Origin of the sequence: Micromonospora sp. NPDC005257 (genome assembly GCF_042872445.1) — a bacterium.
Classification (GTDB): domain Bacteria; phylum Actinomycetota; class Actinomycetes; order Mycobacteriales; family Micromonosporaceae; genus Micromonospora.
Map to the genome: position 1 here is coordinate 221,472 of NZ_JBIAKL010000010.1, position 56,779 is coordinate 278,250.

General features: G+C 72.9%; 53 protein-coding genes (1 of these 53 running past the window's edge). 19 read left to right on the plus strand and 34 right to left on the minus strand.

Annotated features, from left to right (window positions below; all coding sequences use genetic code 11):
- Positions 1–877, minus strand: the start of a protein-coding gene (gene secA, locus ACFYO8_RS22215) for a preprotein translocase subunit SecA (RefSeq protein WP_354865131.1). The gene continues 2,024 nt to the left of window position 1, outside the view; 877 of the gene's 2,901 nt are visible here — the first part of the coding sequence; it begins with the start codon at positions 875–877; the stop codon falls past the left edge of the window.
- Between the two features lie 169 nt (positions 878–1,046).
- Here secA and ACFYO8_RS22220 point away from each other — a divergent pair, with 169 nt between their 5' ends.
- A complete protein-coding gene (locus ACFYO8_RS22220) occupies positions 1,047–2,204 on the plus strand; it encodes a GNAT family N-acetyltransferase (RefSeq protein WP_354865129.1) in 1,158 nt (385 codons plus the stop codon).
- The gene (locus ACFYO8_RS22225) at positions 2,201–3,307 is read left to right on the plus strand and encodes a GNAT family N-acetyltransferase (protein WP_354865127.1); all 1,107 of its coding nucleotides are present in this window, start codon (positions 2,201–2,203) and stop codon (positions 3,305–3,307) included. Before ACFYO8_RS22220 ends, ACFYO8_RS22225 begins: the two co-directional genes overlap by 4 nt.
- 42 nt (positions 3,308–3,349) lie before the next feature.
- Here the strand turns inward: ACFYO8_RS22225 and hpf are convergent, their stop codons facing one another.
- From hpf to mtrA, 5 genes are all read right to left on the minus strand, one after another.
- On the minus strand, positions 3,350–3,991 hold the full coding sequence (hpf, locus tag ACFYO8_RS22230; protein WP_354865125.1) for a ribosome hibernation-promoting factor, HPF/YfiA family: 642 nt from the start codon (positions 3,989–3,991) through the stop codon (positions 3,350–3,352).
- Positions 3,992–4,240: 249 nt separating this feature from the next.
- Positions 4,241–4,945: a ComF family protein gene (locus tag ACFYO8_RS22235; RefSeq protein WP_354865123.1), complete on the minus strand. Its 705-nt coding sequence runs from the start codon at positions 4,943–4,945 to the stop codon at positions 4,241–4,243.
- A gap of 6 nt (positions 4,946–4,951) precedes the next feature.
- Positions 4,952–6,748, minus strand: coding sequence for an LpqB family beta-propeller domain-containing protein (locus ACFYO8_RS22240; protein ID WP_354865121.1), 1,797 nt, complete (start codon positions 6,746–6,748; stop codon positions 4,952–4,954).
- Complete coding sequence (gene mtrB, locus ACFYO8_RS22245) at positions 6,745–8,478, minus strand: MtrAB system histidine kinase MtrB (RefSeq protein ID WP_354865119.1); 1,734 nt, start codon at positions 8,476–8,478, stop codon at positions 6,745–6,747. Before mtrB ends, ACFYO8_RS22240 begins: the two co-directional genes overlap by 4 nt.
- A gap of 13 nt (positions 8,479–8,491) precedes the next feature.
- Positions 8,492–9,181 carry an MtrAB system response regulator MtrA gene (gene mtrA / locus ACFYO8_RS22250; protein ID WP_013284210.1) on the minus strand — a complete coding sequence of 230 codons (690 nt, stop codon included), beginning with the start codon at positions 9,179–9,181 and terminating at the stop codon, positions 8,492–8,494.
- Between the two features lie 212 nt (positions 9,182–9,393).
- On the opposite strand from mtrA, the gene ACFYO8_RS22255 reads away from it, so the two are divergent.
- From ACFYO8_RS22255 to ACFYO8_RS22275, 5 genes are read left to right on the plus strand one after another with little or no spacing between them, the layout of a single operon-like run.
- Entirely contained in the window at positions 9,394–10,239 is an 846-nt protein-coding gene (locus tag ACFYO8_RS22255; protein WP_354865117.1) for a hypothetical protein, read from the plus strand.
- Positions 10,236–10,826 carry a DUF4129 domain-containing protein gene (locus ACFYO8_RS22260; RefSeq protein WP_354865115.1) on the plus strand — a complete coding sequence of 197 codons (591 nt, stop codon included), beginning with the start codon at positions 10,236–10,238 and terminating at the stop codon, positions 10,824–10,826. Before ACFYO8_RS22255 ends, ACFYO8_RS22260 begins: the two co-directional genes overlap by 4 nt.
- Positions 10,823–12,124 carry a DUF4350 domain-containing protein gene (locus ACFYO8_RS22265; protein ID WP_354865113.1) on the plus strand — a complete coding sequence of 434 codons (1,302 nt, stop codon included), beginning with the start codon at positions 10,823–10,825 and terminating at the stop codon, positions 12,122–12,124. Before ACFYO8_RS22260 ends, ACFYO8_RS22265 begins: the two co-directional genes overlap by 4 nt.
- Positions 12,121–13,098, plus strand: a complete 978-nt coding sequence (locus tag ACFYO8_RS22270) for a MoxR family ATPase (protein WP_354865111.1) — start codon at positions 12,121–12,123, stop codon at positions 13,096–13,098. Before ACFYO8_RS22265 ends, ACFYO8_RS22270 begins: the two co-directional genes overlap by 4 nt.
- Complete coding sequence (locus tag ACFYO8_RS22275; protein WP_354865109.1) at positions 13,095–14,405, plus strand: DUF58 domain-containing protein; 1,311 nt, start codon at positions 13,095–13,097, stop codon at positions 14,403–14,405. Before ACFYO8_RS22270 ends, ACFYO8_RS22275 begins: the two co-directional genes overlap by 4 nt.
- On the opposite strand, the gene ACFYO8_RS22280 is transcribed toward ACFYO8_RS22275, so the two are convergent.
- Positions 14,383–15,336 carry a stage II sporulation protein M gene (locus ACFYO8_RS22280; RefSeq protein WP_354865107.1) on the minus strand — a complete coding sequence of 318 codons (954 nt, stop codon included), beginning with the start codon at positions 15,334–15,336 and terminating at the stop codon, positions 14,383–14,385. The two genes, ACFYO8_RS22275 and ACFYO8_RS22280, sit on opposite strands and share 23 nt — an antisense overlap.
- Before the next feature lie 41 nt (positions 15,337–15,377).
- On the opposite strand from ACFYO8_RS22280, the gene ACFYO8_RS22285 reads away from it, so the two are divergent.
- Positions 15,378–16,319 (plus strand): RDD family protein, encoded by a 942-nt coding sequence (locus ACFYO8_RS22285; RefSeq protein WP_354865105.1) that lies wholly within the window; start codon positions 15,378–15,380, stop codon positions 16,317–16,319.
- Between the two features lie 7 nt (positions 16,320–16,326).
- Here ACFYO8_RS22285 and efeB read toward each other — a convergent pair whose 3' ends face one another.
- The 14 genes from efeB to ACFYO8_RS22355 all read right to left on the minus strand — a co-directional run bounded on the left by efeB (position 16,327) and on the right by ACFYO8_RS22355 (position 32,886).
- Positions 16,327–17,649, minus strand: a complete 1,323-nt coding sequence (gene efeB / locus ACFYO8_RS22290; RefSeq protein WP_354865103.1) for an iron uptake transporter deferrochelatase/peroxidase subunit — start codon at positions 17,647–17,649, stop codon at positions 16,327–16,329.
- Positions 17,646–18,770, minus strand: coding sequence for an iron uptake system protein EfeO (gene efeO / locus ACFYO8_RS22295; RefSeq protein WP_354865101.1), 1,125 nt, complete (start codon positions 18,768–18,770; stop codon positions 17,646–17,648). The genes efeB and efeO overlap by 4 nt, the downstream gene beginning before the upstream one ends.
- Positions 18,771–18,798: 28 nt before the next feature.
- The gene (efeU, locus tag ACFYO8_RS22300) at positions 18,799–19,725 is read right to left on the minus strand and encodes an iron uptake transporter permease EfeU (RefSeq protein WP_354865099.1); all 927 of its coding nucleotides are present in this window, start codon (positions 19,723–19,725) and stop codon (positions 18,799–18,801) included.
- 188 nt (positions 19,726–19,913) lie between these two features.
- Complete coding sequence (gene ahcY, locus ACFYO8_RS22305) at positions 19,914–21,413, minus strand: adenosylhomocysteinase (protein WP_354865097.1); 1,500 nt, start codon at positions 21,411–21,413, stop codon at positions 19,914–19,916.
- 289 nt (positions 21,414–21,702) lie between these two features.
- Positions 21,703–22,863 (minus strand): mannose-6-phosphate isomerase, class I, encoded by a 1,161-nt coding sequence (manA, locus tag ACFYO8_RS22310; RefSeq protein ID WP_355096458.1) that lies wholly within the window; start codon positions 22,861–22,863, stop codon positions 21,703–21,705.
- A 3-nt stretch (positions 22,864–22,866) separates the two neighbouring features.
- On the minus strand, positions 22,867–23,925 hold the full coding sequence (locus ACFYO8_RS22315; RefSeq protein ID WP_354865093.1) for a cation diffusion facilitator family transporter: 1,059 nt from the start codon (positions 23,923–23,925) through the stop codon (positions 22,867–22,869).
- 28 nt (positions 23,926–23,953) lie between these two features.
- Positions 23,954–25,150, minus strand: a complete 1,197-nt coding sequence (locus tag ACFYO8_RS22320; RefSeq protein WP_354865091.1) for an SIS domain-containing protein — start codon at positions 25,148–25,150, stop codon at positions 23,954–23,956.
- Positions 25,147–25,353 (minus strand): Trm112 family protein, encoded by a 207-nt coding sequence (locus tag ACFYO8_RS22325; protein WP_354865089.1) that lies wholly within the window; start codon positions 25,351–25,353, stop codon positions 25,147–25,149. The genes ACFYO8_RS22320 and ACFYO8_RS22325 overlap by 4 nt, the downstream gene beginning before the upstream one ends.
- 198 nt (positions 25,354–25,551) lie before the next feature.
- Positions 25,552–26,556, minus strand: a complete 1,005-nt coding sequence (locus ACFYO8_RS22330; RefSeq protein ID WP_387257483.1) for a hypothetical protein — start codon at positions 26,554–26,556, stop codon at positions 25,552–25,554.
- Between the two features lie 105 nt (positions 26,557–26,661).
- Positions 26,662–27,381, minus strand: a complete 720-nt coding sequence (gene nfi, locus ACFYO8_RS22335) for a deoxyribonuclease V (RefSeq protein WP_354865085.1) — start codon at positions 27,379–27,381, stop codon at positions 26,662–26,664.
- 16 nt (positions 27,382–27,397) lie between these two features.
- Positions 27,398–27,844, minus strand: coding sequence for a hypothetical protein (locus ACFYO8_RS22340; protein ID WP_355096873.1), 447 nt, complete (start codon positions 27,842–27,844; stop codon positions 27,398–27,400).
- Positions 27,841–31,665, minus strand: coding sequence for a toxin glutamine deamidase domain-containing protein (locus ACFYO8_RS22345; RefSeq protein WP_387257485.1), 3,825 nt, complete (start codon positions 31,663–31,665; stop codon positions 27,841–27,843). The genes ACFYO8_RS22340 and ACFYO8_RS22345 overlap by 4 nt, the downstream gene beginning before the upstream one ends.
- Before the next feature lie 447 nt (positions 31,666–32,112).
- The gene (locus ACFYO8_RS22350) at positions 32,113–32,469 is read right to left on the minus strand and encodes a hypothetical protein (protein ID WP_354865079.1); all 357 of its coding nucleotides are present in this window, start codon (positions 32,467–32,469) and stop codon (positions 32,113–32,115) included.
- A 3-nt stretch (positions 32,470–32,472) separates the two neighbouring features.
- Positions 32,473–32,886 carry a YbaB/EbfC family nucleoid-associated protein gene (locus ACFYO8_RS22355; protein WP_354865077.1) on the minus strand — a complete coding sequence of 138 codons (414 nt, stop codon included), beginning with the start codon at positions 32,884–32,886 and terminating at the stop codon, positions 32,473–32,475.
- A 78-nt stretch (positions 32,887–32,964) separates the two neighbouring features.
- Here ACFYO8_RS22355 and ACFYO8_RS22360 point away from each other — a divergent pair, with 78 nt between their 5' ends.
- Positions 32,965–34,200, plus strand: coding sequence for an SUKH-3 domain-containing protein (locus tag ACFYO8_RS22360; protein ID WP_387188938.1), 1,236 nt, complete (start codon positions 32,965–32,967; stop codon positions 34,198–34,200).
- 3 nt (positions 34,201–34,203) lie between these two features.
- On the opposite strand, the gene ACFYO8_RS22365 is transcribed toward ACFYO8_RS22360, so the two are convergent.
- Positions 34,204–35,643 carry an aldehyde dehydrogenase family protein gene (locus ACFYO8_RS22365; RefSeq protein WP_354865073.1) on the minus strand — a complete coding sequence of 480 codons (1,440 nt, stop codon included), beginning with the start codon at positions 35,641–35,643 and terminating at the stop codon, positions 34,204–34,206.
- Between the two features lie 142 nt (positions 35,644–35,785).
- On the opposite strand from ACFYO8_RS22365, the gene ACFYO8_RS22370 reads away from it, so the two are divergent.
- Together ACFYO8_RS22370 and gabT are read left to right on the plus strand one after the other, a co-directional pair.
- The gene (locus ACFYO8_RS22370; RefSeq protein WP_354865071.1) at positions 35,786–37,222 is read left to right on the plus strand and encodes a gamma-aminobutyraldehyde dehydrogenase; all 1,437 of its coding nucleotides are present in this window, start codon (positions 35,786–35,788) and stop codon (positions 37,220–37,222) included.
- Positions 37,223–37,227: 5 nt separating this feature from the next.
- Positions 37,228–38,499: a 4-aminobutyrate--2-oxoglutarate transaminase gene (gene gabT / locus ACFYO8_RS22375; RefSeq protein ID WP_355094091.1), complete on the plus strand. Its 1,272-nt coding sequence runs from the start codon at positions 37,228–37,230 to the stop codon at positions 38,497–38,499.
- 66 nt (positions 38,500–38,565) lie between these two features.
- On the opposite strand, the gene ACFYO8_RS22380 is transcribed toward gabT, so the two are convergent.
- Positions 38,566–39,225 (minus strand): hypothetical protein, encoded by a 660-nt coding sequence (locus tag ACFYO8_RS22380; RefSeq protein WP_354865067.1) that lies wholly within the window; start codon positions 39,223–39,225, stop codon positions 38,566–38,568.
- Between the two features lie 186 nt (positions 39,226–39,411).
- Here ACFYO8_RS22380 and ACFYO8_RS22385 point away from each other — a divergent pair, with 186 nt between their 5' ends.
- The 4 genes from ACFYO8_RS22385 to ACFYO8_RS22400 all read left to right on the plus strand — a co-directional run bounded on the left by ACFYO8_RS22385 (position 39,412) and on the right by ACFYO8_RS22400 (position 43,131).
- Positions 39,412–40,695, plus strand: coding sequence for a transcriptional regulator (locus ACFYO8_RS22385; protein WP_387257487.1), 1,284 nt, complete (start codon positions 39,412–39,414; stop codon positions 40,693–40,695).
- Positions 40,696–40,734: 39 nt separating this feature from the next.
- Positions 40,735–42,240 carry an aldehyde dehydrogenase gene (adh, locus tag ACFYO8_RS22390; RefSeq protein ID WP_354865063.1) on the plus strand — a complete coding sequence of 502 codons (1,506 nt, stop codon included), beginning with the start codon at positions 40,735–40,737 and terminating at the stop codon, positions 42,238–42,240.
- Entirely contained in the window at positions 42,240–42,587 is a 348-nt protein-coding gene (locus tag ACFYO8_RS22395) for a DUF779 domain-containing protein (protein WP_354865061.1), read from the plus strand. Before adh ends, ACFYO8_RS22395 begins: the two co-directional genes overlap by 1 nt.
- Positions 42,588–42,687: 100 nt before the next feature.
- Positions 42,688–43,131, plus strand: coding sequence for a hypothetical protein (locus ACFYO8_RS22400; RefSeq protein ID WP_354865059.1), 444 nt, complete (start codon positions 42,688–42,690; stop codon positions 43,129–43,131).
- Positions 43,132–43,150: 19 nt separating this feature from the next.
- Here ACFYO8_RS22400 and ACFYO8_RS22405 read toward each other — a convergent pair whose 3' ends face one another.
- The 9 genes from ACFYO8_RS22405 to ACFYO8_RS22445 all read right to left on the minus strand — a co-directional run bounded on the left by ACFYO8_RS22405 (position 43,151) and on the right by ACFYO8_RS22445 (position 51,620).
- Positions 43,151–43,462 carry a helix-turn-helix domain-containing protein gene (locus tag ACFYO8_RS22405; protein WP_013284175.1) on the minus strand — a complete coding sequence of 104 codons (312 nt, stop codon included), beginning with the start codon at positions 43,460–43,462 and terminating at the stop codon, positions 43,151–43,153.
- Positions 43,459–43,806, minus strand: coding sequence for a type II toxin-antitoxin system RelE/ParE family toxin (locus ACFYO8_RS22410; protein WP_354865057.1), 348 nt, complete (start codon positions 43,804–43,806; stop codon positions 43,459–43,461). Before ACFYO8_RS22410 ends, ACFYO8_RS22405 begins: the two co-directional genes overlap by 4 nt.
- 39 nt (positions 43,807–43,845) lie before the next feature.
- A complete protein-coding gene (gene speB, locus ACFYO8_RS22415) occupies positions 43,846–44,859 on the minus strand; it encodes an agmatinase (RefSeq protein WP_354865055.1) in 1,014 nt (337 codons plus the stop codon).
- The gene (locus ACFYO8_RS22420; protein WP_354865053.1) at positions 44,856–46,058 is read right to left on the minus strand and encodes a saccharopine dehydrogenase C-terminal domain-containing protein; all 1,203 of its coding nucleotides are present in this window, start codon (positions 46,056–46,058) and stop codon (positions 44,856–44,858) included. Before ACFYO8_RS22420 ends, speB begins: the two co-directional genes overlap by 4 nt.
- Complete coding sequence (locus ACFYO8_RS22425; RefSeq protein WP_354865051.1) at positions 46,058–47,479, minus strand: FAD-dependent oxidoreductase; 1,422 nt, start codon at positions 47,477–47,479, stop codon at positions 46,058–46,060. Before ACFYO8_RS22425 ends, ACFYO8_RS22420 begins: the two co-directional genes overlap by 1 nt.
- Positions 47,476–48,306 carry an ABC transporter permease gene (locus tag ACFYO8_RS22430; protein WP_354865049.1) on the minus strand — a complete coding sequence of 277 codons (831 nt, stop codon included), beginning with the start codon at positions 48,304–48,306 and terminating at the stop codon, positions 47,476–47,478. The genes ACFYO8_RS22425 and ACFYO8_RS22430 overlap by 4 nt, the downstream gene beginning before the upstream one ends.
- Positions 48,303–49,205: an ABC transporter permease gene (locus tag ACFYO8_RS22435; RefSeq protein ID WP_354865047.1), complete on the minus strand. Its 903-nt coding sequence runs from the start codon at positions 49,203–49,205 to the stop codon at positions 48,303–48,305. The genes ACFYO8_RS22430 and ACFYO8_RS22435 overlap by 4 nt, the downstream gene beginning before the upstream one ends.
- Before the next feature lie 76 nt (positions 49,206–49,281).
- Positions 49,282–50,439, minus strand: coding sequence for an ABC transporter ATP-binding protein (locus tag ACFYO8_RS22440; RefSeq protein ID WP_354865045.1), 1,158 nt, complete (start codon positions 50,437–50,439; stop codon positions 49,282–49,284).
- Complete coding sequence (locus ACFYO8_RS22445) at positions 50,436–51,620, minus strand: spermidine/putrescine ABC transporter substrate-binding protein (RefSeq protein ID WP_354865043.1); 1,185 nt, start codon at positions 51,618–51,620, stop codon at positions 50,436–50,438. Before ACFYO8_RS22445 ends, ACFYO8_RS22440 begins: the two co-directional genes overlap by 4 nt.
- 205 nt (positions 51,621–51,825) lie before the next feature.
- Here ACFYO8_RS22445 and ACFYO8_RS22450 point away from each other — a divergent pair, with 205 nt between their 5' ends.
- The 3 genes from ACFYO8_RS22450 (at position 51,826) to ACFYO8_RS22460 (ending at position 55,218) form a co-directional block, all read left to right on the plus strand.
- The gene (locus tag ACFYO8_RS22450; RefSeq protein ID WP_354865041.1) at positions 51,826–52,338 is read left to right on the plus strand and encodes an Lrp/AsnC family transcriptional regulator; all 513 of its coding nucleotides are present in this window, start codon (positions 51,826–51,828) and stop codon (positions 52,336–52,338) included.
- 148 nt (positions 52,339–52,486) lie between these two features.
- Positions 52,487–53,833 (plus strand): aspartate aminotransferase family protein, encoded by a 1,347-nt coding sequence (locus ACFYO8_RS22455; protein ID WP_116504134.1) that lies wholly within the window; start codon positions 52,487–52,489, stop codon positions 53,831–53,833.
- Between the two features lie 5 nt (positions 53,834–53,838).
- Positions 53,839–55,218 (plus strand): FAD-dependent oxidoreductase, encoded by a 1,380-nt coding sequence (locus ACFYO8_RS22460; protein ID WP_354865290.1) that lies wholly within the window; start codon positions 53,839–53,841, stop codon positions 55,216–55,218.
- Positions 55,219–55,380: 162 nt separating this feature from the next.
- Here ACFYO8_RS22460 and ACFYO8_RS22465 read toward each other — a convergent pair whose 3' ends face one another.
- The gene (locus ACFYO8_RS22465) at positions 55,381–55,752 is read right to left on the minus strand and encodes a DUF3499 domain-containing protein (protein ID WP_354865039.1); all 372 of its coding nucleotides are present in this window, start codon (positions 55,750–55,752) and stop codon (positions 55,381–55,383) included.
- Positions 55,753–55,903: 151 nt separating this feature from the next.
- On the opposite strand from ACFYO8_RS22465, the gene ACFYO8_RS22470 reads away from it, so the two are divergent.
- The gene (locus tag ACFYO8_RS22470; protein WP_018787548.1) at positions 55,904–56,353 is read left to right on the plus strand and encodes a metallopeptidase family protein; all 450 of its coding nucleotides are present in this window, start codon (positions 55,904–55,906) and stop codon (positions 56,351–56,353) included.
- A gap of 100 nt (positions 56,354–56,453) precedes the next feature.
- On the opposite strand, the gene ACFYO8_RS22475 is transcribed toward ACFYO8_RS22470, so the two are convergent.
- Entirely contained in the window at positions 56,454–56,714 is a 261-nt protein-coding gene (locus tag ACFYO8_RS22475; protein WP_013284161.1) for a WhiB family transcriptional regulator, read from the minus strand.
- Positions 56,715–56,779: the final 65 nt, after the last annotated feature.

The window sequence follows — 56,779 nt, forward strand, 5'->3', positions numbered from 1 at the left end:
AGCCGACGAGCGGGGTGTTCACCGACTCGTAGAGGTTGTCGATGCCGAGGCGGTCCTCCACCTTGGCCACGCCGCGCTCGGTGATCGCGATGGTCCGCTTGGCGTAGTCGACCTCGTAGTCGCCCTCGCCGTCGGTGCCGGGCTGGAGCCGGGCCACCACGGTGGCGAACTCCTGGTACCACCGGGCGGAGTGCTCGGCCGGACCGGAGATGATCAGCGGGGTACGCGCCTCGTCGATCAGGATCGAGTCGACCTCGTCGACCACGGCGAAGAAGTGGCCGCGCTGGACCAGTTCCTCCTTCGACCAGGCCATGTTGTCGCGCAGGTAGTCGAAGCCGAACTCGTTGTTCGTGCCGTAGGTGATGTCGCACTCGTAGGCCGCGCGGTGCTCGGTGGCGGGCCGGTTGGGCAGCACCACGCCGACGCGCAGGCCGAGGAACTCGTGGACGCGGCCCATCCAGGCGGCGTCGCGCTCGGCCAGGTAGTCGTTCACCGTGATCACGTGCACGCCCTTGCCGCCGAGCGCGTTCAGGTAGACCGGCATGACCGAGGTGAGCGTCTTGCCCTCACCGGTCTTCATCTCGGCGATGTTGCCGAAGTGCAGCGCCGCGCCACCCATCACCTGGACGTCGTAGGGGCGCTGGCCGAGCACCCGCGAGGCGGCTTCCCGGCACACCGCGAACGCCTCGGGCAGCAGGTCGTCGAGGGTCTCGCCGTCCTCGAGCCGCTCCTTGAACTGGTCGGTCATGCCGCGCAGCTCGTCGTCGCTGAGGTCGACGTAGTCGTCCTCGATCGAGTTGACGGCGGCAGCGATGGCCTTCAGCCGACGCACCATGCGGCCCTCGCCGGCGCGAAGGAACTTTTCCAGAATCGACACGGATCAACGCTCCCCTAGACGGTCTCGAACCATCGTAGGCGCTCCGACGCGACGATGGTCACTGGTGGCGGCGGTCCGGGCTCCGGAACCCGACATAACGCCGCGACCGTGCGCCACCGGCTGCTAATCGGGTTACGCCGTGCGCGAACGATCCGGCACGATGGCTCGAATGGAGCCTGTGGAGATCATCGAGGACGGCCTGCTGCTGCGCCCGTGGCGCGCGGAGGACGCAGACGCGGTGCACCGCGCCTGCCAGGATCCGGACATCCAGCGCTGGACCACCGTACCTCGCCCGTACCTGCCGGAGCACGCGACCGAGTCCGTCACCACGACCAGCGCCACCGCCTGGGCCGAGGGCACCGGGGCGCAGTTCGCGGTCTGCGACGCCGGCACCGGTGAGCTGCTCGCTTCGATCGGCCTGGACTCCATCGACCGCACGCTGGATTCGGCGGAGGTGGGCTACTGGACCGCGCCGTGGGCCCGGGGCCGGGGCGTCGCGGTCCGCGCCACCCGCGCGCTGGCCCGCTGGGCGTTCGACGCCCTCAAGCTACGCCGGCTCATCTGGCAGGCCGAGATCGGCAACCACGCCTCCCGGCTGGTCGCGCTGCGCGCCGGCTTCCGGATCGACGGTGAGCTGCGGCTGGCCCATCCCAGCCCCGGCGGCCGTCCGGAGGGCTGGATCGGCTCGCTGCTCCCCGGCGAGGTCGCCGCGGCGGGTGAGCCGATCCCCTACGGCCCGGACACGCTCCAGGCCCGCCGAGCGGCCGTCTTCGGCCGGCCGCAGCCGGTCCTGTTCGCCACCGCCGGGGACACCGAACTGCGGCTGCGCGCGCCGGAGGAACGCGACCTGCCCGAGGTGACGCGTACCTGCCAGGACGAGCAGACCGTCCGCTGGACCACGGTGCCGCACCCGTACCGGTCGGAGCACGCCGAGGGCTACCTGCGCGACCTGGTCCGCCCGGCCTGGGCGCGGGGCACCGCCGTGATGTTCGCCGTGGCCGACCCGGACGACCGCTACGTCGCCTCGGTCGACCTGCGCCTGCTGCCGGGCGATCCGCTGGTCGCCGACGTGGGCTACATGACCGCGCCGCACGCCCGCGGCCGGGGTTACCTGCCGGCCGCGCTTGCCGCCGTGTGCGCCTGGGGCTTCACCACGCTCGGCCTGGCCCGGGTCGAGTGGCGGGCGAACGTGGGCAACACCGCCTCCCGGCGGGCCGCCGAGAAGGCCGGCTTCACCGTCGAGGGCACGCTGCGCGACGGCATCCAGCACCGCGGCGAGCGGCAGGACGTGTGGATCGGCGGCCTGCTGCCGGGCGACCTGACGTGACGCCGGAGACGATCGAGGGGTACGGCGTACGACTTCGGACGTGCCACCTCGGCGACGTGCCAGACATGGTGGCCGGGTGCGGCGACCCGGAGATCCGCCGGTTCATGCCCCAGCTGCCCGATCCGTACGACGCCGACGCCGCCAGGTGGTGGATCACCGAGGGAGCCCCTGCCGCATGGGCGGCGGGCGGTGCCGCGTACACGATCGCCGACCCGGCGTCCGACCGGCTGCTCGGCAGCATCGGGCTGACCCGGCTCAGCGCGGAGCGGGCGATCTGCGAAATCGGCTACTGGGTGGGACGGTGGGCCCAGGGGCGGGGGGTGGCCACAGCGGCGACCCGCTTGCTGAGCGAGCGGGCGTTCGCCGCCGGGACGGCCCGGCTGGAACTGCTCACCCGCGCCGACAACGTGGCGAGCCAGCACATCGCGCTCGCCTGCGGCTACCGGCACGAGGGGGTACGCCGGGCCGCGGGCGCGGACGGCGACGGCAGACGCCAGGACCTGATCGCCTGGGCGCGGCTGGCCGACGACCCGCCCGGCCCGGTCGCCCGGCTGCTGCCCGACCTGCCGGACGGCCGGCTCACCGACGGTGTGGTGACGCTGCGCCCGGTGGAGCCGGCGGACACCGACGCACTGTACCGGCTGCACACGCTGCCGGAGGTGGTGGCGAACCGGGTGCCGCCGGTGTCGCCGGAGCGGGCGGCGCTCGCGCGCCGCTGCCGGCTGGCGGCGAGCCGCTGGCTGGCGGGCGAGGCCGCCGACCTGGCGATCCTCGACGCGGCCACCGGCGTTGTCGTCGGCGGCTGCGCGCTGTTCTACGACGAGCCGGCCACCGGGCAGGCCATGCTCGGCTACAGCCTGCTGCCCGAGGCGCGCGGGCGCGGGCTGGCGGCCCGCACGGTCCGGCTGGTCTCCGCATGGGCGTTCGGCATCGGGGTGGCCCGGCTCTGGGCCGGCACCCGGCCGGACAACATCGCCTCGCAGCGGGTCCTGGAACGTGCCGGCTTCCGGCGGGAAGGGCTGCTTCGCGGCCGGCTGCCCGGCCCGGAGGGCACCCGCGTCGACTCGGTGGTCTACGGCCGGCTGTCCACCGACGAGAGCTGAGGACGGGCCCCGCGCGGGGGCCCGTCCTGACCGGTCAAGGGGTCACGTGTCGAGCTGGATGATCCCGTAGTCGTACGCGTGCCGCCGGTAGACCACACTCGGGCGGCCGGACTCCTTGTCCTGGAACAGGTAGAAGTCGTGGCCGACCAGTTCCATCTGGAACAACGCGTCGTCGACGGTCATCGGGTCGGCGGGGTGGACCTTGGCCCGGGCGATGTGCCACGGCTGGTCGTCGTTTTCGGCGTAGCGGTCCTCGTCGGGGCGCTCGGCGACGGCGGTGGCGGCGCCGCGGCCGTCGCTCGCCGCCAGGCCGGGCCCGTCGAGGTCGGCCACCGGCAGCCCGGCGGTCGCGGCGGCCACTGAGATCGGCGGCCGTCCCCGGTGCACCCGGCGGCGGTCCGCGGCGCGGCGGAAGCGCGTGTCCAGCTTGGCGATGGCGGCGTCGAGCGCGCTGTAGAAGTCGTTCGTGCAGGCCTCGGCCCGGATCACCGGGCCGCGCGTCACGCACGTGATCTCCACCCGCTGGCAGGTGTCCGCCTGGCGTGGATTGCGCTCGTGGAACAACTCGACGTCCACGCGAATGAGCTTCTGGTCGTAGCGTTCGATCTTTGCGAGCTTCTCGGCTACGTGTACCCGGTAATGGTCCGGCACTTCGACGTTACGGCCCTTGACCACGATGTCCACGTGACCTCCCTTGTTCGGACGGTCGTTCGGTCCGGATCATCCGGTCGACGCACCCGGGAGGGCCCCGCTCGGCGTCGACCGGTGTTGTTCGGCTACGCCTCCTTCCAGTGCCGGGGAAGGTTGGCATCCTCACTACCCCCGACAACGAAACGCTAACTCCTGTTCGGCCACCCGTCACCCCTGGTCGCCGAAGGCGGTCGCGGAATTTAACACCTCATACACCATGGGGTGAAACGGATGCACGAAGCGTCACCGACGGTGCCGCTTTTGCGTTGCGGCGAGCACCGCCGCGGCCTTTGGCGTCATTCCCGCGCGGCGCAACATCCGGCTCACCGCCGCCAGCGTGGCGCCGGTGGTGACGATGTCGTCGAGCAGCACCACAGTGTCCGCCGGCCGCTGCCCGCCCGGCGGGCGGCGCAGCCGGAACGCTGCTTCGGCCGCGGCGGCCCGTCCGGCGCTGTCCAGCGCCACCGAGTCGATCCGGGGCAGCGCCCGCAGCGGGCGCAGCACGCGTACCGGCCAACCGGCCGCGCGCAGCCGGGCCGCCGCCGGCCGGACCAGCCGGTCGAGATGGTCGCCGTAGCGGGCCCGGGCCGCGCGGGCGGTGTCCGGGACCGCCACGAGCGTCACCGGGCCGGGCGGCCCCACCGCCGCCGCGACCACCTCGGCCAGCAGCGCCCCCAGCGGCCGGGCCAGCCCGTGCCGACCCCGTTCCTTGTACGCCAGCAGCCCTTCGCGCAGCGCACCGCCGTACGGGCCGAGCGCGACGCAGGGCGGAAGGCCGGACGGGGCCGGATCGGGCCGGGCCGGTGCGGGACGCAGCGACTCCAGCTCGCGCACGCAGCCGGGGCAGAAGCCGTGCCGCAGCCGCACCGACGTCGCGCCGCAGCCGGCGCACCCGGCGGGCAGCACCAGGTCGGTCAGGTCCGACCAGAGCCCGCCCAGGTCACGCACGGGCGGTCAGTAGAGGAAGAACGGCGCGGTCGGGTTGGTCGCCCGGCTACCCGCCGGAACCTCGAGCACCTGCTCCCGCCTGACGTAGTCGAACGGGTTGTTCCGCCAGGCCGCGCCGTCCGTCTCGAACATGAACGAGAACGCGGCCAGGCCGCGGTCGCCGCCGCCCGGATACCCGGCGAGCTGGGTCACCGGGGCGCCGATCTCCACCGCCAGCGGCGTCTCCCAGGCGCCGTCGACGCTGAGCTGGTGGATCGCCGAGCGCCGGTCCACCTCGTTGCCGGCCAACGCCAGCTCGTTCTCCGCCACCCAGTCCACCACCGTCACGCCGGTGAGCAGCGTGGTCACCCGGCGGGGCTGGCCGAGGCTGACCACGCCACCGTCGATGCTCACCGCGGCGACGAAGACCACGCCGGCGGAGACCAACGCGATCCGGTGGCCGTCGAGGGAACCTGCCACAGCCGTCACCGGCCCGGGAACGGACAGCGGGATCTCGCTCATCCGGCCCGCGCCGTCGAACCGGTAGAGCCGGCCGTCGGCCGCCACCAGACCGGCCGGGCGGGCCATGCTCAGCGACCGCAGCCAGGTGGGGCGGCTCATCGCGCGGAACGTACGGTCGCCGGGGCTGAACACCGCGACCGGCGCCGGACCGGTACCCACCTTGAGTCGCCTGCCGTTGTCCGGCCCGGTCACCACGAGCGCGGCGAGCACCTGGTCGTCCGCGCGGGCGAGCGAGGCGGAGACCACGTTGCGGTTCTCCTCGGGCGGCAGCGGCGCGGCGGCCCGCGACTCGTTACCGAACGCCAGGGGACGCACCGCGCCGTCGTGGACGGCGAACCGCACCGGATCCGCGCCGCGTGGATAGGCGGCGACCGAGGCGCGCTCGCGCCGCAGGTCGACGGTGAGCCGCTTCTGGTTCTGGATCTTCAGGTCGACCCGGCCGTCCAGGTCCGACAGTGACCACGCCAACTGGGTGCCGAGCCGGGTCAGCCGCTGCTCGTTGGCGCTCGGCATGTTGAGGTTGATCTCCCAGTGGCCGTCCGCGCCGGTCGCGTTGTTGATCAGCTGGGTGCCGTCGGGCAACCCGGTCACGGCGGGGGCGAGCCAGTCCGACGGGCGGTCGGCCAGCCACTTCATCACCTCGGTGATGCGCCGCTCAGTCGGCGCTGTCGAGAGCAGGTAGCGCTGGTCCGGCACCAGCCGGGTCAGGTCGGTGTTCCAGAAGTAGACGGTGCGGGGACGGTAGTACTCGCGCATCGCCGAGTCACTGGCCAGCAGCACGTTCGGCAGCTCGGTGATCAGCAGGCCGGTGCCGGGGTCGGCCCGTCGCAACTCGAAGACGTACTGCGTCTCACTCGCCACCGGCGGGCCGAGCGTGCCGTCGGCGCGCAGCACGCCCACCTGCTGCACCTTGAGCGTCACGGTGCTGGTGCCCTGGTTGTTCGGCGGCGTGCTCTCCGGCTTCTCCCGCAGCCGCACCACCGTCAGCTCGATCTCGCTGGTCTGCGGCTTGCCCGGAAGCAGGTCGCGGGCCTCCTCGGCGAGGAACTTCCGGGCCCGCGCGTACGCCTGGTCGCGTTCCCCGGCCGTGGCGGCCCGCAGGTAGTTCTCGATGAACGGCACCGGCTCGCTGCTGTCGGCCGGTTCGGGCGGCCGGGCCGGGCTGCCGTTGAACACCCCGGACTCGGCGGCCGGCACCGAGCCGTTCACCTGCACGTCTGTCTCGTCCGGGATGCCGCATCCGGCGAGCGCGGCCGGCAGCAGCGCGCCGGTCAGCAACAGAGCCAGGACGCGGCGGTTCACGGCCGTGCCTCCGCGTGGTCGCCACCGGCCGGTCCGGCGGTCAGTGACGGGACGCCGCCGGTCCCCACTGCGGGCGGGCCGCCGTCGCGGGGGCCACCGAACGGCACCGTGGCGTCGGCCGGGACCAGCCGCAGCGGGGAGGTGGTGAGCCGGTCCCCGGCGCGGGCCGGCAGGGTGAGCCGGAACTGCGCGCCCTGCCCCGGCGCTCCCCACGCCTCCAGCCATCCGCCGTGCAGGCGGGCGTCCTCCAGGCTGATCGACAGGCCCAGCCCGGTGCCGCCGGTCTGCCGGGCCCGCGACGGGTCGGCCCGCCAGAAGCGGTTGAACACCAGCTTCTCCTCCCCCGGCTTGAGGCCGACGCCGTGGTCCCGCACGGTGATCGCCACCGCGCTCTGGTCCTGGCCCAGGGTGATCCGTACCGGCTTGGCCTCGCCGTGCTCGACCGCGTTGCCGACCAGGTTGCGCAGCACCCGCTCGACGCGGCGCGGGTCGACCTCGGCGATCACCGGAGTGTCCGGCAGGTCCAGCTCGATGGTCACGCCGACCCGCTCGGCCAGACCGGCCAGCCGCTCGGTCACCCGGTGCGCCACCGGCACCAGGTCGGTCGGCTCGCTGTCCAGCACCGCGAACCCGGCGTCGAACCGGCTGATCTCCAGCAGGTCGGTGAGCAGTTCCTCGAACCGGTCCAGCTCGGCCTGGAGCAGCTCGGCACTGCGGGCGACCGCCGGATCGAACTCGTCGCGCTCGGCGAAGATCAGGTCGGCGGCCATCCGGACCGTGGTCAGCGGCGTCCGCAGCTCGTGCGAGACGTCGGAGGTGAACCGGCGTTGCAGGCGGGACATCTCCTCCAGCCGGAGGATCTGCCGTTGCAGGTTCGTCGCCATCTGGTTGAACGAGGCCGCCAGCAGGGCGAGGTCGTCCTCGCCGGAGACCACCATGCGCTGGTCGAGCAGCCCGGCGGAGAGCCGTTGCGCGGTGCGCGCGGCCACCCGTACCGGCGTCACCACCAGGCGGGTGACCAGGGCGGCCAGCAGGCCGAGCAGGAGCACCAGCGCGACGCCGGTGGCGACCACGGTGGCCCGGGCGTCGGCCGCCGTCGCGTCCTGCCGCGCCAGCGGTACGAGGTAGTAGAGCTCGACCTGCCCGAACTTGGTCGGCACCGGGGAGCCGTAGACGAGGTATTTCGTGCGCTCGCCGCCGAGCGAGCCGGTACGGATCTGGTGGGCGACCTTGCCGGAGGCGACGGCGGCCCGCAACTCGTCGCCGATCACCGCGTCCACGGGCACCTCGGGCGTGGTACGCGGTTCGATGAACTCGGCGAAGCTGTCGGCGGTGATCGCCACCACCACGCCGCTGGTCTGGGTGGGGTCTCCGCCGGCCAGGTAGTTGACGGTGCCGTCGATCGTGTTCTGGAGCTGCGCCTCCTGCGGCTGGCTGTAGAGGTTGAACTGCTTGGCCGCGTACTCGCTGCCGTTGCTCAGCCGCAGTCGCACGTCGGTCTCGGCGTTCTCCAGCAGAATGCTGGTGATCTTGTCGGCGATCAGGTAGGCGAAGCCGCCCACCAGCAGGCTCGACGCCACGAGCGTGATGGTGACCACACGAACCTGGAGCGACCGCCGCCACGCCTGGTGCACCCCGGCCGCCAGCCGGGCGGCCCGGCCGGTCAGGGCGAGCCAGAGCGCCCGCACGGCGGGTAGCCGGCGGGGCGCGGCGGGTGGCGGGGTCAACACAGTGCTGACCAGGCTATCCGGTGCCCGCCTTGTAGCCCACGCCTCGCACCGTGAGGATGATTTCGGGTCGCTCCGGATCCGGCTCGATCTTGGCGCGCAGCCGCTGCACGTGCACGTTGACCAGGCGGGTGTCGGCCGCGTGGCGGTAGCCCCAGACCTGCTCCAGCAGCACCTCGCGGGTGAAGACCTGGCGCGGCTTGCGGGCGAGCGCGACCAGCAGGTCGAACTCCAGCGGCGTCAGCTTCACCTCCTCGCCGTCGCGGCTGACCGTGTGGGCCGGCACGTCGATGGTGATCTGGTTGCCGGGCGGGCCGATGGTCAGCATCTCCGGCGCCACGTCCTCGCCCCGGCGCAGCCGGGCCCGCATCCGGGCCACCAGCTCCTTGGGCTTGAACGGCTTGACCACGTAGTCGTCGGCGCCGGACTCCAGCCCGAGCACCACGTCGACGGTGTCGCTCTTGGCGGTCAGCATCACGATCGGCACGCCGGACTCGCCCCGGATGGCGCGGGCCACGTCGATGCCGCTCATGCCCGGCAGCATCAGGTCGAGCAGGACTATGTCGGGTCGGTTGTCGCGGAAGGCGGCCAGCGCCCGTTCGCCGTCCGCGACGAAGGACGGCACGAAGCCCTCGCTGCGCAGCACGATGCCGAGCATCTCGGCGAGGGCGGGGTCGTCGTCGACCACGAGTACCCGGGCTCTCATGGGGTTTATCGTTCCATCCCCGTTCGTCTGGAGTGTTCGGCGTCTCCACGGCACCGTAGCGCCGAGCGGCCCCGCGCACCACAGCAGTCGGCGTGGCCGCCCAGCGTGGCGTGCCGGGTGGTCGGGTCCACCGGATGCGGACCCGCCGTGCAACCATGATCCCCCGGGCGTCGCCCCGCCCGCCACCTCCGCTCCCCCGCCCAGGAGTACGCGTGCCCGACGCCGGCCCGACCGCGGTGCTGCCGCGCCGTCCGCTGACCGTCGGCGAGCTGCTCGACGCGGCCGTGCTGCTGCTGCGCGACCAGGCCCGGGTGCTCGTTCCGCTCGCGCTCCTGCTGGCCCTCGCCGAACAGGCGGTGCTCCACCCGCTGCGGATGCTGGTGGCAGCCGACCCACCGTCCTGGTGGCCGGCGGAGATCGGCGACTCGCTCCCCGGGTACTGGCTGCTGCTGGCGGCCGGCGCCGGCAGCGAAGCCGCGATCATCGCGCTGCTCGGCGCCCCGGCCGCGCGCGGCGCCGGCGCGGCACTGCTGGGCCGCCGCCCCGCGCCGTCGGAGCTGCTGCGCGGCGCCCGGCTGGGCGCGGCGCTGCCGGCCGCCGTCCTGGTCGGGCTGACCGTCACCGCCGCCGCGCTGACCGGGCCGGGCTGGTTCCTGGCGTACGCGCTGCTCGGCCTGGTGGTGCCGGTGCTGGTGCTGGACGGGACGCCGGCGCACCGGGCGCCCTGGCGGGCGGTACGCCTCGCCGGCCGGGTCGGCACGCGGGCCGCCGCGATCCGGCTGCTGGGCTATCTGGGCTGGTGGCTGATCCGGCTCGGCATCGGGCTGGGCGTCTACCACGGGCTGGGCATGCTGGGTCTGTTCGACGTCTCGGCCTGGGCGCTGCCGGTGACGATCGCCGCCTTCACCGCAGTGAACGCGCTGGCGTACTCGGCGCTCGGCTGCCTGGACGCCGTACTGCACCTGGAGACCCGGATCCGCACCGAAGGGCTGGACATCCGGCTCTCCCGCGCGCCGGCCGGCGCGCGGGAGGCCGCTCTGCTGGCGGCGTACCGGTGAGCCGATGGTGGACCGAGACGGTGGCGGCCCTCGGTGACGTGGTGCCACTGCCGCTGGCCGGGCTGATCCTGTTGGGTGTCGCGCTGCTGGTGGCGGTGGCCTGGTACTTCTTCCCCGCCTGGGTGCCCCGCCGGCTGCCCCGGTTCAGGTTCCCCCGGCTACGGTGGCCGCGCCTGCCCCGGCTGAGGCGGCCCAGGTTCCGGCGTCCTCGCCGGTCCCGCGACGACGACCCGCCGGGCGTGCGCCTGCCCGCGCCCCGGCTGCCGGAACCGGCCGGGCCGGGGCTGGCCGACCGGCTGGCGGCCGAGGGCCGGTACGCCGAGGCGGTCCGGGAGCGGCTGCGCGAGATGGTCCGGCTCCTGGTCGTCCGGCAGGTGGTGGAGCCCCGCCCCGGGCTGACAGTCGTCGAGCTGACCGAGGCGGCGGCCCGAGCCCGGCCGCAGGTCCGGCCCACGCTGCACGCGGCCGGGGCGATCTTCTCCGACCTCTGGTACGCCCAGCGTCCCGCCACCGCCGCACACGACCGGCGGATGTGTGAACTCGCCGCCGACCTGAGTCGCGAGCTGAGCGGGGAGGAGCCGCGGTGACCGCCACCGTCGTACCGGAGAGCGCGACGGCCACGGCCACCGCGCCGCCGCGCCGGCGCCTGTACCGGTTGCTCGTCCCGCTCGGGCTCGCCGTGCTGCTGATCGTGACCACGCTCGTGCTGCGCGCGGTCGACCGGCCCGACGCGGACGAGCCCGGTTTCCTGTCCCCGGTCGCCACCGACGACGACGGCGCCAGCCGGCTCGCCGAGGCCCTGCGTACGCAGGGCGTGCCGGTGCGCCGGGAGACGGATCTGACGGCGGCGCTGCGTGCCGCCCGGACCGGGCCGAGCACGCTGTTCGTGCCCGCGCCAGGGCTCGTGCACCCGGACCTGCTCGACGGCCTGACCACGCTGCCGCGCGGTAGCCGGCTGGTGCTGGTCGAGCCCTCCCGGCGGGTGCTCGTCGAGCTGGGCACCCCGATCGAGCCGGCCGGCGGGCGCTGGGCCGCGCGGGCGGTGCCGCCGGACGCGGACGGCAAGCCGTGCCGGCTGCCCGAGGCGGTCCGGGCCGGCGTCGCCGCGATCGACCTCCAGCGTTACGCCGGGCCGGCCGAGGCCGACCACTGCTACGGCGGCGCGCTGCTGCGCGCCCCCGGCCGGGTCGAGGTGGTGACGGCCGGCGCCAGTGACCCGTTCCGCAACGACCGGATCGGCGAGTGGAGCAACGAGGCGCTCGCCACCGGCCTGCTCGGCGGGGACCGGCCGCTGATCTGGCTCGACCTGCCCGGGCCGGTGCCGGCGCCGACCGGCCCGAGCTGGTCCGCGGAACCGTTCACCGAGCAGCCCACCCCGGCCGGCAGCGGCCGCTCGAAACGGCCCGACCTGCCCGACCGCGCCGACCGGCCGTGGGAGAACCCGCTCTGGGGCGCCTTCCCGCAGTGGTTCTGGGCCGCCCTGGTGCAGCTCGCCCTGGCCGGGCTGCTCGTGGTGCTGTGGCGGGCCCGCCGGCACGGGCCGCCGGTGTCGGAGCCGCTGCCGGTGACCGTCCGGTCCGCCGAGACGGTGCGCGGCCGGGCGCGGCTCTACCGCCGGGCGGGCGCCCGGGACACCGTCGCCGGGACGTTGCGCGCCGCCGCGCTGGACCGGCTGGTGACCCGGCTCAACCTGCCCCCGGACACGTCCGACCACGAGGTGGCCGCCCGGGTCGCCGAGCGCGCCGGCGCCGACCCGGAACGGGTGGCCGACCTGCTCCACGGCCCGACCCCGGCCAACGACCGCGAGCTGCTGGAGCTGGCCCGCGAACTGGACGCCCTGACCCGTACCCTGGCCCCGCATCCGAGCGAAGGAGACCCCCGGTGACCGGACCCGTCACGACCACCGCCCCGTCCGGTGCCCGCGCCGCCCTGCACCGCCTGCGGGCCGAGGTGGCGAAGGCCGTCGTCGGGCAGGACGCCGTGGTCACCGGCCTGGTGATCGCGTTGCTCTGCCGGGGACACGTGCTGCTGGAGGGCGTACCGGGGGTGGCCAAGACGCTGCTGGTGCGGACCCTGGCCGCCGCGCTCGACCTGGACGCCAAGCGGGTGCAGTTCACCCCCGACCTGATGCCCGGCGACGTCACCGGCTCGCTGATCTTCGACCAGCGCACCGCCGCGTTCACGTTCCGGGAGGGGCCGGTCTTCACCAACCTGCTGCTCGCCGACGAGATCAACCGCACCCCGCCGAAGACGCAGTCGGCGCTGCTGGAGGTGATGGAGGAGCGGCAGGTCTCCGTCGAGGGCGAGCGCCGTCCGCTGCCGGACCCGTTCATCGTCGCGGCCACCCAGAACCCCGTCGAGTACGAGGGCACCTACCCGCTGCCCGAGGCGCAGCTCGACCGCTTCCTGCTCAAGCTGACAGTGCCGCTGCCGGAGCGGGAGGAGGAGCTGGGCGTGCTGCGTGCGCACCACGCCGGCTTCGACCCGCGCGACCTGCGCGCGGCGGGCGTACGACCGGTGGCCGGCGTGGCGGACCTGGCCGCCGCCCGGGCCGAGGTGCGGAACGTGCACGTGGCCGAGCCGGTCCTCGGCTACATCGTGGACCTGTGCCGGGGCACCCGCTCCGCGCCGGCGCTGGAGCTGGGCGCGTCCCCGCGAGGCGCGACCGCGCTGCTGAACACCGCCAAGGCGTGGTCCTGGTTGGCCGGCCGCGACCACATCACCCCGGACGACGTCAAGGCGGTCGCCCGGCCCACGCTGCGGCACCGGCTGCGTGCACGCCCGGAGGCCGAGCTGGAGGGCGTGACCGTGGACGCGGTGCTGGAGTCGGTGCTGGCCACCGTGCCGACGCCGCGATGACCTGGCGGGCGGGTCTGCTGCTCGGCGCGGGCGCGCTGACGCTGCCGTTCTGGCCGGCGCCGTTCCTCGGCGTCGCCGTGCTGACCGCCGTGGTGCTGCTGCTGGTGCTGCTCGACCGGGCGTTGGCGGTCCCGCCGGACGCGCTGGTCGTGACCCGTTCCGGGGAGCGGACGGTCCGCCTCGGCGGCTCCGCCACCGTCTCGCTGCATGTGGCCAACCCGACCGACCGCACGCTGTACGCCCAGGTGCGCGACGCCTGGGTGCCGTCGGCCGGGGCTCGCCCGGACGTGCCGCCGGATCGCCTGCTCACCGTGCCGCCCGGTGGCGACGCCACGCTGCCGGTCCGGCTCACCCCGACCCGGCGCGGCGACCGGCCGGCGGTGGCGCTGACCGTACGCTCGCTCGGGCCGATGGGCCTGGGCGCCCGGCAGCGCGCCGGACGGCCCGCGACGCCTCGGTGGACGCTGCGCGTGCTGCCCCGCTTCGACTCCCGCCGGCACCTGCCGGAGAAGCTGGCCCGGCTGCGGGTCATCGACGGCGTGCAGGTGACCCGGGGGCGCGGTCACGGCACCGAGTTCGACACGTTGCGCGAGTACGCGGTGGGCGACGACGTCCGCTCGATCGACTGGCGGGGCAGCGCCCGCCGGGCCGACGTGCTGGTGCGCACCTGGCGCCCGGAGCGGGACCGGCGCCTGGTCTGCGTGCTGGACACCGGACGCACGTCGGCGGTACGCCTCGGCGACGAGCCCCGGTTGGACACCGCCATCGACGCGGCGCTGCTGCTCACCGCGCTCGCGGCCCGCGCGGGCGACCGGGTGGACCTGCTGGCGGCGGACACCGAGATCCGGGCCCGGGTCACCGGCAGCGGTCGTCCGGCGCTGCTCGCCCGGCTGGTCGACGCGGTGGCGCCGTTGCAGCCCGCGCTGGCCGAGACCGACTTCGAGCTGATCGCCGCCGAGGTGCTGCGCCGGGAGCGGCAGCGCAGCCTGGTAGTGCTGTTCACCGCGTTGGAGGCGGGCGCGATCGGCGACGGGCTGCTGCCGGTGCTGCCCCGGCTGGCCACCCGGCACCGAGTGGTGCTGGCCGCCGCCAGCGACCCGGTGCTGACCGGGCTCGCCACCGCAACTCCGGCCGGGCCGGACGACCCGTACGCGGCCGCCTCGGCGTGGCGGGCGCTGGCCGAGCGGGACCGGGTACGCGCCGCACTGTCCCGCTACGGCGTGACAGTGGTGGACGTGCCCGCGCACCGGCTGGCCCCGGCCGTCGCCGACACCTATCTGCGGCTCAAGTCCCTCGGTCAGCTCTGACCGCACGCCGGCCGAGCACCAGCGCGTACGCCAGGAAGGCCAGCCACACCGCGGCGCCCGCCGCCACCCGCAGCGGGATCGGCACGGGCGCCGGGGTGACGAACGCCTCGATCAGCGCGGAGACCGCGAACAGGCCGACCAGACCGGCCGCGACCACGACGGCGAGCTTTCCCGCCTCGGCGACCGCCCGGCCGCGCCCGAGGTGCGCGGGCGGGGCGATCCAGGCCCAGGCGGTGCGCAGTCCGACCCCGGCGGCGACGAAGATGCCGGTCAGCTCCAGCAGCCCGTGCGGGGTGATCATGCCGAAGAAGACGTCCGCCCGGCCGTAGGACACCATCACGCCGCCGACCACGCCGATGTTCAACGCGTTCTGCCACAGCAGCCAGAACACCGGCACCACGAGCACGCCGGCGGCCAGGCACTGGGCGGCCAGCCAGGCGTTGTGCGTCCACAGGTGGAACGCGAAGGTCGGCGCGGCGAACTCGCTGTAGTAGCCGGCGAAGCGGGAGTCGACGAGTTCCCGGGCGGCCTGCTCGCCGATGAACGCGGCGGCGGTGTCCGGGTTGCCGGCGACGAACCAGATGAGGAAGGCGGTCAGGGCGCTGAACCCGGTGGCCACGCCGCACCACCAGGGCCAGGCACGGTAGAGCGCGGCGGGCAGGTCGGCGGCCAGGAACCGGCCCACGGCCGCCCAGGACGGCCGGGGACGGCCGGTGACCCGGGCCCGCGCCGCGAGGACGAGATGGGACAGTCGGTTCACCAGCGCCGGCTCGGGGGCCCGGGCGCGCAGCGCGGACAGGTGGGTGGCGCTGCGCTGGTAGAGCGCGACCAGTTCGTCGACCTCGGCCGCGTCGAGGCGACGCCGCCCGGTCAGGTGTTCCAGCCGCCGCCATTCGGCGTTGTGCTCGGCCACGTACGCGTCGAGATCCACTCACCCTCCCCCGTCCGGCGTCCATGGTGTTCACTGTCGGGGTGCGCGCGCAACCTCCCCCACCGGCCCGGTGGGCCGACGCCGGTCTGGTCAGCGGCGAGGCGGTGGAGCTGGACGTCCGGGCGGCCCGGCTGGGCTCCCGGGTGCTCGCCCTGCTGATCGACGCGGTGATCCAGCTCGTGCTGGCGCTGGTGCTCGGGACGGTGCTGACGGTGGCGGCGCTCGCCCTGCTGGGCGACGTCCTCGACGACGCGCTGGCCGGCGCGCTCCAGATCGTGCTGCTGGTGCTGGTCCTGCTCGGTTATCCGGTGGTGATGGAGCGCTTCGCCGGTGGCCGGACGGTGGGCAAACTGGCCGTGGGGCTGCGGGTGGTGCGGGCCGACGGCGGCCCGGTCGGTGTGGGCCAGTCGCTGACCCGGGCGCTCGTCGGCGTCGCGGTGGAGTGGCCCGGCCTGGTGCTGCCGCTGCTGAGCTGGGTCGCCGGCGTCACGGTGATGCTCACCGACCCGCGTGGTCGCCGGCTGGGCGACCTGGTCGCCGGCACGCTCGTGGTGCACACCCGCGGCGCCGCCGTGTGGCGGCCGCTGCCGCCGGCGCCCCCGCCGCTGCTGGCCTGGGGGACCACGCTCGACCTGACCCGGTTCGACGACGGGCTGGCGCTGGCCGTCCGGCAGTACCTGGACCGGTTGCCCCAGCTCGCCGAGCCGGACCGGTCCCGGCTGGGCCGGGCACTGTGGGCCGAGGTCGCGACGGTCACCTCACCGCCTCCGCCCTGGGCCGCGCCGGACTGGGTCTACCTGTCCGCCGTGCTGGCCGAGCGGGGGCGCCGGGCCGCGCTGCGGTTGGGCCGCACCCGGACGGTCACCGCCACGCTCTGGCCGGAGCTGGTCCCGGTGCCGGCGGGCGTACCGCACCCGGCCGCACAGGCCGCCGGGTTGCGGCCCGCCGCGCCGGAGGCCACACCCGGTCCGGTGCGCCGCTGAGCCGCGCTCAGGCGAACAGCGTCCGTCCCCACCAGTCTGCGGCGTCGCGGACGCCGGGCGGGCAGGCGAACAGGCCGCTGGAGACGTGCCGCAGGTACTCGTTCATCGCGTCGTTGCGGGCCAGCCGGGTCTGGATGGGTACGAACTGCCGGCGCGGATCCCGCTGGTAGGCGATGAAGAACAGGCCGGCGTCGAGCCTCCCGAGCCCGTCCGAGCCGTCCACGAAGTTGTAGCCGCGACGCAGCAGGCGGGCGCCGTTGTTCGCGTCCGGGTGGGCCAGCCGTACGTGTGCGGTGTCCGCGATGAGCGGCTCGCCGTCGTCGCCCTTCGCGGCGAAGTCCGGCTCGTCGAACTCGTCGCGCCGGCCCAGCGGGGCGCCGCTGCCCTTGGTCCGGCCGACGATCGTCTCCTGCTCGGTCAGCGGGCTGCGGTCCCACGTCTCGATCAGCATCCGGATCTTGCGGGTGACCAGGTAGGAGCCGCCGGTCATCCAGTCCGGGCCGTCGCCGGGCTGCACCCAGAGCTGGTCGCGCAGCAGGCCGGCGTCCTCGGCCTTGAGGTTTGCGGTGCCGTCCTTGAAGCCGAACAGGTTGCGCGGCGTGGCCTGGTCCCGCGACGTTGACGAGGTGCGTCCGAAGCCGAGCTGCGACCAGCGGACGCTCACCACGCCCATGCCGATGCGGGCCAGGTTGCGGATGGCGTGCACTGCCACCTGGGGGTCGTTGGCGCAGGCCTGCACGCAGAGGTCGCCGCCGGACAGCTCCGGCTTGAGCGCGTCCCCGGCGAAGTGCGGCAGATCGGCGAGGGCGGCCGGACGGCGGGCGGCGATGCCGAAGCGGTCCCGGCCCTGGGCGTCGCGGAACAGCGACGCTCCGAATCCGACGGTGAGGGTGAGCTGCGACGGCGGCAGGCCGAGCGCCTCGCCGGTGTCGTCCGGCGGCGCCTCGGGCATGCCGCCGACCGCGCCGATCACCCCGGCGTCCCGGCCGGCGGTCATCCGGGCCGCGGCGGCGGTCCACTCCTGGAGCATCGCGACCAGCCGGTCCCGGTCCTTCGTGACCACGTCGAACGCGACGAAGTGCAGCCGGTCCTGGGCGGGGGTGGTGATGCCGGCCTGGTGCTCGCCGAGGAACGGCACGGAACCGGCGGCCGAGCCGGTGGCGGACGCCTCGTTCCCGCCGGCGAGCAGGGCGCCCGCGCCGCCCGCCACCCCGGCGACGCCGGCCACGCCGACGCCGGCCAGGGTCATCGCCCGGCGCCGGGACAGGCCGCGACCGGTCCGCTGGCTGTTCGGCTCGCTCGTCGCGTCACCGCCGGCCGGACCGGTCATCGCGCGACTGCCGCCGCGACCTTGCTGACCGGCTCGGCCAGCGCGTTCACCGCGTCCGACAGCTCCTTCAGCTCGGCCTTACCGAGCTGCGTGTGCAGCTTCCAGCCGTCGCCGGCCCGGTGCCTGCCGAGCGTGGCCTCCACGTTGGCGAACTCGCTGTCGAGCTGCTTGACCAGGTCGGGCGCGCGCTGCTCCAGCGCCGGGCGCAGCGCGGCGATCGCCGCCTTCGAGCCCTCCAGGTTGGCGTTGAAGTCCCAGAGATCGGTGTGCGAGTAGCGCTCCTCCTCACCGGTGATCTTGCCGCTGGCGACCTCGTCGAGCAGCGCCTTGGCACCGTTGGCGAGCTGGAGCGGGGTGAGCTTCTCGGCGTCGGCCTTCGCCACGATCGCCTTCACGTCGGTCAGGAGCCGGTCGGCGATCGGACCGTCCTTGCTGATGTCGCCCGTGGTCCAGAGGTCCTTCTCGATCCGGTGGAAGCCGGTGAACTCCATCCCCTCCTCGACCACCTCCTCGCGGCCGTCGATCTTCGGGTCCAGGTCGCCGAAGCTCTCCGCGACCGGCTCGATCCGCTCCCAGTAGGTGCGGGCCACCGGGTACAGCGCCTTGGCCCTCGCCACGTCGTTCGCCTTGACCGCCGCCACGAACTCCTCGGTCTTTGTCAGCAACGCGGCGGTCTGGCTGCGTACGTACCGCTGGTAGCTCTCGGTGGCCTGGGTCAGCGCGGCGTCCGGTGCGACAGTCGCGGCGGTGCCGCTGACCTTGAGCGCGCCCCGGATGCCCCGGCCGCTCATCCCCGGCTTGCAGGCCGTCTCGTACGTGCCGGCGGCCAACTCGACCCGCAGCTCACGGCTGAGCCCGGGTGCGATGTTCTCCACCTCGCCCATCACCCGGTCACCGGCCGCGTAGACGTAGAACTCGTTGACCTTGGAACCGCTGTTCGTCACCTTGAAGGTGACCTGACCGGCGTCGATCTCGGTGTCGCCGACCTCGCAGACGGTGTCGGTGGCCTTGACGGCGATCGGCCCGCCGTTCGTGGCGTCGGCGTCGTCACCGCCGCACCCGGCCAGTACGGCGACGGCGAGCAGCCCGGCGGTCAGCGCGACGAGTCGAGTGGTACGCATGGTGCGAGGTCTCCTCGGAAGGGGCGGGTCAGCCGCGGGGGGACGAGACGGCGGCCACGTCGGCCGGCACCGGCTCGGCGCGGTGAGCGGGGTCGACGGGCTGAGCGGGGTCGACGGGCTGAGCGGGGTCGACGGGCTTGGCCGGCCGGCCCGGCCTGCGCAGGAACAGCGCGAGCACCGGCACCGCGTACGCGACCCAGGCGATCAGCTCCAGCACCGTCGGCGCGGCCGTGACGTTGAACATGCCGGCGAGCAGCGCGCCGTACCAGGAACTCGGGTCGAGCGTGCCCGAGATGTCGAACGCCAGGTCGTTCAGGCCGGGCAGCACGCCCGCCTCCTGGAAGTCGTGCACGCCGTACTTGAGGATGCCGGCGGCGACCAGGATGAGCAGCGCGCCGGTCCAGGTGAAGAACCGGCTCAGGTTGATCCGTACCGCGCTGCGATAGAGCAGGAATCCGATCACGACGGCGGTGGCGATGCCGCCGGCCAGCGCGAGCAGCGCGCCGGGCCCGGTGCCGCCGGCCGCGCTCTCGGCGGCCGCGTAGAAGATCAGCGCCGTCTCCAGGCCCTCGCGGATCACGGCGAGGAACGCCATGCCGGCGACGGCCAGGGAGCCGACCGCGAGCGCGTCGGTGAGCTTGCCGCGCAGCTCACCGGCGATGGTGCGGGCGGCCCGGCGCATCCAGAAGATCATCCAGGTCACGAAGACCACGGCGGCGACCGAGGTGACCGCCTCGAACAGCTCGCGCGACTCGGAGGTGCGCAGCAGCGAGGTGGAGGTGTACTGGATCAGGGAGCCGAAGAGGACGGAGAGCGCCACGGCCAAGCCGACGCCGGCCCACACCTGCGGAAGCCGGTCCCGGCGCTGCGATTTGACCAGGAAGGCGACGAGGATGCTGACCACGAGCGTCGCTTCCAGGCCCTCACGCAGGCCGATCAGGTACGTGGCGAACATGGGAACTCCGTAGTCAGCCTTGCCTCAGTTAACTTAGGGCAGCCATACCTTGCTCCTGTTCTCAGCGAACGTCAAGCTGATCCGCGTAACGTCACCCGGTTCGACACTCGCAGGGCTTTCCCCGTACGCGAAAAGGACCGGGGACGGCCGCGCGGCGGCCGACCCCGGTCCCTTCGGGAGCGTGGGACTCAGTAGCGGTAGTGATCCGGCTTGAACGGACCCTCCGGGGAGACGCCCAGGTAGGCGGCCTGCTCCTTGGTGAGCGTGGTCAGCTTGGCGCCGAGCGCGTCCAGGTGCAGCCGGGCGACCTTCTCGTCCAGGTGCTTGGGCAGCACGTAGACGCCGATCGGGTACTCGTCGGTCTTGGTGAACAGCTCGATCTGGGCGATCGTCTGGTTCGCGAACGAGTTCGACATCACGAAGCTCGGGTGGCCGGTGGCGTTGCCCAGGTTCAGCAGACGGCCCTCGGAGAGCACGATGATGGCGTGGCCGTCGTCGAAGTGCCACACGTCGACCTGCGGCTTGATGTTCTCGCGGGTCACGTCGTTGCGCTTGGCCAGGCCGGCCATGTCGATCTCGTTGTCGAAGTGGCCGATGTTGCCCACGATGGCCTGGTGCTTCATCCGCGCCATGTGCTCGTTGGTGATGACGTCGAAGCAGCCGGTCGCGGTGATGAAGATGTCGGCCTGCCCCACCACGTCGTCGAGCGTGGCGACCTGGTAGCCGTCCATCGCCGCCTGGAGCGCGCAGATCGGGTCGACCTCGGTCACCACGACCCGGGCGCCCTGGCCGCGCAGCGACTCGGCGCAGCCCTTGCCCACGTCGCCGTAGCCCATGACCACAGCCATCTTGCCGCCGATCAGCACGTCGGTGGCGCGGTTGATGCCGTCGATGAGCGAGTGACGGCAGCCGTACTTGTTGTCGAACTTGCTCTTGGTCACCGAGTCGTTGACGTTGATGGCCGGGAAGAGCAGCCTGCCGGCACGGTGCATCTCGTAGAGCCGGTGCACACCGGTGGTGGTCTCCTCGGTGACGCCCTTGATGTCGGCGGCGATCCGGGTCCACCGCTGGCCGTCCTCGGCCAGCGAGCGGTGCAGGAGTTCGAGGATGACCGCGTACTCCTCGGAGTCGGCGGACTCGACCGGCGGCACGACACCGGCCTTCTCGAACTCGGCGCCCTTGTGGACGAGCAGAGTGGCGTCGCCACCGTCGTCCAGGATCATGTTCGGGCCCTGCCCGTCCGGCCAGTTGAGCACCTGCTCGGTGCACCACCAGTACTCCGGCAGCGTCTCACCCTTCCAGGCGTAGACCGGCACGCCGGCCGGGGCCTCCGGGGTGCCCTCGGGCCCGACCACGATCGCCGCGGCGGCGTGGTCCTGGGTGGAGAAGATGTTGCAGGACGCCCAGCGGACCTGCGCGCCGAGCGCGACAAGGGTCTCGATCAGGACGGCGGTCTGGACGGTCATGTGCAGCGAACCGGTGATGCGGGCGCCGGCCAGCGGCTGGGCCTCGGCGAACTCACGTCGGATCGCCATCAGGCCGGGCATCTCGTGCTCGGCGAGCCGGATCTCCTTGCGCCCGAACGCGGCGAGCGACAGATCCGCCACCTTGTAGTCGCCCTCGGCGAGGGTGCTCGGCCGGGCCTGCGACGACGCGCCGCTGGAGGCCGCCGGGAGGGTGCTGGTCATGGAAGCTCCTGTCGAACGATGGTGGTGCGCAGCTTTCCACCTTACGCTCGCGGGCTACTCGCCCCGTGCTCAGTTGGCCGACCGCGCGATCGGCCGGCCTGCGGACAGCGCACGGGGCGGTCGGTGGTGAGCGGAATCTCCACTCACGGCCCGGCCGCCCCGCGCATCCCCCCGGTTTGGTTCCCCCGCACGTCACCGGACCTTTCGTCGCGACAACGCTGCGTACCCATAGGGTCACACCGCACCCAGGGACCGTCAAGCCGTTTCGGGAAAATCGGAATTGCCCGAATCAGGGTTCCCCGCAGGTGGCGACGAACGCCTCACCCGCCCCGCTCACCGCCAGCGGGCCGCCGGCCGCCGTACCGACCGCCGCCTGACCCGCGTCCAGCGTCACCACGCCCACGCCGTCGTCCACGGTCAGCTTCCCGGCCCGGCACAGCACCACCCGCGGCCCGGGCAGCGTCAGCCGCACCCCCGCCGACCCGGCGGCCACCTCGACCCGGTGCAGCGCGAAGTCCTCCACCGGCACCGGCCAGGTCAGCACCCCCGGCTCCACCTGCTCCGGCCGCAGCACCGGCCGGGTCAGCACCTCGAACCGGAGCACCCGTAGCAGCTCGTCCACGTCGACCCGCTTCGCGGTGAACCCGCCGCGCAGCACGTTGTCACTGGCCGCCATGATCTCCACGCCGGTGCCGCGCAGGTAGGCGTGCAGGTTCCCGGCCGGCATCCAGATGCCCTCGCCGGGCGCCAGCCGGACGTGGTGCAGCAGCAGCGCCACCACCACGCCCGGGTCGGCCGGGTAGCCGGCCGCCAGCGTGCGGACCAGTTCGGCGTCCGCCGAGCCCGGCGCGGCCTCCGCCGCCGCGAGCACGGCCGCCACCAGCCCGGCGCGCTCCGCCTGCGGCCAGCTCAACAGCAGGCGTACCGCATCCCGCAGCCCCGCCGGCCCGTCGCGCAACGCCGCCACCACAGGTTCCAGCGCGGGTACGCCGAACGCGGCGATGGCCGCCGCCGACTCCCCCGGGTCGCGGAAGCCGCACAGCGCGTCGAACTCCGAGAGCGCCACCAGCAACTCCGGCTTGTGGTACGGGTCGACGTAGTTCACCCGCCCCACGTCGGCGGCGTGCCCCGCGCGGGCCTGCTCGGCGTCCGGATGGGCCTGGAGGCTCAGCGGCGTGTCGGCCGCCAGCACCTTCAGCAGGAACGGCAGCCGGGTGCCGAACCGGCCGACCAGCCGCTCACCCAGCCAGTGGTCCGGCTCGGCCACCAGCAGTTCGGTGAGGCTGACCGGCCGGCCGTCGCGCTGCACGGTGGCCGGGGCGCCCGGGTGGGCGCCCAGCCACAGCTCCGCCTCCGGCCCGTTGCTCGGCACCGGCCGCCCCTGCAACTCGGCGATAGCGGTGCGCGAGCCCCAGGCGTAGTCACGGATCCGGCCCTGCAACAACTCCATCGGTCAGCTCCCGGGCCGCCCGGCCACCTCGCCGGTCGCGTGCGCCTCACCGGCCGTGTGCGTTTCACCGGCCCTGTGCGCCTCGTCGGTTGTCGCCGCCTCCGGGACGGCGGTGTCCGCCGCCTGACCGGTGCCCGCGCGCTCGGCTGCCGGCGAGTAGATGTCCGGCTCCAGGTAGATCACCCGGGCGGTCGGCACCTCGCGGCGGATCCGCGCCTCGACGGCGTTGATGTCACGGGCCAGGTCGTGGGCGGTCTCCCAGGCCGGCACCGCGATCTTCGCGGCCACCATCAGCTCCTCCGGGCCCAGGTAGAGCGTCTTCATGTGGATGATCCGCTCCACCTCGGGACCGCTCGTGACGGCCTGTTCGATCTTGGCCAGCTCGCCCTGCTCGGCGCCCTCGCCGAGCAGCAGGCTCTTGGTCTCGACCGCCAGCGTGACCGCGATGACCACGAGCAGGACGCCGATCATCGCGGTGCCCGCCGCGTCCCACATGCCGTTGCCGGTGATCAACGTCATACCGACGCCGAACAGCGCGAACACCAGGCCGACCAGGGCGCCGAAGTCCTCCAGCAGAACCACCGGCAGCTCCGGGGCCTTGGCCCGGCGGATGAACCGGACCCAGGACTGGTTGCCCCGGATCAGGTTGGACTCCTTGATCGCGGTACGGAAGGAGAAGGACTCCATCACGATCGCGGCCACCAGCACCGCCACCGGCACCCACTGCCAGCTCTCGATCGGGTGCGGGTCGGACGCCTTGTGGTACGCCTCGTAGAGCGCGAACAGGCCACCGAGGCTGAACAGCACGATCGCCACGATGAACGCGTAGATGTAGCGCTCCCGGCCGTACCCGAACGGGTGCTGCGGCGTGGCCTGCCGCTTGGCCCGCCGGCCGCCGATCAGCAGCAGGCCCTGGTTACCCGAGTCGGCCACCGAGTGGATCGATTCGGCCAGCATCGACGACGAGCCGGTCAAGGCGAACGCGATGAACTTGGTGACGGCGATGCCGAGGTTCGCCGCCAGGGCGGCGACGATGGCCTTGGTGCCCCCGTTCGCGCTCATTCCCCGCCTCGCTCGATGCCCCGTATGTTCACTGGTTCGACAGCTCCTTCATCTCCGTGATGGCTGGTACCGCCATCGGGTCCAGTCCGTGTGCCAGGGCGAGGTAGATCGAGGCGAAGTCGGGGACCGCGACCAGCGACGCGAGCCGCTCCAGCGCGGAACCGCCCTCGGCGGTCACCACGTCGCAGCGCACCCCGCGCCGCTCGGCGAGCGTCTGCACCGCGTCCGCGCGCCGCTCCTCCACCGCGAGCGGCTCGTCGGTGTCGTCGTCGGCGTTGAGCCCGCCGTCGCGCAGCAGCACCAGCCGCAGCCGGGTGCCGTCGGACTCGTCGTCGCCCGGGTCGGCGAAGATGTCCCGCTCGCCCTCGGCCAGGCCGCCGAAGACCCCGTCGAGCAGGCCGACGCGGCCCCGGCCCGCCTCGCCCAGCGCACCGGCGACCACCGGGTAGCGGGCGTTCGCGGACAGCGTGTCGCCGAACCGCCGGGCGGCCACGGTGGCCAGCGGGGACGAACCCCACACGATCGGGATCGAACCGGACAGGCCCAGCGCCAGCGACTTCGCCGGGTTGACGAAGGACTCCGCGGTCGGCCGGCATCGATCGGCGTCGGCGTCCAGCCGGGCCGCCGTCTCGGCCAGATCGGCCTCGTTGACCTTCACGAGCCCGAGGGTACGGGCGGCGAGCAGAACCGGCACGGTGAGCGCCCAGAGGCTGGCCCGGGCCGGCGCGCGACGGGGCACCGGGATGAACGGGGCGCGGGCCCGCTCGGCCACCGATTGGAGTTGCGAGTCGGGCGCGCCGACCGCCACCAGCCGGGCGCCGCGCCGGTGCGCCGCCTCGGCCGCGCCGAGCGCCTCCGGGCTGCGACCGGACGCGCTCACCGCGATGACCACGTCCGCCGCGCCCACCCAGCCCGGCACGCCGGCGCTGCGGTGCGGGATGACCGGCACCGGACAGCGCGGCCCGGCGACGGTGGCCAGCACGTCACCGGTACGCCCGGCGGTGCCGATGCCGGCGATGACCACCGCGCGGGGCCGGCCGTCGTCGGCGAGCACTGACAGATTGGCCTCGGCGGCCAGCGCCGCCGACTCGCGTACCTGGGCGCCGGCGGACGCGATGTGCCGGAGCATGCCGCCCGGATCCCGCTCGGAGAGCTGCGCGGCGTCGTCCAGCAGGGCCTCGTCGGCGTGCCGGTGCCCGCTGACCCCGGCCGTACCCTCCATCACCGCGACGACCCGTCCTGCGCCTCGCCGGCGGCGGGTCCACCGCGCGCCTCATCGAGCAGGAGCACCGGGACGTCGTCCCGGATCTCGAAGATGCGACCGCACTCGGTGCAGGTCAGCGTCTGCGCCTGCGCGTCGTAGTCCAGCGGGGCGTGGTGCGTGTCCGGGCAGGCGAGGATGTCGAGCAACTGCGGGTCCAGGGCCACGGCGCGGCTCCTTCCACGTATGCGGTCTCACCGGTCGGCGGTGCCGATCGGCGCACGCGATCTTATCGGCCGGGCGGCCCCGGCACCGGGCCCGTTCGGCCCCGGTCTTCCGTCCTCCGGCCGGGCAGGTGGCGGTCACCGGGCCACGGCTTGACCACCCACCGTCACGGTAACCCCGGGAGCCGGTCGGGTTCCGGCTCAGTCCGGCAAGCGGGGCAGAACGGTCGTCGCGTCGCCGCCCGCCGGTGGCGGTGGCGGTGGCGGGACGGTCGTCGCGTCGCCACCCGCCGGGGCCGGTGGCGTCGTCGGGGCGGGCGCGGGCGCGCCGTACACGTTGCCGGCCGGGCGGGGCGGCGGCGTTCCCCCGTACACCGTGGGGGCCGGTACGGGCGTGCCGGAGCGGTAGGTGGTGCTGCTGCGCGGCAGCGGGACCGGCGGAAGGCCGGCGTCCGGGCCGCCGCCGACGCGGTTGCGGTCGGCGCGGTTGCGGCGTAGCAGAAGGACGATGAGGGCGACGCCGATGAGCACCAGCCCGATGCCGAACCACATGATCATGGATCCTCCGAACGACGAGTCGTCGGCCGCGGCGGTGGCCGGGGCGACGGCGGCGGCCACCGGCGACGTGCCGGCCGCCTCGGCCGCGGTGGTCTCGCTCGCGCTGGGTGTGGGCGAGGGCTTGCGGGACGGGCTGGGGCTCGGTGTGCGCGGGTCGCCCACCAGCCGAGCCGACCCACCGGCCCGGCCGAGCACCTCGCCGTCCGCGGCGCTCGCCTCGCCGGCCAGCTCCAGCCGCCCGCCGGCGACCCCGGCCAGGAAGGACACCCGGTAGCGCACGGTGACGGCCTTGCCCTTGCACAGCGGCCGGTCTACCGGCGCGACAGCGGCCGTGGCGACGGCGCCGCCGTCCCCGGAGACCTGCACCGGCACCCATCGCCGCCCGGACGCCACCTGCACCCGGACCTGATCGGCCCGCAGGCCGTCCAGGCGGAGCCCGACCGCGGTACGCAACCGCACGCAGCCGTCCGTCCGCTTGCGCACCTCGACCGCCACGGTGCCCGGCGGGCCACCGGCGGTGAAGCTGTTCGCCGAGCGCAGTCCCACCCGGTCGTCCCGGGCCGACGCGGGTGACGCGGGGACGGCGATCAGGGCACCCAGCAGCACGCCGACGACGGCCCACCGCGCCGCGTGCCACCCTGCCGACATCTCCACCTCACCGTTGCGTCCGGACCGGATCCGCCGGCCAGGTTACTACCGGCCCGGTCGGGCCCCGGAGCATCGAGCGGGCAACATGTGCGCCGCGCCACGCGGTCACCGCCCGCCCAGGTCACCGCCCGAACCGTCCGCCTCGGCGAGGGCCCGCCGGCAGAGCCGGTCGGCCGTCCGGGTCGTCTCCGGCAGCCGGTACCGGGGCGTCAGTGCCAGTACCCGTTCCACCGCGTCGTCCAACCCCATCCGGTGGCCGACGCTGACGAAGACCGGCCGGACACCGTCCCGGGTCCGCAGCACCCGCCCGACCACCTCGTCGCCGTCGCACAGGTCGGCGCTGTCGCCGCGCCGGGGGCCCGGCCCGGTCCACGTGCCGACGAGGGGCGTCTTGCCCACCCCGATCGTGGGCAGCCCGGTCACCAGGCCCAGGTGACAGGCCAGCCCGAACCGGCGTGGGTGCGCCAGCCCGTGCCCGTCACAGACCAGCAGCTCGGGACGGGTGGTGAGCCGGTCCAGCGCGGCGAGCAACGCCGGCATCTCGCGGAACGCGAACAGCCCCGGCACGTACGGAAACGCGGGTCGCCCCACGCACACCGCCTCGTCCACCACGTCGAGAGTGGCCGCGTCCAGAACCGTGACGGCCGCCGCGAGCAGGTCACCGTCGGGCGCGTACGCCACGTCCAGCCCGGCCACCGTCGCGGGCGCGACAGGACCGGGCCCGGTCAGGTCCACCCGGGACCGCAACTCCTCCTGTACGCGTCGCGCCTCGGCCACGTCGGCGGGCGGCACGTAGGCCACGCGTGGGTCATCGGTGGAGGGCATGACGTTCCGCCAGTTCTCAAGGTGCGGTGGAGGCGATGGTGGGGTCCGCGGCGGGGTCACCGGCCTGCTGGAGCTGCTCCTCGAACATCACGAACGTCCGCCGCCGGATGCCCTTGATCAGCGCGGCTTCCTCAGCGGTGAACGGCCGCCGCTCCGCGATGGCGGGCGCCTCGAGCGCCCGGACCGTCTCGTAGAGCGCGAAGATCGGCCCCTCGCCCCTCAGGCTCAGGCCGCGTTCTTCTTCGACCCGCTGCACGAACCGCTCAGGCGAAAGCACGAAGATTTCCTGCTCCCTGGCGAAGACGATCTCATCGATGATGTCGTTCGCAGGCCGCCAACCGCCCGTGGTGCGGTCCAGTCGCCACGCGGCTAGGCCGCCGTTGGCGGTCGGAAGGAACTTCACCGGATTGTCGTAGTAGTCGTAGTAGCCCGCGAGGCCGAGCCCGGCCACTGCATCCGTCACTGCGGCTCACCGTTCAAGGTCGTTTGAAGCGCGGCCCAGAAGTATTCACGCTGCCGTCGAACTATGCCCTTCCGGATCGCTACCTCCGTGGCAGACAGGCTACGTGCCTCGCTCCTGGGAACTGCCTCCAGGTCACGCCAGACTTCGAACAACGAGTGCTCCCACTCCGCCACCTGGTCAAGTGCCGCCAGATGAAGACGGAACTCACCGATGTGCCCGGCCGAGGTCTGCACTAAGAACTGAATATCTCGATACCCGCTGTCCTGGGGTTTGCGAAAGCGATCGCTGAAGTCCACCACCTGGAAACGAGGGTTGTTGCTCAGTTCGGCCAGTCCGGCATACAGGTCGTCAAGCGTCTGATAGGAGACCCTGCCTGCCGCAAGGTCGCGAAGGCGGGCAGCGTTTCCGCCATTCCGTTCGATCTTGTCCTCAGCCCGAACACGATCCTTCGGTCCGGGTCGTGGCTTGTACTCTGCTCCGTCCGCCGACATACCAGCCAGTTCACGCCCCAGCGAGTCAAGTTCACGCTGAGCGGTAACGGCCTCCTGGTAGAGGTGATCCAGATACTGATCGCGATACGCGAGGTCGTTAGAGCGTGATTTGTCGAAGCTCGGCTGGACAGCCACCGGCCGTTCGCCATCGAAGCGGCTACTCACCTGGATCTGCTGCGGACTGAGCGGGGTCGGCTCGATCGAAGGTGTGGGTGCCGTGGCAACAGCTTCGGAGCCGCGGTCTTGTATCTCCCCCAGTACGTCTTGCAACACGTCGATGGCCTGCTGGTGGCTCGCCAGGTGATGCAGGGTCAGCGGCCGGGCGGTCAGCGAGTTGGCGAGCTCCGGTGTCGCCAGGATCACCCGGACCAGGTCGGGCCGCTCCGCGAGCTGCCGCACCAGCGTCTCGGCGAGCAGTTCCTCCCGTCGCGGCGGCGCCTCCCAGCTCTGGTCGAGCATTCGCTGTACCCGCGGGTCGGCGAACAACCGGGTGAGGTCGGTCGCGGCGCCCTCGTCCAGCCCGGGTACGAGCCTCCGCAGCGCCGGCACGTCGGCGTGCTGCGCCAGTTCGACGGGCGTCACCCCGGCGGCGAAGGCGGCGTCCAGGTTCCCGCTCGCCGCGAGCACGTCGCGCACGTAGAGCCCGGCCGAGATCCGGTGGGCGTGCGCCTGCCGGTGGTCCTGCCGTACCCGGCTCGGTTCTGGCTCGACCGGCGGCGCGTTACCCGGCAGCGGTCCGTCAGCCCCGCGGTGGAAGGTGGTGGACTCGCCGAGCAGGTGAACATGGTTGAAGTCCGGGACGTGGCCGTCGGCGACTGGCGGCGGGGCCGGCGGCCGTGGCGGCTCCGGGCGGGGCAGCGGCTCGGGTAGGACGTTGTAGGTGCCGGGTGGGCGGCCGGTGAGCGGCAGCGGGCGGCCGTCGGGGCCGAGCACCAGAGCGTCGACGCCGACCACGTTGCTGCGATCCGGACGGCCGCTGTGGTGGTAGATCGGCCGGTCCGCCACCGCGCCCGTCTGCGGGTCGAGGAAGAGGACAGTGCCGTTCTGATTCAACGCCACCCACGCGTGCGACCCGCCGCCCTCGAAGCTGGTGATGAGGAACGCGTAGCTGCCGTGGCCGCCCGACGCGAGTTGCGCGTACAGATCCCGGTAACCGCCGTCCACCAACCGCTGCCGGTCCCGGCCGGTGATCCCGGGCCGATCCGGCGGGCAGAGGTTCTGGAACCGGCCGCCGGTCGTCTGCTCGACCCGCAGCGGTCCGTCCGCCTCGCCGCCCACCGGCCGGTTCACGTCGCCGTTCAGGTAGCCGTCGAACGTACGCGGCGCGGCGACGCGCGGCCTTCCGTGGACCCAGGTCTCGAACAGCGACAGCGTGCAGTCGAGGCAGTTGATCCCCCGGGTGGCGTCGGCCGCCGGGCCGCCGTCGTTGGCGAGACGGAACCAACCGCCGCGCCGGGGATCGGCGGTACGCGCGACGCTGCCGTCCGGGTTGCGCGGCATCTGCCGTTCGAGGTCGGTCTGGTGCAGCGCGAGCGGAGGCCGGAGTCCTCCCCGACGGCCGTAGGGCCGGGATCTGTCGATCGGCTCGGGATGGCCGTTACCGGTGAGCGCGGAGCGGTCGGCCGTCTCCACCGCACCGACGGCCAGGTCCGCCATGTCGTCGTTGATCCGGTAGAAGTCGAGGTCGTCCTCGACCATCACCTGCTCCGGCAGACGCCCGCCGGCGCGGACCACCTCCACCTCGTCCACAGCTCGGTAGTGCAGGCGTTCTCGCAGCCGGCCCTCCAGCACGTGCCTGTCGGCAAGGTCGTGCTGGCCGGCCTGGCGCAGCTCGTGTGCCCGGGTCAGGAGCCAACGCGCCGCCTCGTAATGCTGTTCGGCGCGATCACGCAGCTCCTTGATCTGCGCCTGCCGTCTGTTCTCCTCGTGTAAGGCACGCTGTGACTGCAGGTAACCCTGGTAGCGGCGCCGGTCGAGGCCCTCACGATCGGCCTTCAACCGCGCGGCGCGCTGCTGGGCGGTCTCGCGATGCCACGGCTGGACGTCGATGGGACCAGGGTTCGGCCCCAGGGTGTCGGTAGGCAGGCGATGCGGAGCCAAGGACTCCAGCAGCGGAAAACGGGGGTTCGGTCCTGGCCGGGGTTCGGGTCCGACATTCGGCGCTCCCGGATGTGGTCCCGGCTGAGGGCTTACTGGTGAGACCGATGGCGGTCCCACCTGGCCTCCGTTGCTGATGGGCGCAGTCCGGTCTGTAGTAGGTGGTGCCGCAGCCAGCGGGTGGTCGGCGAGCGACGCGGGAGGTGTCGCCGGTGCGACTGCCGCCTGAACCGGGGTGGTCGTAGACGGTGTGGCATGGTCGAGCGGCGTCACCACCGAACCCGCGCCGCCATGGGCTCCGATCGCGGGCACGGACGGGCCGGCGACTGGCGCGTCCGTGACCACCGAGGACAACGTGGGGCTGGTGGCGACCGTCGGACGTGCCACGTCGTGCGGGACGGTATCGGCGTGCGGGACGGTATCGGCGTGCGGCGGCAGCGGCGGCGGCTCCAGGCCCGGGCGGGGCAGATCCACGGCGAGCGGGTGCGCCCCGGCGACTTCGGGCGAGACGTGCGTGGGGCTCACGGGGACCGCATCCGCCATCGCGCCGCCGCTCGGGACGACCGCCTCGGCGACCCGCTGGGCCGGGATCAGCCCGACCGGATCGGTAGCGGGCGGCACGTCCAGGCCGACCGGCGAGACCGGCAGCCCGCTCAACTTCCCGTCGAGGCGGTGGTGCAGTGCCGAGTCCGCCTGGCCGGTGGCGGAACCGGTCACACCGGAGGCCGCCGCACGTGCCAGATCCTCCAGCGACGGTCCGTTGCCGGTGGCCAGGCCCGCGGCGGTCTCGGCGAGCGTCTCCCCGGCCATCTCCCGCCCGAAGCGCTCGCCGATCTCCGCGAAGCGCCCGTTGGCGTGCCGGCCCAGACCGGCAAGCGGCGCGACCGCGCCGCCGGCGAATCCGCCGAGGGCCGACGTGCTCACGTCGGTCAGGTCGAGGCCGCTCCGCCGGCCGGTGGAGTTCTGGTACGCCTGGGTCCCGAGGCTGGTGGTCGCCTCCTGACCGGCCTCCAGCAGCCCGCCGATCGCGGCCCGCCGGGCCAGCTTGCGAGCGCCGGACTTGGCCACCTCCTTCGCGGCCCGTTCACCCGCCTCCTTGAGGCCCTGCTTGACCGCCTTGCGTGCGAGCTGGGCCACCAGCCGCTTGAAGATCTGCTGCACCACGACCCGCGTGGCGGTGACCGCTGCGGCGGCCGCCGGGGAGGCGGCGCCCAGGGTGAGCACGGCGGCCACCGCCAGCGACAGCAGCTCGATGACCAGGATGCCCAGCTCGATCCAGGCTTCCAGCTTCGCGCCCTCGATGTCGCAGCCGCAGGAGTCGACAAGTCGCGCCAGCTCGTCGGTGGCCGAGATCAGGACGTGCAGCGGCGCATCGTCACCCTCGGCGAGCTTGTGCCATGCCTTGTCGAACGCGCCGGCGACCAGGCCGACACCCCCGTAGCCGCTCCTCACCTCACCGGCGGCGGTTATCGCGTCGTCGCGCGGACGGGTCAGGACGCCGGCCACGCCGTACCACTGGTCGGCCAGGTCCCAGACGGACCGCTCGTTGCCCTCCGGCCACTCGACGCCGACCACCCAGTCGAGGGCCTCATAGATCCAGCCGGGCACGTCCCAAGGGCAGAAGTCGAGCGGGTGCGGGATCGGGCTGGGCAGCATGCTCACGCGCGGGTCCTCCGGTGGTCAGCGCCGGGGCCGATGGGGGTGGTGCCCTTGCTGCGGGATCTTCCCGAGGTCGCGGGCGTTGCTCAGGTCCGTCTCGACGGTGGCCGCGACCGAACGGACGACGTCCGACCCGAGCACCTCGAGCGATCGGCCGAGAAGCTCCCACGCGCGCAGCAGCGTCTCGGCGTAACCCTGGTAGTGCTTGTCGAAAGCGGCACCGATGTCGTCGCGGCCCCAGGGCCGCTGGGCGCTCGCGACGGCGATCGGATCGCCCGTCTCCTGCCGGGCCGCGCTCACCGCCCGCCCCGACAACTCCAGGTCAGCACCGCCGCGGCGGGCCCGGTCGGGGTCCAGCCAGATCTCTCCCCCGGCCACGTGTCACTCGCCGCGGGCCAGCACGGAGTCGGCCCGGCCGAGCAGCGCGCCGAAGTCGTTGGTACGCAGGAACTCGACCGACGGGGAACCCGGCGGCAGGTAGCCGGAGACCAGTTCCCGGGTCGCGGTGGTCGCGGCGGTGGAGGCGCGCAGCACGGTCTCGGTGATCTTCCGGCTCAACGCCCGGGCGTCCCGGTCGTGGAACACCCCCGGGCTCACCTCGACACTGATCAGCTCGCCTCGCGCGCCGACCACCGCGGTCACCTGACCGTCGTCGGAGCGTTCGGTTACCCGCAGCTCGGTCAGCTTGACCTGGAGTTCGTCCAGGCCGGACCGCAGGCGCTGGTATTGGCCGTACACCTCGTCGAATCGCGCGCGTAGTGCACGGTTCGCATCTCGGTCCGCACTCTCGGCCACCGTCGCTCCCCTTCCGTCACCGTGGGTAGGGCCGACCATACCGGGTGCCACGAAACCCGTGGGGTCCGGTAATTTCAGGTGGTGATCGAGCGACAGCAGGCCGAGCAGATCGCCTCCGTGTGGGCCCGGCGGGACTCCGAGCGTCTCGGTTTCCCCTGCACTCCGGTGGTCGAGGAATTCGACCTGGGCTACCTGGTCAGTTCCACGGTGTCGACCGACGCCCGGGCGCTGCCCGGCGACCTGCCGACCACTGTGATCGACAAGGAGACCGGCGAGGTGTCGACCTGGCCGCGGATCCCGGCACCGGCGGTCGAGGAGATGTACCGCCAGCGGCACCCGGCCGAGCCACGCGCGCCGCGTACCGTCGATCCGGCCGCCCAACTGCTCCGCGAGCTGACCCGGCTGCCCACACCCGGTGCGGCGGCGCACCTCACGCTCGACGGCCGGCGGCACGTCGCGCAGGGCGCGAAGGGCGACGTCGAGGTGCGCCACCATCCCCTCGTCCGGTCCTATCTGGACGAGCTACCCACCGGCCACCTGGTACGCGGCGGCGAGCGGCACGCCGAGATGATCGTCGTCTCCGACGCGCTGTACGAGCACGACCACCGCCGGACCGCCGAGGGCATGCCACCACTGTCCATCAAGGAGGCCCGCGACCTGCTCGGCGCGAGTCGGATCGAGGTCTACCGCAGCCGGGAACCGGGCGACCCCCTGGCAGGGCTCGCCGAACTTCCCTGTGACTCGTGCGTCAAGTTCCTGGTGCGGTTCGGGGTGCTCCCGTGGTCCGACCTCGCATTCGTGGAGGACTGGCGACCGGAGCCGCGAGAGGTCATCCAACCCGGGCGCTTTCCGGACGAGGTCGCCCATGCCCTCATGGACGGCGGCTGGCAGATCAGCATTTTCAATGAGGCACTCGCTATGGGCGCGATGGCCGAGACGAAGGAGATCGCGGGACAGCATCACCGGCATGAGCCCTTCCCGGCCGCAGAGGCGGCGCTCACCGCGTTCCCGGCCGTCCTGAGCCGTCGACGCGGGCCCGGGGAGCAGGTCTGGATCAGCCGGTTCACCACGAATCCGCTGCGGGTCGCGCACACGGCCGACTCCCTCGCCGACTTCGCCGCCGTCCTGGGCGCCCGCCTCTTCCCGCTCGGCAGCGAACGTCAGGAGAGCATCCTCGCGGTCGACGAGCACGGCCGGATCTTCGCCCTCGACCAGGCCGGCGAGTGGTTCCTCGGCGAAGACATCGACGCCGCCCTCACCACCCTGCTACTCGGCCGCGCCCCCGCCCGGGTCCGCGACGACGGCACCTGGTGACGATCAGAGGGCCACGCCGGTCAGCACCGTGACCCGGGGCTCGGTGTAGTCGTCCATGGCGCTGCGCAGCCCTTCCCGCCCGACCCCGGAGCCCTTCATGCCGCCGTACGGCATCTGGTCGGCCCGGTACGACGGCACGTCGCCGACGATCACACCGCCGACCTCCAGCGTCCGGGCCGCGTCGAACGCCACGTCGAGCCGGTGGGTGAAGACACCGGCCTGGAGGCCGTACGCGGAGTCGTTGACGGCGGCGAACGCGGCCCGGTCGTCGGCGACCGGGGCGACCACCAGGACCGGCCCGAACACCTCCTCGGCGCACACCTTGGCGGCGGCGGGCACGCCGCTGAGCACGGTGGGCGGGTAGGTCGCGCCGTCGCGCCGTCCGCCGGTCTCGACGGTCGCGCCGGCGGCGACCGCCTCGTCCACCCAGCCCTCGACGCGCTGCGCCGCCTCGACCGACACCAGCGGGCCGACATCCGTCTGCTCGGAGCGCGGGTCGCCGGTGCGCAGCGCCCGCACCGCCGCGACGAGCCGGGGCAGGAAGCCGTCGTAGAGCCGTTCGTGCACGTAGACCCGCTGGACCGCGATGCACGACTGCCCAGCTTGGTAGTTGGAGAACGTGGCGATGCGCTGCGCGGCGAAGGCCAGGTCCTCGTCGGCCGACCAGTCCGCGCAGATCACCGCCGCGGCGTTGCCGCCGAGTTCCAGCGTGACGTGCTTGTCCGGCGCGGCCCGGCGGATGGCCGCGCCGACCGGCCCGGAGCCGGTGAACGAGACCACGGGCAGTCGGGGGTCGGTGACGAGTTCGGCGGCGCGCTCGTTCGGTAGCGGCAGCACCGAGAACATGCCCTCGGGCAGGTCGGTCTCGGCCAGGATCTCGCCGAGCAGCAGTGCGGTGAGCGGTGTCGCCGGGGCCGGCTTGACCACGATCGGGGCGCCGACGGCGAGCGCCGGGGCGACCTTGTGGGCGACCAGGTTGAGCGGGAAGTTGAACGGGGTGATGCCGAGCACCGGCCCGCGCGGCACGCGCCGGACCAGGGCGATCCGCCCGGTGGCGGCGGGGTCGGTGTCGAGCCGTTGCAGCTCGCCGGAGAAGCGGCGGGCCTCCTCGGCGGCCCAGCGGAACGTGGAGATCGCGCGCCCCACCTCGGCCTTGGCCCACTTGACCGGCTTGCCGTTCTCGGCGGTGATCAGGGCGGCGACCTCGTCGGCCCGCTCGGCGAGTCGGCGGGAGACGTGGTCCAGGGCCGCCGCGCGGGCGTGCGCGGGCAGGGCCGCGGCCTCCGCGGCCACCCCTGCGGCACCCGCGACCGCGGCTTCGACCTGGTCGGCCGTGGCGAGCGTGGTACGCCCCACCGCCTGCCCGTCGTACGGGTGGGTGGCTGTCAGTTCGCTCTCGCCGTGGGCGGGGCGGCCGGCGACGTAGAAGGCTCTCGGCTCCACGCCCGGCAGCCTAGACCACAGACGTCCACGCGGAAACAGTTGCTCAAACCCTTGTCTGCCTCGGATTTAGTAGCCAAGATGGCATTGAGATTGCGATAACCTCCGCCGACCCTCCCCCCGGCCACCTTCACGGAGACTACTGATGAGCGACCAGCAGCAGCTGCGCAACTTCGTCAACGGCGAGTACGTCGAACCGGTGGACGGCGGCTACGCCGACCTGATCGACCCGTGCACCGGCGAGGTCTTCGCCCAGGCCCCGGTCTCCGGCGCGGCGGACGTGGACGCGGCGATGAAGGCCGCCTCCGCCGCGTTCGAGACCTGGCGGGACGCCACGCCGGGCGAGCGGCAGCGGGCGCTGCTGAAGTTCGCCGACGCGGTGGAGGCGCGGGCCGCGGAGCTGGTGGACGCGGAGGTCCGCAACACCGGCAAGCCCCGGCAGCTCACCACCGAGGAGGAGCTGCCGCCGGCCGTGGACGAGCTGCGCTTCTTCGCCGGCGCGGCCCGCCTGCTGGAGGGGCGCTCGGCCGGCGAGTACCTGGCCGGGCACACCTCGTACGTGCGGCGCGAGCCGATCGGCGTCTGCGCCCAGGTGACGCCCTGGAACTACCCGCTGATGATGGCGGTCTGGAAGATCGCCCCGGCGCTGGCGGCTGGGAACGCGGTGGTGCTGAAGCCGTCGGACACCACGCCGGTGTCGACGCTGCTGCTGGCCGAGATCGCCGCCGAGCACCTGCCCCCGGGCGTGTTCAACGTGGTCTGCGGCGACCGGGACACCGGCCGGGCGCTGGTCTCCCACCCGACCCCGCAGCTCGTGTCGATCACCGGCTCGACCCGCGCGGGCATGGAGGTGGCCGCGGCGGCGGCGCCGGACCTGAAGCGGACCCACCTGGAGCTGGGCGGCAAGGCCCCGGTGGTGATCTTCGACGACGCGGATGTGGCGGCGGCGGCCGAGGCGATCGCGATGGGCGGCTACTTCAACGCCGGTCAGGACTGCACGGCGGCGACCCGCGTGCTCACCGGGCCGGGCATCCACGAGGACTTCGTGGCCGCGCTGACCGAGCAGGCCCGCAACACCCGCACCGGTGCGCCGGACGACGCCGACGTGCTCTACGGCCCGCTGAACAACGCCAACCAGCTCGCCCGGGTCAGTGGTTTCGTGGACCGCCTGCCCGACCACGCGAACGTCACCACCGGCGGTGGGCGGGTCGGCGAGCGCGGCTTCTTCTACGCCCCGACTGTGGTCTCCGGCGTACGCCAGACCGACGAGATCATCCAGGACGAGGTGTTCGGGCCGGTCATCACCGTGCAGCGCTTCTCCGACGAGGACGAGGCGGTGCGCTGGGCCAACGGCGTGGACTACGGCCTGTCCGCCTCGGTGTGGACGCGTGACCACGGCCGGGCCATGCGGATGACCCGCCGGCTGGACTTCGGCTGCGTCTGGGTGAACACGCACATCCCGTTCGTCTCGGAGATGCCGCACGGCGGCTTCAAGCACTCCGGCCACGGCAAGGACCTGTCGGTCTACAGCCTGGAGGACTACACCCGGATCAAGCACGTCATGCACAACATCGAGGGCTGATTCCGATGGCCACCAGCGAGGAGTTGCACAAGCGCCGGGTCGAGGCCGTGGCGCGGGGCGTGGGCAGCACGATTCCCGCGTACGTGGACCGGGCGGGCGGCGGCACGATCACCGACGTGGACGGGCGGGAGTGGATCGACTTCGCCGCCGGCATCGCCGTCACGAACGTGGGCAACTCCGCGCCACGCGTGGTCGAGGCGGTACGCGCGCAGGTCGAGCGGTTCACCCACACCTGCTTCATGGTCGCGCCGTACGAGTCGTACGTGGCGGTCTGCGAGCAGCTCAACGCGCTGACCCCGGGTGGCTTCGAGAAGCGCTCGGCCTTGTTCAACTCCGGCGCCGAGGCGGTGGAGAACGCGGTGAAGATCGCCCGGCACGCGACCGGGCGGCCCGCGGTGGTGGTGTTCGACCACGCGTACCACGGCCGGACCAACCTGACCATGGCGCTGACCGCGAAGAACATGCCGTACAAGCACCGGTTCGGGCCGTTCGCCGGTGAGGTGTACCGGGTGCCGATGTCGTACCCGCTGCGCGACGGCGGGCTGGACGGCGCCACCGCGGCGGCCCGCTCGATCGAGATGATCGAGAAGCAGGTGGGCGCGGAGAACGTGGCGGCGCTGCTGATCGAGCCGATCCAGGGCGAGGGCGGCTTCGTCGTACCCGCGCCGGGGTTCCTGCCGGCGTTGCGCGAGTGGGCGACGGCGGCCGGGGTGGTGTTCGTCGCCGACGAGATCCAGACCGGTTTCTGCCGCACCGGCGACTGGTTCGCCTGCGAGCACGAGGGCGTGCAGCCGGACCTGATCACGCTGGCCAAGGGCATCGCGGGCGGGCTACCGTTGGCGGCCGTCACGGGCCGGGCCGAGCTGATGGACGCGGTGCACGTCGGCGGTCTCGGCGGCACGTACGGCGGCAGTCCGATCGCCTGCGCCGCCGCGCTCGGGGCGATGGAGACGATGCGGGAGCTGGACCTGGCCGCCGCCGCCCGCCGGATCGGCGCGGTGATGGGCGAGCGGCTGGGCGCGATCGCCGCCGGTGACCCACGCGTGGCCGAGGTACGTGGCCGGGGCGCGATGCTCGCCGTGGAGATCGTGCAGCCCGGCACGCTGACGCCGGACCCGGCCGCCACGGCGGCGATCTCGGCGGCCTGCCACGCGGCCGGGCTGCTCACGCTGACCTGCGGCACCTACGGCAACGTGCTGCGGTTCCTGCCTACGCTGGTCATCTCCGACGACGAACTGGGCCGGGGCCTGGACATCCTGGCGGCCGCCTTCGGCTGACCCCGGACGTGGAACACCATGGGCGTGACCTCCCCCGGGCCTGCCCATGGTGTTCCACCCGGGAACTCAGCGGATCAGCTCGACGGTGTTGCGCCGGACCAGGTTCTTGCCGGGTTCCCGGATCGCGTCCATGGCCGCCGTGTTCAGCAGCACGCAACTGCCCGACGGTCCGGTGACAGTCACCGTCACCGCCTTGCCGTTGTCCTGGTTCGTCACCCGCAGCCGGGTGCCCACCGGGAACTGACCGCTGGTGGCGGCCGGCGTACCGCCCTCGGCGAAGAACGTGATCGCGCCGGAGCAGACGCTGCCGCCGATCGGCTGCGCCGCGCCCGGCCGGGTCTCACCCGGCTGCGCGCCCGGCACCGGGGCGGCGGCACCGTCGAGGCGTTCCACCACGTTGCGGCGGATGACGTTCTTGCCCGGCTCGCGTACCAGGTCCATGGCGGCGGCGTTCAGCAGCACGCAGCTCCCGGACGGCCCGGCCACCGTCACCGTGGCCACCTTGCGGTTGTCCAGGTTCGTCACCCGCAGCCGGGTGCCCACCGGGAACCTGTCGCTCGTCGCGGCCGGCGGTCCGTCCTCGGCCGAGAAGGTCACCGAGCCGGCGCAGACTGATCGCGCGGCCGGCGCGGTGTCCGCGAAACCGAGTCCGGTCCCCACCGAGACCGCCACTGTCGCGGTCACCGCCACTGTCGCCGCCAGCACGTGCTTGCGCTGCACCCTCACGTTCTCTCCCGTCGTCGCTGTCGTTCGACGCGTGGTACGGACGGGAGGGCCGGACCGTTCGATCGGTCGACGGTCCACAACGGAACGTGACGCACCTGTGACGCTCCGGACGTCGTCGCCGATACGTGCCGCCGCGCCTTGGCGCTCGGGGGTGAGGTGGGTCACGATGGGCGGAAGGAGGCGCTGGTGGCTGACCCGTGGCTCGCCCTGGAGTTCGGCGTGGATCCGGCGGAGCGGATCGCGCAGGTCGGCGCCGCCCACGAGGCGTTCCTCGCCGCCGGCACCACCACCGGCGGGGTCCGGGAGGTGGTGGCCCGTTCCTGGAAGCGGTCCGCGCTGCTGGACCCGGAGGCCACGCCGCCTGTCGACCTCACCGACGGCGCGTTGGAGACCTACCGCGCCGCGCACCCGCTGGCCCGGGTGATGCCGCTGTTCCGTGACCTGCTCGGGGGCATCGCGCAGGACGGCGCGCACCTGATGGCCGTCTGCGACGCCGCCGGGCGGCTGCTCTGGGTGGAGGGCCACCCGGGGGTGCTGCGGCACGCCGAGCGGATGAACTTCGTGCCGGGTGCCCGCTGGGACGAGGCGCACGCCGGCACGAACGCGCCCGGCACCGCCCTCGCCGTCGACCACGGCGTGCAGATCTTCGCCACCGAACACTTCGTCCGGCCGGTGCAGCGCTGGACCTGCGCCGCCGCGCCGATCCACGACCCGGTCAGCGGCGCGCTGCTCGGGGCCGTCGACATCACCGGCGGGGACCACCTGGCCAACCCGCAGAGCCTCGCGCTGGTCCGGGCCACCGCCCGGGCCGCCGAGGCGTTCCTGGCCGGCGCCGCGCCCGCCGCGCCGGATGTGGCGTACGTGTCGGCGCTCGGCCGCGACGAGGCGGAACTGCGCGTCGGCGGCCGGCGCATCCGGCTCGGCCGGCGGCACAGCGAGTTGCTGGTGCTGCTCGTCGGCCATCCCGAGGGGCGCACCGGGGAACAGCTCGGCCTCGACCTGTACGGCGACGACAGGCGGCACCCGGTCACCCTGCGCGCCGAGCTGTCCCGGCTGCGCCGCGTGCTCGGCGAGGAACTGCTCGACTCCCGCCCGTACCGGCTGCGCCCGGCCGTGCGCGCCGACTTCCGTACCGTCACCGAACTGCTGGAACGTGGCGATCCGGCGGCGGCGCTGCGCGCGTACCCCGGGTCCCTGCTGCCCGGGTCGGACGCGCCGGGAGTCGCGCGGCTGCGCCGCCTGGTCGACGGCCAGTTGCGCGCCGCGGTGCTGGCCGGCGCCGACCCCGGCCTGCTGGCGGCCTGGACCGCGACAGCGGCCGGGTCCGACGACCTGGCCGCCTGGCAGGCCCTGGCGCGGGCGCTGCCGCCGGGCGCGCCGCGCCGGCCGCTCGCGCTCGCGCGGGCCCGCCAGCTCGCCGAGGAGTACGCGTTGCCGCGTGCAACGTTCCTGCAACGTCCCGGAAACTAGCCTGCCCGCCATCCACCCCAGACGGACGGCGAGGTACCCATGACGCGCTACGACGCCCCCACCCACTGGCAGTCCCGCTACGACCACTACATCGGCGGCGAGTACGTGAAGCCGCACGGTGGCAGGTACTTCGAGAACCCGACCCCGGTGACCGGGCAGACCTTCTGCGAGGTGGCCCGGGGCACCGCCGAGGACGTGGAGAAGGCGCTCGACGCGGCGCACGGCGCGGCCGGCGCGTGGGGCCGAACGTCGGTCGCCGAGCGGTCGCTGATCCTCAACCGGATCGCCGACCGGATGCAGGACAACCTGGAGTCCCTGGCGATCGCCGAGACGTGGGAGAACGGCAAGCCGGTACGCGAGACGCTGGCCGCCGACATCCCGCTCGCCATCGACCACTTCCGCTACTTCGCTGGGGCGATCCGGGCCCAGGAGGGCTCGCTCGGCGAACTCGACGACGACACCGTGGCCTACCACTTCCACGAGCCGCTGGGCGTGGTCGGGCAGATCATCCCGTGGAACTTCCCGATCCTGATGGCGGTGTGGAAGCTCGCCCCGGCGCTGGCCGCCGGCAACGCGGTGGTGCTCAAGCCCGCCGAGCAGACGCCCGCCTCGATTCACTACCTGCTCTCGCTGATCGGCGACCTGCTGCCGCCGGGCGTGCTGAACGTGGTGAACGGCTTCGGCGTCGAGGCGGGCAAGCCGCTGGCGTCCTCGCCGCGGGTGGCGAAGGTGGCGTTCACCGGCGAGACCACCACCGGGCGGCTGATCATGCAGTACGCCAGCGAGAACATCAGGCCGGTCACGCTGGAACTGGGCGGCAAGAGCCCGAACATCTTCTTCGACGACGTCAGCGCCGCCTCCGACGACTTCCTGGACAAGGCGCTCGAAGGCTTCACCATGTTCGCCCTCAACCAGGGCGAGGTGTGCACCTGCCCGTCCCGGGCGCTCATCCAGCGGGGCCACTACTCCGACTTCCTGGCCGCCGCCGTGGACCGGACCGGGCAGATCAAGCAGGGGCACCCGCTGGACACCGACACGATGGTCGGCGCGCAGGCGTCCAACGACCAGCTGGAAAAGATCCTGTCCTACCTGGACATCGGGCGGCAGGAGGGCGCGAAGGTGCTGACCGGCGGCGAGCGGTCCGACCTGGGCGGCGAGTTGTCCGGCGGCTACTACGTCCAGCCGACCATCTTCGAGGGCGACAACTCGATGCGGATCTTCCAGGAGGAGATCTTCGGCCCGGTGGTGTCGGTGACCTCCTTCGCCGACCTGGACGACGCCGTGAAGATCGCCAACGACACGCTGTACGGGCTCGGCGCGGGCGTGTGGACCCGGGACCTGACCACCGCGTACCGGGCCGGGCGGGCGATCCAGGCCGGCCGGGTGTGGACGAACTGCTATCACGCCTATCCGGCGCACGCCGCGTTCGGCGGCTACAAGCAGTCCGGCATCGGCCGGGAGAACCACAAGATGATGCTGGAGCACTACCAGCAGACCAAGAACCTGCTGGTCAGCTACTCGCCGAAGAAGCTGGGCTTCTTCTGATGGGCGACCCGGTGACAGTGACCCCCGCGGCGGCCGACCTGATCCGGTCGCTGCGGGGGCAGCACGGCCCGCTGATGTTCCACCAGTCCGGCGGCTGCTGCGACGGCAGCGCCCCGATGTGCTACCCGGCCGGCGAGTTCCGCACCGGCGGCTCGGACGTGCTGCTCGCCTCGCTCACGGTCGACGGGGTGCCCGAGCCGGTGGAGTTCTGGATGTCGAAGGCCCAGTGGGAGCTGTGGCAGCACACCCGGCTCACCGTCGACGTGGTGCCCGGCCGGGGCAGCGGCTTCTCCCTGGAGGCCCCGGAGGGCGTCCGCTTCCTCATCCGGTCCCACCTGAACCGCTGATCTGTCCGAGATCTTGCAGCTCCCGGGCATCGCGGCGGTGGGATGCTGACGCCGTCCACTTCGGAGTCGCGTCCCACCACCGCCCGACAGGAGCCCGCGCATGAACCCGGTCCGACAGCCAGTGCTCGCCGCCGGCCTCACCGCCCTGGCCACCGCCGCCACGCTCGGGCTCGCGCCGGGCGCCGCCGTGGCCGCCCCGGCGGCTTCCCCCAGCATCTCCGTCAACTGGTTCGGCGCGGCAGACGGGCGCGCGCACACCGCCACCGTCCGTGGCCGGTTCGACTGCGGCGCCGAGCGCGGCCTCGCGTACATCGAGGTGCACCTCGACCAGCGGCGCGGCTCGGTCACCGGTTTCGGATTCGGCGTGATCGGCGCGTGCACCGACGAGCGCACCGCCGGCACCTGGACCGCCACCATCCCCGCCGACCAGGGCAGATTCCGCCCCGGCCCGGCCACGGTGATCGCCCGCCTGGTGGTCGAGCCCAACTCCCTCACCGAGACCACCGAGCCCGTGCGCCTGCGCCCCCGCTGCGCCCGTCCCTGACCACGCCGACGGCCTCCGGTCAGGCTATCTGCCGGAGGTCGTCGCCGTAGTCGAAGATGATCCGCAGCCGGGCTCCGAGGGCGTTGGCGTACCGGCTCAGCGTGGCCACCTCGTTGACGTCGAGGTCGCCGTTCTCGATCTGGCTCACGCGGCCGGGCGTGACCCCCATGATCTCGGCGACCTGCCGCTGGGTGAGCCCCAGCCGCTTGCGCTCCTCGGCCAGGTGGAACGCGCTCACCCACGCGTCGGTCCGGGCGCGCTCCGCCTCGTACGCCTCGTCGTCGCCGCCGAGTTCGGCGCGGACCTCGTCCCAGTGATAGAACTCCGTCACGACTCCCCCCTTCGCTCGCGCTCGCTGTCGAGCCAAGCCTTGTAGGCAACCTCCGCCGCCGGGATGTGCTGCCGGTACCAGCGACTCCAGTTGCCCGCCTTGTTGCCGGCAACCAGGAGGACCGCCTGCGACCAGGGATCGAAGACGAACAGCACCCGGATCGCCACGTCCCGACCGGAGCGGGGCCGTAGCTCCTTCAGATTACGGAGACTGCTTCCGCGCAGCTTGTCCACCGCCACCCGAACGCTCTCGTACGACGCCGGGTCGTTGTCCCGCAGGTCGCGCAGCCAGTGCCGGACCTCTCCGGTCACCCGGATCGACCAGCGCTTCCCGTCCGCACCCACGCCCTGACTATAGCCCGAGCTAAACTCGGAGGGTAACGGTCAGCGGTCGTCCAACAGCGGCTGGGTGGGGTTCCACGGGGTGCCGGACTCCGCGTCGTGGCGGCGGCGGGCGATCGCTGACAGCGCCTCCAGCACCACCCGGTTGCCCAGGTACGCGGTGATGTCGGCGTGGTCGTACGGCGGGGCGACCTCGACCACGTCCAGCCCGACCACCGGCAGCTCGTAACAGACCCGGCGGACCGCGTCGAGCAGTTGCCGGGAGGTGAACCCGCCCGGCTCGGGTGTGCCGGTGCCGGGCGCCATTCCGGGGTCGACAACGTCCACGTCGACGGAGAGGAACACGCCCTCGCACTCGTCGGTCGCGATGCCGAACGCCTCGGTCAGGCAGGTGTCCAGCCCGCGCGCCACGATCTCGGTCATCTCGTACGAGCGCATCCGCTGCTCGGCCATCCACGCCAGCGTGTCCGGGCCGGGCCAGTAGCCGCGCAGCCCGATCTGGAGGAAGCGCTCGCCGCGCACCGCTCCGGAGGAGATGAGCCGCCGCATCGGCTGACCGTGCCCGTGCAGCGAGCCGAACTCCACGTCGCCGGTGTCGGCGTGCGCGTCGAAGTGCACCAGCGACACCCGGCCGAGCCCGTGGTGCCGGGCCACCCCCGTCGCGTCCGGCAGCGCGATGGAGTGGTCCCCGCCGAGCACCACCGGGATCGCCCCGGCGGAGGCGACCGCGTACACGGCGGTCTCCAGCGCGGCGAGCGAACGCTCGATGTCGCCGCCGAACATCTCCACGTCACCGGCGTCGTAGACGCACAGGTCCTGCAGAGCGTCCACACGCAGCGCCAGCGACGGACGGGAACCGTCGTGCGGCAGGTAGCAGGCCTGCCGGATGGCGGACGGGCCGAACCGGGTGCCGGGCCGGTGCGAGGTGCCGCCGTCGAACGGCGCCCCGATGATCACCACGTCCGCGTCGGCGTACGTGACCGGCTCCTCGACGGTGCACGGCGGCACGCCGAGGAACGTGATGTCGGGACCGTACATCGGGCCGTACCGGGTCATCGTTCCTCAATCCCCCACGGCGAACCGTAGCCGGTGAGCAGGTCCAGGAAGGGGGTCGGCGGGAACGCCTCCGGGCCGAGCACGCCCGTACCGGACCACGCGCCAGCGGCGAGCAGTTCCAGTGCGACGACCGGGTTCACCGCGGTCTGCCAGACCACCGCCTGGTGGCCGTACTCGGCCATCGACCACTCGTTGTCGACCACGTGGTACAGGTAGACGCGGCGCGGCCGTCCGTCCGGGCCGGTGCCGGTGACGTACGTGCCGGCGCAGGTCTTGCCACTCATCCGGTCGCCGAGCGTGGCCGGGTCGGGCAGCGCGGCGGCCACCAGGTCACGCGGCGACACCTCGACGCCGCGTACCCGCACCGGTTCGGTCGAGTCCAGCCCGAGCTTGTGCAGCGTGCGCAGCACCTCGATGAACTCGGCGCCGAGGCCGTACTTGAAGGTGACCCGCTTCGCCGGCACCCAGCGCGGGATGAGCAGCACCTCCTCGTGCTCGACGTTGACGCACTCGACCGGGCCGATGCCGGCCGGGAAGTCGAACACCTCCGGCTCGCTGAACGGTTCGGTGGTGAACCAGCCGCGCCCGGCCTCCCAGATCACCGGCGGGTTCAGGCACTCCTCGATGGTGGTCCAGATGGAGAACGAGGGCGCGAACTCGTACCCGGCGACTGTCAGGTTCGCGCCGTCGCGTACGCCGACCTCGTCGATCTCGGCGAACAGCTCGTCGGCGGCGTAGCGGGCGAAGACGTCGGACAGGCCCGGTTCGACGCCGATCCCGCAGAGCGCCAGCCGGCCGGCGTCGGCCCACCGCTGCCCGACGGCGAACTGCTCGTCGCCGAGCTTGACCCCGGTCTCGGTGTAGGGACGCTCGGGGTGCGGCCGGGACAGCGACATGGCCATGTCGAGGTAGTCGGCCCCGGCGGCGAACGCGCCGTCGAAGATCGGCATGACGAAGCGCGGGTCGACGGCGTTGAGGACGTGCGTGATCCGGTGCTCCCGGCACAGCGCGGCCACGGCGTCGGCGGAGGAGGCGTCGACCGTGGCCGCGACGAAACGGTCGCCGTGCCCGGCGACGGCCCGTGCCGAACGCGCCGGGTCGTGATCGGCGACCACCATGGTCTCGAAGAAGGAACGGCGGGCGGCGATGGATACGGCGGCGGAGCCGACGCCACCGGCGCCGACGAGCAGGATACGCATCAGGAGTCGAACCCCAGTCCAAGACGGTCGAGAGTACGGAGCCAGAGGTTGCGCCGACCGTCGTGCGCGTCGGCGCGGGCGAGCGACCAGCGGGTGAGGTTGATGCCGACGGACCGGACCGGTTCCGGCGGGAACGGCATCGGCTTGCGGCGCACCAGGTCGAGCCGGGTCAGCGGGGTGTCCTCGCCGGAGAGCAGGTCCAGCGTCACGCGGGCGCCGAACCGGGTCGCGCCGACGCCGAGCCCGGTGAACCCGGCCGCGTACGCCAGGCGCCCTTCGTAAGCGGTGCCGAAGAACGCGCAGAACCGGGTGCAGGTGTCGATGACGCCGCCCCAGCGGTGACTGAACCGCACGTCGGCGAGCTGCGGGAACGTGGTGAAGAAGTGCGACGCCAGCGTGTCGAAGGTGGCCTCGCGCTGCTCCAGCGCGGGCGCCACCCGGTTGCCGTAGTGGTAGATCGCGTCGTAGCCGCCGAACAGGATCCGGTTGTCGGCGGTGAGCCGGTAGTAGTGGAACTGGTTGCCGGTGTCGGCGAGCCCCTGCCGGTGCCGCCAGCCGATCGCGTCGCGCTGCGCCCCGGTCAGCGGCTCGGTCATCAGCGCGTAGTCGTAGACCGGCACGACCCAGGAGCGCAGCCGGCGCAGCAGCGGCGGGAACGCGTTCGTGGCGAGCACGACCTGCCGCGCCCGTACCGCGCCGGGTGCCGCGTCCGCGCCGCCCGCCGTGGTGGCGCGCAACCCGGCGCCGTCGCGGGCCAGCCCGGTGACGCGGGTGTGCTCGTGCACGCGTACGCCCAGGTCGAGCGCGGCCCGGCGCAGTCCCCAGGCGAGCTTCGCCGGGTCGAGCAGGGCCACCCGGTCGGTGTCCCACATCCCGCCCAGGTACGTCGGCGAGGCCACCTCGGCGCGTACCTCGTCCCGGTCGAGCAGCCGCACCTCGTGGCCGTACCGGCGGGCCAGTTCGGCGTCGGCGGCGAGCCCGTCGAGCTGGTACGGCTCGACCGCCACGGCCAGCTCGCCGGTCCGTTCGAAGTCGCAGTCGATGTCGTACTTCGCCACCGTGGCGGCGATGGCGTCCAGGTTCTCCCGGCCCAGCCGTTCCAGCTCGGCGATCTCGCCGGGGAACCGTTCGGCGCCGTTGGCGAGCCCGTGGGTCAGCGACGCGGCGCAGAAACCGCCGTTGCGCCCGGACGCCGCCCAGCCGCACGTGCCCGCGTCGACGAGCAGCACGTCGCGGTCCGGGTCGGCCTCCTTGGCCAGCAGCGCGGTCCACAGCCCGGCGTATCCGCCGCCGACCACCAGCAGGTCGGCGGCCTGCGACCCGGACAGCGGCGGCAGCGGGTCGGGGCGAACCGGGCGGTCCAGCCAGTACGACGCGGGCGCGGCGTCGGCCAGCGCCCGGCCGGTAGGCGGCGGTGTCATGGCTTCCCCGCCGGTGTGGCGACCACCGCGAGGGCGGCCCGCCGGGCCCGCCGCCCGCGCAGCGAGGTGGCCCCGACCAGCAGCAACGCGATCACGAACATGGCCGTGCCGATCACGTTCACCTGCGGCGGGATGCCGCGCTGGGAGGCGCCCCAGACGTACATCGGGAACGTGACAGTGGTGCCGGCGTTGAAGTTCGTGATGATGAAGTCGTCGAAGCTGAGCGAGAACGCCAGCAGCGACGCGGCCATGATGCCGGGCAGCACGAGCGGAAGCGTGATCCGGCGGAACGTCTGCCACTCGCTGGCGTACAGGTCCATGGCGGCCTCCTCCAGCCGCCGGTCCATGCCGGCGAGCCGGGCCTTCACGGTGACCACGACGAACGACAGGCAGAACATGACGTGCGCGATGACGATGGTCCAGAAGCCCTGCGGCACCCCGGCGGCGACGAACAGGGCGAGCAGCGAGGTGCCCATCACCAGTTCCGGGGTGGCCATCGGCAGGAAGATCAGCCCGTTGAGCCCGGACCGGCCGCGGAAGGTGTGCCGGACCAGCGCGAACGCCATCAGCGTGCCGAGGATGGTGGCGGCGACGGTGGCGATCAGGCCGATCTGCATGCTGCGCACCACGGCGTCGCACATGTCCGAGGTGACGCAGGGCTGCTTCCAGTTGTCGAGCGTGAACTCGTTGAAGTCGTAGGAGAGCCGGCTGGAGGGCCGGTTGAAGGAGAGACCGGCGACCACCATGATCGGCAGCGTCAGGTAGCCGAGGACGAGCAGGGCCACACCCATCACCCACCGGTCGGCGAGCCACCGTCGCACTCTCACAGGACCTCCTCCGTGCCGGCCCGGCGCAGGTAGACGAAGACGATCGCCAGGATCGCGGCCATCAGCAGGAACGACAGCGCCGCGCCCTGCGGGTAGTCCAGCCGGACCAGGAACGCCGAGTCGATGACGTTGCCGATCATGTACTCGTTCGGGGTGCCGAGCAGCTCGGCGTTGATGTAGTCACCGGTGGCCGGGATGAAGAACAGCAGCGTGCCGGCGATCAGGCCGGGCATCGACAGCGGCAGCGTCACCTTGGCGAACGCGCGCGCCGGGCTCGCGTACAGGTCACTCGCCGCCTCCAGCAGCCGGGGGTCGAGCCGCTCCAGGCTCGCGTACAGCGGCAGCACCAGGAACGGCAGGAAGTTGTACGTCAGACCGAGCACCACGGCGATCGGGGTGGCCAGCAGCCGGCCGTCCGACCCGAGCAGGTGCACGTCGCGCAGCAGCCCGACCAGCGCGCCGTTGTCCGACAGGATGGTCTTCCAGGCCAGCGTGCGCACCAGGAAGCTGGTGAACATCGGTGCCACCACCGCCACCAGCAGCAGGTTCTTCCACCGGCCGGCCTTCTGCGCGATCGCGTACGCCAGCGGGTAGCCCATCAGCAGCGCGAGCACCAGCGCGATGGCCGAGTAGAGGAAGGACCGGGAGAATTGCGGCCAGTAGGCCTGCAACGCGTCCGGGTAGTTGCTGAACGCCCAGGTCATGGCGTACCCGGTGGAGAGCGACCCGGCCGGGTCGTAGAGGCTGGCCGACGCGAGCTGCACCAGCGGAAGCGCGAAGAAGACGAGCAGCCAGACCGCGCCGGGCAGCAGCAACAGGTACGGCAGGAGGCGGCTGCGCCGCACCGGCGGCGGCGCCGGTTTCCCGGCGGAGGCCGGTACGTGGGCCAGCGCGCTCATGCCGCCACTCCGCTTCGCTCCGTGCCGTCATGAGGCACCTTCGCGCTGAGCCTGCCGATTCGCTCGCTGCGCGCGCTCATGGCAGCGCACCAACCGGCGGCTCGTCGAGCAGCGGCGCGGTCTGGTCGTCCTCACCGGCGGCCCGGGGCAGCAGGAACGCGTGCCGCGGATCCCAGTGCGCGGTCACCGCCGCGCCGACCGGCAGCTGACCGCCCAGCCCGCTGTTCGCGGCGAACGCGGTCAGCTCGCTGCCCCACGCGGTGCGCACCAGGTACTGGGTGCTCACCCCGACGTAGGAGGCGTCGGTGACGACGCCGCCGACGTGCTGGTGCCCGGCCGGCACCCGGTCCGGGCCGTCGGCCAGGTGCAGCTTCTCCGGACGTACGCCGAGGAAGGCCGGACCGTCGGTGAGCCGGGCCCGGCCGGCGGGCACCGAGAAGCGCGCGCCGTGCGCCGTGACCAGCACGTCGCCGGCGGCACGGCCGCCGGCTTCGGCGGCGAGCAGGTTGGACTGGCCGAGGAAGTTCGCCACGAACGCGGTGGCCGGGTATTCGTAGATGTCGGCGGGCGCGCCCAGTTGCTCGATCCGGCCGGCGTTCATCACCGCGACCGTGTCGGCCATCGTCATGGCCTCCTCCTGGTCGTGGGTGACGTGCACGAACGTGATGCCGACCTCGGTCTGGATCCGCTTCAGCTCGATCTGCATCTGCCGGCGCAGCTTGAGGTCGAGCGCGCCGAGCGGCTCGTCGAGCAGCAGCACCTGCGGGTGGTTGATGAGCGCCCGGGCAAGCGCGACGCGCTGCTGCTGGCCGCCGGAGAGCTGGGCCGGGCGACGCCGGCCGTACCCTTCGAGCTGCACCAGCGCGAGCATCCGCTCCACCTGGTCGCCGACCTTGCGGATGCCGCGGCGGCGCAGCCCGAACGCCACGTTCTCGTGGATGTCCAGGTGCGGGAAGAGGGCGTAGCTCTGGAAGACGGTGTTCACCGGCCGCTTGTACGGCCGCAGCCCGGCGATGTCCTCCTCGCCCAGCAGCACCTTTCCGCTCGTGGGCTGCTCCAGCCCGGCGATCATCCGCAGTGTGGTGGTCTTGCCGCAGCCGGACGCGCCGAGCAGGGCGAAGAACGAGCCCTGCGGGATGGTGAGGGTGAGGTCGTCGACGGCGGTGAAGACGCCGAAGCGCTTGGTCAGGTCGACCAGCCGCAGGTCACCGGCCGGGGTCTGCTGCCCCTTCACGCGCCGATCACCTGCTGGAACTTGGTCTCGTACTCCTTCTCCTGCGCTTCGTCGAGCGCCATGAAGACCTTGGCCTTGGACAGCATCGCGTCGTCCGGGAAGATCAGCGGGTTGGCCGCCAGGGCCGGGTCGATCTTCTCCATCTCGGCCTGCGCGCCCTGCACCGGGCAGATGTAGTTGACGTACGCGGCCAGCTTCGCCGCCACCGCCGGGTCGTAGTAGTGGTTCATCAACGCCTCGGCGTTGGCCTTGTGAGTGGCCTTGTTCGGCACCAGCATGTTGTCCGACCAGAGCATCACGCCGGACTCGGGCACCACGAACTTGATCTTCTCGTCGTCGAAGCCGAGCTGGACCACGTCGCCGGACCAGCCGATGCACGCGGCGATGTCGCCCTTGGCCAGGTCGGGCGCGTAGTCGTTGCCGGTGAAGCGCCGGATCTGCTTGCTGTCCACGGCCTTCTTGAGCTTGTTCAGCGCGTCGTCGAACTGGGCCGACGTGAACTTGGCCGGGTCGTGTCCGAGCGACTGGAGCAGCAGGCCGATGGTGTCGCGCATCTCCGACAGCACCGTCACCTTGCCCTTGAGATCGGGGCGGGTGAGCAGCTCGTCGACGGTGCGGATCTCCTTGGTGACGTTCGCGTTGTACGCGAGCCCGGCCAGCCCGGACTGCCACGGGACGGCGAGCTGGGTCTCGGCGTCGAAGGAGCGACCGCGCAGCGACTGCAGCAGGTTCGCCTCGACGTTGGGCATCTTCGACCTGTCCAGCTTCTGCACCCAGCCGAGGCGGATCACCCGGGCGGCCATCCAGTCGGTGAGCACCATGATGTCCCGGCCGGTGCTCTGACACCCGGCGAGCTGGTTGCGCACCTTGCCGAAGAACTCGTTGTTGTCGTTGACGTCCTCGGTGTACGTCACCTGGATGCCGGAGGCGGCGACGAAGGCGTCGAGCGTCGGGCGCTTCGACTCGTCCTTGTCGTCGGTGTCCATGTACTGCGGCCAGTTCGAGAAGGCGACCTTCTTCTCGGTGGCGGACAGGTCCTCGCTCTTGCATCCGGCTTCGGTCTGCTGGGCGCCCTTGGTCCCGCAGCCGGCCAGGGTGCCCGCGGTGGCGAGCAGTGCGGCCGAGCCGACGGTCCCGGTGAGCAGACCACGCCGGGTGAGGGGCCGGAGGGGACTACGCATGTGACGACTCCTTGGGGGGCATCGTCGGCGGCGGGACGGAGGGGGCGCGCCGGCGGGAGGGTCAGTGGCGATGGACGACTGATCCTGACATGAGAAAACCTCCCTTACAAGGGATTCCGTTGCCGGAATAGCTAGTCACCACGAAATACGCCAGACTGCGCGGGGCACTACGCTCAACACGGAGAATCGGACACGAGGAGCGTTGATGGTCAACCGGCATCACGAGAACGGAAACGGCGGCCGTCGTGTCACTGTGCGTGATGGGGCCAATCACGCTCTGCTCGATGACGTGGCCAAGCAGATCATCGAACAGCTCCAGGAGGACGGGCGCCGCCCGTACGCGAGCATCGGCAAGGCGGTGGGCCTGTCCGAGGCGGCGGTACGCCAGCGGGTGCAGCGGCTGCTCGACGCGGGCGTCATGCAGATCGTCGCGGTCACCGATCCGCTCCAGCTCGGCTTCCCCCGCCAGGCCATGATCGGGCTGCGCACCGACGGCGACCTGGAGTCGGTCGCCGACCGGCTCGCCGAGTTCGAGGAGATCGACTACGTGGTGATCACCGCCGGCTCGTTCGACCTGCTGGCCGAGGTGGTCTGCCGCAACGACGCGCACCTGCTGGAGATCCTGCAGAAGCTGCGCGGGGTTCCCGGCGTGCTCTCCACCGAGGCGTTCGTCTACCTGAAGCTGCGCAAGCAGACCTACAGCTGGGGCACCGCTTGATGCGGATTCCGTTGATACAGCGCTGACTCGACGCTGAATCCGTCGCGTTGAGGCTTGTTTACTTGCCTTATCCGCATCGCCTGTGGGATAACCGTGGGTAGAGCGGCCGGTGTCACCCCTGACCGGCCCGAGACCCGATGGGGCTGACATGGCCAACGCCACCGACCATCTCTGGATGCACTTCACCCGCATGGCGAGCTACCCCGCCGGCGAGGTTCCGACAATCGTCCGGGGCGAGGGCGCGTACGTCTGGGACGCGCAGGGCCGCCGCTACCTGGACGGGCTGGCCGGGCTGTTCGTCGTCAACGCCGGCCACGGCCGAGCCGAGCTGGCCGAGGCCGCCGCCAAGCAGGCCGGCGAGCTGGCCTACTTCCCGCTCTGGTCGTACGCCCACCCGAAGGCCGTCGAGCTGGCCGAGAAGATCGCCACGCTCACCCCCGGCGACCTGAACCGGGTCTTCTTCACCACCGGCGGCTCGGAGGCCGTCGAGGCCGCATGGAAGCTGGCCCGGGCCTACTTCAAGCGCACCGGCAAGCCCACCAAGCACAAGGTGGTCAGTCGCTACATCGCCTACCACGGCACCTCGATGGGCGCGCTGTCGATCACCGGCCTGCCCGGCATCAAGACCGACTTCGAGCCGCTGGTGCCGGGTGGCATCAAGGTTCCGAACACCAACTTCTACCGGGCCCCCGAGCACGGCGACGACCCCGAGGCGTTCGGCCGCTGGGCCGCCGAGGAGATCGGCCGGGCGATCGAGCGGGAGGGGCCGGAGACGGTCGCCGCCGTCTTCCTGGAACCGGTGCAGAACTCCGGCGGCTGCTTCCCGCCGCCGCCCGGCTACTTCGAGCGGGTACGCGAGATCTGCGACGCGTACGACGTGCTGCTGGTCAGCGACGAGGTGATCTGCTCCTGGGGCCGGCTCGGCGAGTACTTCGGCGCCGTCCGCTACGGCTACCAACCGGACATCATCACCACCGCCAAGGGCATCACCTCCGGCTATGCCCCGCTCGGCGCGATGATCGCCAGCGAGCGGCTGATGGAGCCGTTCCTCACCGAGACCGGCATGTTCGCGCACGGCGTGACGTTCGGCGGTCACCCGGTCTCCTGCGCCGTCGCGCTGGCCAACCTGGAGGTGTTCGCCCGCGAGGACCTGATCGGGCACGTCCGGGCCAACGAGGGCGCGTTCCGGTCCACCCTGGAGAAGCTGTACGACCTGCCGATCGTCGGTGACGTCCGGGGCGACGGCTACTTCTACGGCATCGAGCTGGTCAAGGACAAGACGACCCGGGAGACGTTCGACGAGGCCGAGTCCGAGCGGCTGCTGCGCGGCTTCCTGTCCACCGCGCTGTTCGACGCCGGGCTCTACTGCCGGGCCGACGACCGGGGCGACCCGGTCGTGCAGCTCGCCCCGCCGCTCATCGCCGACCAGCAGCACTTCGACGAGATCGAGCAGATCCTGCGCGCGGTGCTGACCGAGGCGTGGTCGCGGCTCTGACGCCGATGACGGGCTACCGGCACCTGTCGTACTGGCTGTCCGGCCTGGACGAACCGCTGACACCGCGACCCGGGTTGCCCGGCGACACGGACGCCGACGTGGCGATCGTGGGCGCCGGGTACACCGGGTTGTGGACGGCCTACTACCTGGCCGAGGCCGATCCCACGTTGCGCGTCGTCGTGCTGGAGCGGGAGATCGCCGGGTACGGCGCGTCCGGGCGCAACGGCGGCTGGTGCTCGGCGCTGTTCCCCACCTCGCTGCCGGCGCTGGCCCGGCGGCACGGCCGGGACCGGGCACTGGCCATGCAGCGGGCCATGCACGACACGGTCGGCGAGGTCGGGCGGGTCGCCGCCGCCGAGGGCATCGACTGCGACTGGCAGGCCGGCGGCACGGTGATGCTCGCGCGCAACGAGGCCCAGCTGCACCGGGCCCGGGCCGAGGTCGCCCAGGCCCACGCGCACGGGCTGACCGACGACGACCTGACGCTGCTCGACGCCGCCGAGGCCGCCGCGCGTTGCGACGCCGAGGGGGTACGCGGCGGCACGTACACGCCGCACTGCGCCGCCGTGCACCCGGCGAAGCTGGTCCGGGGCCTGGCCCGGGCGGTGGAACGCCGGGGCGTACGCATCCACGAGCGCACACCGGTGACCGCGTTGCGGCCGGGCGCGGCGGTGACCCCGGCGGGCGTGGTCCGGGCGCCGGTGGTGGTCCGCGCGACAGAGGGCTACACGCCAGGGCTGCCCGGTCAGCGGCGGACCGTGGCGCCCGTCTACTCGCTGATGGTGGCCACCCCGCCGCTGCCCGAGGAGACCTGGGCGCGGATCGGGCTGGCGCAGCGGGAGACGTTCTCCGACTACCGGCACGTCATCGTGTACGGCCAGCGCACCGCCGACGGCCGGCTCGCGTTCGGCGGGCGGGGTGCCCCCTACCACTACGCCTCCCGGGTGCGGCAGGGCTTCGACCGGGAGCCCCGGGTGTTCGCGGCGCTGCGCCGGGCGCTCGGGGAACTGTTCCCGGTGCTCGGGCCGGACGTGCCGGTGACGCACGCCTGGGGCGGGCCGCTCGGCGTGGCCCGGGACTGGGCCGCGTCGGTGGGGCTCGACCGCCGCACCGGGCTGGCCTGGGCCGGGGGCTACGTCGGTGACGGCGTCGGCACCAGCAACCTCGCCGGGCGTACGCTCGCCGACCTGATCCGGGGCGTGGACAGCGACCTGACCGCGCTGCCCTGGGTGGGGCACCGCTCCCCCCACTGGGAGCCGGAGCCACTGCGCTGGCTCGCCATGAACGCCGGCCTGAAGATCATGTCCTCAGCCGACCGCAGCGAGCCCCGCACGTCTCGCCCGTCCCGCCGAGCCGACCTCTTCAACCGCTTCCTGGGCCACTGACACCACCCGCTCCCCCGTTCCCCCCGCCCACCCCGTTGATCATGAAGTTAGCGGCACTCAGGGAGATCGAAAACACCGTCAACTTCATGATCGACCGACGGGCGGGCGGGGCCCGGGCGGGGCGGGGCGAGGCGGGGCGAGGGCCCGGGCGGGGGCGGTGGGTCAGTGATGGGGTGGGATTACGCGCAGGTGGCCCCGGCGGCCCTGCTGGGGGGCCTGGGGCTTGGTGGTGGGCTCGTCCTCGGGGGGACGGGGCGGGGCCGGGCGGGCGGCTTCGCGTACCGCCTCGGCCAGCGCCACCAGGTCGTCGGTGGTGGGCGGCGGCGGCTCGAACTCGCCCTCGTGCCGCACCACGTCCCAGCCGCGCGGTGCGGTCAGGCTGCGGGCGTGCGGCTCGCACAGGTCGTACGTGTGCGGCTCGGCGAACGCGGCGAGCGGACCCACCACAGCCGTCGACTCGTTGTAGACATAGGTCAGCGTGGCGACCGCTTGCCGGGGGCAGCCGTTACGGGAGCAGCGCCGTGGTGACCTCACCGCGGCAGGGTATCCCCATTACCGGGTTTGGCGCACCGCTTCGCGTTACGACACGCCCGTCACGGAGATCACAATTCCGCCGATCGCGCACCGGCACGCCGGACGGCCGCGCGACGGCGGGTGGACCGCCGACCGGGCTACCCTGTCCGACATGACGAGCCCGCAGAACCGCCGCCCCGGCTCCGGCCGGCGCACCCATCGTGACCGGCACGGTCGCGGGCTGCGCGGGCGGCTGGTGCCGGCCACCGTGCCGCTGGCCCGGACGAAGGCCGAGGTCTTCGACGATCTGGTGCTCGACACGGTGGAGACGCTCGAACGCCGGTTCGCCAAGGAGCTGGCCGGGGTGGAGTTCGCGGTCGAGGACGTGCCGCCGGATCTGAACGTCTACGACTCGGACGTGCTGGAGGACGGCGAGGTGCCGCTCGCCCGGCTGCTGCCCGGGCGGCCCGGCCGCCAGGAGGTGCCGCCGCGGATCGTGCTCTACCGGCGGCCGCTGGAGTTCCGCGCGATGGACCGCGAGGACCTCGCCGACCTGGTGCACGACGTGATCATCGAGCAGGTGGCGAACCTGCTCGGGGTCGACCCCGACGAACTGGCCTGACACCGGCCGGCCCGGCTGGCGCCGCCACCCGGCCGGACGAGCCGACCGGACGGCGACCCGGGTCCGGGCGGCCCCCACCACCCACGGACCCGTACGCGGATCAGGCGGCGACCCGCCGCTTGAGCTTGCGCCGCTCCCGTTCGGAGAGGCCACCCCAGATCCCGAACCGCTCGTCGTGGCCGAGCGCGTACTCCAGGCATTCCGTCTTCACTTCGCACCGCGAGCAGATGCGCTTCGCCTCGCGGGTCGAGCCGCCCTTCTCGGGAAAGAACGCCTCCGGGTCGGTCTGCGAGCAGAGCGCTCGCTCCTGCCACTCCGGCGCGTTCCCGAGCAGGTCGGCCACCTCGAGCTGGCCGTCCATCGATTGCCTCCTTGTCGCGCACCGGCGTCATTCGCCGCTGCAACCCCCCACGCGAAAGGCGTGCC

What these genes read in the sequence shown, in the direction of transcription:
- ACFYO8_RS22330 (WP_387257483.1), bottom strand. Translation starts at nt 26,556, where the DNA reads ATGTCGGCAGGGTGGCACGCGGCGCGGTGGGCCGTCGTCGGCGTGCTG.
- efeU (WP_354865099.1), bottom strand. Translation starts at nt 19,725, where the DNA reads ATGTTCGCCACGTACCTGATCGGCCTGCGTGAGGGCCTGGAAGCGACG.
- ACFYO8_RS22400 (WP_354865059.1), top strand. Translation starts at nt 42,688, where the DNA reads ATGAACCCGGTCCGACAGCCAGTGCTCGCCGCCGGCCTCACCGCCCTG.
- ACFYO8_RS22370 (WP_354865071.1), top strand. Translation starts at nt 35,786, where the DNA reads ATGAGCGACCAGCAGCAGCTGCGCAACTTCGTCAACGGCGAGTACGTC.
- ACFYO8_RS22315 (WP_354865093.1), bottom strand. Translation starts at nt 23,925, where the DNA reads ATGAGCGCGAACGGGGGCACCAAGGCCATCGTCGCCGCCCTGGCGGCG.
- ACFYO8_RS22470 (WP_018787548.1), top strand. Translation starts at nt 55,904, where the DNA reads ATGACGAGCCCGCAGAACCGCCGCCCCGGCTCCGGCCGGCGCACCCAT.
- ACFYO8_RS22450 (WP_354865041.1), top strand. Translation starts at nt 51,826, where the DNA reads ATGGTCAACCGGCATCACGAGAACGGAAACGGCGGCCGTCGTGTCACT.
- ahcY (WP_354865097.1), bottom strand. Translation starts at nt 21,413, where the DNA reads ATGACCAGCACCCTCCCGGCGGCCTCCAGCGGCGCGTCGTCGCAGGCC.
- efeO (WP_354865101.1), bottom strand. Translation starts at nt 18,770, where the DNA reads ATGCGTACCACTCGACTCGTCGCGCTGACCGCCGGGCTGCTCGCCGTC.
- ACFYO8_RS22275 (WP_354865109.1), top strand. Translation starts at nt 13,095, where the DNA reads ATGACCTGGCGGGCGGGTCTGCTGCTCGGCGCGGGCGCGCTGACGCTG.
- speB (WP_354865055.1), bottom strand. Translation starts at nt 44,859, where the DNA reads ATGACCCGGTACGGCCCGATGTACGGTCCCGACATCACGTTCCTCGGC.
- ACFYO8_RS22455 (WP_116504134.1), top strand. Translation starts at nt 52,487, where the DNA reads ATGGCCAACGCCACCGACCATCTCTGGATGCACTTCACCCGCATGGCG.
- efeB (WP_354865103.1), bottom strand. Translation starts at nt 17,649, where the DNA reads ATGACCGGTCCGGCCGGCGGTGACGCGACGAGCGAGCCGAACAGCCAG.
- mtrA (WP_013284210.1), bottom strand. Translation starts at nt 9,181, where the DNA reads ATGAGAGCCCGGGTACTCGTGGTCGACGACGACCCCGCCCTCGCCGAG.
- manA (WP_355096458.1), bottom strand. Translation starts at nt 22,863, where the DNA reads ATGGAGTTGTTGCAGGGCCGGATCCGTGACTACGCCTGGGGCTCGCGC.
- ACFYO8_RS22460 (WP_354865290.1), top strand. Translation starts at nt 53,839, where the DNA reads ATGACGGGCTACCGGCACCTGTCGTACTGGCTGTCCGGCCTGGACGAA.
- ACFYO8_RS22435 (WP_354865047.1), bottom strand. Translation starts at nt 49,205, where the DNA reads ATGAGCGCGCTGGCCCACGTACCGGCCTCCGCCGGGAAACCGGCGCCG.
- gabT (WP_355094091.1), top strand. Translation starts at nt 37,228, where the DNA reads ATGGCCACCAGCGAGGAGTTGCACAAGCGCCGGGTCGAGGCCGTGGCG.
- adh (WP_354865063.1), top strand. Translation starts at nt 40,735, where the DNA reads ATGACGCGCTACGACGCCCCCACCCACTGGCAGTCCCGCTACGACCAC.
- ACFYO8_RS22475 (WP_013284161.1), bottom strand. Translation starts at nt 56,714, where the DNA reads ATGGACGGCCAGCTCGAGGTGGCCGACCTGCTCGGGAACGCGCCGGAG.
- ACFYO8_RS22420 (WP_354865053.1), bottom strand. Translation starts at nt 46,058, where the DNA reads ATGCGTATCCTGCTCGTCGGCGCCGGTGGCGTCGGCTCCGCCGCCGTA.
- ACFYO8_RS22220 (WP_354865129.1), top strand. Translation starts at nt 1,047, where the DNA reads ATGGAGCCTGTGGAGATCATCGAGGACGGCCTGCTGCTGCGCCCGTGG.
- ACFYO8_RS22445 (WP_354865043.1), bottom strand. Translation starts at nt 51,620, where the DNA reads ATGCGTAGTCCCCTCCGGCCCCTCACCCGGCGTGGTCTGCTCACCGGG.
- nfi (WP_354865085.1), bottom strand. Translation starts at nt 27,381, where the DNA reads ATGCCCTCCACCGATGACCCACGCGTGGCCTACGTGCCGCCCGCCGAC.
- ACFYO8_RS22395 (WP_354865061.1), top strand. Translation starts at nt 42,240, where the DNA reads ATGGGCGACCCGGTGACAGTGACCCCCGCGGCGGCCGACCTGATCCGG.
- ACFYO8_RS22425 (WP_354865051.1), bottom strand. Translation starts at nt 47,479, where the DNA reads ATGACACCGCCGCCTACCGGCCGGGCGCTGGCCGACGCCGCGCCCGCG.